50 protein-coding genes and 1 tRNA gene (2 of these 51 cut by a window edge) are annotated in these 57,130 nt (G+C 72.2%); 21 read left to right on the top strand and 30 right to left on the bottom strand.

Features of this window, described 5'->3' with window-relative positions; all coding sequences use genetic code 11:
• Both ACWCO8_RS25345 and ACWCO8_RS25340 read right to left on the bottom strand, forming a co-directional pair.
• Positions 1-1,368, bottom strand: the 5' portion of a protein-coding gene (locus ACWCO8_RS25345; protein ID WP_451034183.1) for an ABC transporter permease. The gene continues 1,206 nt to the left of window position 1, outside the view; 1,368 of the gene's 2,574 nt are visible here — the first part of the coding sequence; it begins with the start codon at positions 1,366-1,368; the stop codon falls past the left edge of the window.
• On the bottom strand, positions 1,365-2,153 hold the full coding sequence (locus ACWCO8_RS25340; RefSeq protein WP_362013294.1) for an ABC transporter ATP-binding protein: 789 nt from the start codon (positions 2,151-2,153) through the stop codon (positions 1,365-1,367). The genes ACWCO8_RS25345 and ACWCO8_RS25340 overlap by 4 nt, the downstream gene beginning before the upstream one ends.
• Before the next feature lie 361 nt (positions 2,154-2,514).
• Here ACWCO8_RS25340 and ACWCO8_RS25335 point away from each other — a divergent pair, with 361 nt between their 5' ends.
• Positions 2,515-4,068, top strand: coding sequence for an MFS transporter (locus ACWCO8_RS25335; RefSeq protein ID WP_451034182.1), 1,554 nt, complete (start codon positions 2,515-2,517; stop codon positions 4,066-4,068).
• 92 nt (positions 4,069-4,160) lie between these two features.
• Positions 4,161-4,496: a hypothetical protein gene (locus ACWCO8_RS25330; protein ID WP_451034181.1), complete on the top strand. Its 336-nt coding sequence runs from the start codon at positions 4,161-4,163 to the stop codon at positions 4,494-4,496.
• Positions 4,497-4,570: 74 nt separating this feature from the next.
• Here the strand turns inward: ACWCO8_RS25330 and ACWCO8_RS25325 are convergent, their stop codons facing one another.
• The 4 genes from ACWCO8_RS25325 to ACWCO8_RS25310 form a co-directional block, all read right to left on the bottom strand.
• A complete protein-coding gene (locus tag ACWCO8_RS25325; RefSeq protein ID WP_451034180.1) occupies positions 4,571-6,835 on the bottom strand; it encodes an FG-GAP repeat domain-containing protein in 2,265 nt (754 codons plus the stop codon).
• Positions 6,836-6,953: 118 nt separating this feature from the next.
• Positions 6,954-7,898: a cellulose-binding protein gene (locus tag ACWCO8_RS25320; protein WP_451034179.1), complete on the bottom strand. Its 945-nt coding sequence runs from the start codon at positions 7,896-7,898 to the stop codon at positions 6,954-6,956.
• 136 nt (positions 7,899-8,034) lie between these two features.
• A complete protein-coding gene (locus ACWCO8_RS25315) occupies positions 8,035-10,710 on the bottom strand; it encodes an SUKH-4 family immunity protein (protein WP_451034178.1) in 2,676 nt (891 codons plus the stop codon).
• 7 nt (positions 10,711-10,717) lie between these two features.
• Positions 10,718-11,716: an SMI1/KNR4 family protein gene (locus tag ACWCO8_RS25310; RefSeq protein WP_451034177.1), complete on the bottom strand. Its 999-nt coding sequence runs from the start codon at positions 11,714-11,716 to the stop codon at positions 10,718-10,720.
• Positions 11,717-12,003: 287 nt separating this feature from the next.
• Here ACWCO8_RS25310 and ACWCO8_RS25305 point away from each other — a divergent pair, with 287 nt between their 5' ends.
• Together ACWCO8_RS25305 and ACWCO8_RS25300 are read left to right on the top strand one after the other, a co-directional pair.
• Positions 12,004-12,513: a YwqJ-related putative deaminase gene (locus ACWCO8_RS25305; protein WP_451034176.1), complete on the top strand. Its 510-nt coding sequence runs from the start codon at positions 12,004-12,006 to the stop codon at positions 12,511-12,513.
• A gap of 10 nt (positions 12,514-12,523) precedes the next feature.
• Complete coding sequence (locus ACWCO8_RS25300) at positions 12,524-13,015, top strand: SUKH-3 domain-containing protein (RefSeq protein WP_451034175.1); 492 nt, start codon at positions 12,524-12,526, stop codon at positions 13,013-13,015.
• Positions 13,016-13,048: 33 nt separating this feature from the next.
• Here the strand turns inward: ACWCO8_RS25300 and ACWCO8_RS25295 are convergent, their stop codons facing one another.
• Positions 13,049-14,374: a sensor histidine kinase gene (locus ACWCO8_RS25295; protein ID WP_451034174.1), complete on the bottom strand. Its 1,326-nt coding sequence runs from the start codon at positions 14,372-14,374 to the stop codon at positions 13,049-13,051.
• Between the two features lie 187 nt (positions 14,375-14,561).
• Here ACWCO8_RS25295 and ACWCO8_RS25290 point away from each other — a divergent pair.
• From ACWCO8_RS25290 to ACWCO8_RS25260, 7 genes are all read left to right on the top strand, one after another.
• Positions 14,562-14,633 (top strand) — tRNA-Gln (locus ACWCO8_RS25290).
• 109 nt (positions 14,634-14,742) lie between these two features.
• Positions 14,743-16,188, top strand: a complete 1,446-nt coding sequence (gene glmU, locus ACWCO8_RS25285; RefSeq protein ID WP_451034173.1) for a bifunctional UDP-N-acetylglucosamine diphosphorylase/glucosamine-1-phosphate N-acetyltransferase GlmU — start codon at positions 14,743-14,745, stop codon at positions 16,186-16,188.
• A 121-nt stretch (positions 16,189-16,309) separates the two neighbouring features.
• Positions 16,310-17,284, top strand: coding sequence for a ribose-phosphate diphosphokinase (locus ACWCO8_RS25280; protein ID WP_362013274.1), 975 nt, complete (start codon positions 16,310-16,312; stop codon positions 17,282-17,284).
• 247 nt (positions 17,285-17,531) lie between these two features.
• The gene (locus ACWCO8_RS25275; RefSeq protein WP_451034172.1) at positions 17,532-18,137 is read left to right on the top strand and encodes a 50S ribosomal protein L25/general stress protein Ctc; all 606 of its coding nucleotides are present in this window, start codon (positions 17,532-17,534) and stop codon (positions 18,135-18,137) included.
• A 103-nt stretch (positions 18,138-18,240) separates the two neighbouring features.
• Positions 18,241-18,837 (top strand): aminoacyl-tRNA hydrolase, encoded by a 597-nt coding sequence (gene pth / locus ACWCO8_RS25270; protein ID WP_362013272.1) that lies wholly within the window; start codon positions 18,241-18,243, stop codon positions 18,835-18,837.
• 39 nt (positions 18,838-18,876) lie between these two features.
• Positions 18,877-19,320 carry a hypothetical protein gene (locus ACWCO8_RS25265; RefSeq protein ID WP_451034171.1) on the top strand — a complete coding sequence of 148 codons (444 nt, stop codon included), beginning with the start codon at positions 18,877-18,879 and terminating at the stop codon, positions 19,318-19,320.
• A 98-nt stretch (positions 19,321-19,418) separates the two neighbouring features.
• Entirely contained in the window at positions 19,419-20,135 is a 717-nt protein-coding gene (locus tag ACWCO8_RS25260) for an LPXTG cell wall anchor domain-containing protein (RefSeq protein ID WP_451034170.1), read from the top strand.
• A gap of 78 nt (positions 20,136-20,213) precedes the next feature.
• On the opposite strand, the gene ppc is transcribed toward ACWCO8_RS25260, so the two are convergent.
• Entirely contained in the window at positions 20,214-22,943 is a 2,730-nt protein-coding gene (ppc, locus tag ACWCO8_RS25255) for a phosphoenolpyruvate carboxylase (protein WP_451034169.1), read from the bottom strand.
• 224 nt (positions 22,944-23,167) lie between these two features.
• On the opposite strand from ppc, the gene ACWCO8_RS25250 reads away from it, so the two are divergent.
• From ACWCO8_RS25250 to ACWCO8_RS25240, 3 genes are all read left to right on the top strand, one after another.
• Positions 23,168-24,151 carry an acyl-CoA desaturase gene (locus ACWCO8_RS25250; RefSeq protein WP_362013264.1) on the top strand — a complete coding sequence of 328 codons (984 nt, stop codon included), beginning with the start codon at positions 23,168-23,170 and terminating at the stop codon, positions 24,149-24,151.
• The gene (locus ACWCO8_RS25245) at positions 24,148-24,843 is read left to right on the top strand and encodes a TetR/AcrR family transcriptional regulator (protein WP_451034168.1); all 696 of its coding nucleotides are present in this window, start codon (positions 24,148-24,150) and stop codon (positions 24,841-24,843) included. Before ACWCO8_RS25250 ends, ACWCO8_RS25245 begins: the two co-directional genes overlap by 4 nt.
• Before the next feature lie 255 nt (positions 24,844-25,098).
• Positions 25,099-26,823, top strand: a complete 1,725-nt coding sequence (locus tag ACWCO8_RS25240; RefSeq protein WP_451034167.1) for an FG-GAP repeat domain-containing protein — start codon at positions 25,099-25,101, stop codon at positions 26,821-26,823.
• Between the two features lie 95 nt (positions 26,824-26,918).
• On the opposite strand, the gene ACWCO8_RS25235 is transcribed toward ACWCO8_RS25240, so the two are convergent.
• Positions 26,919-27,761: a trans-aconitate 2-methyltransferase gene (locus ACWCO8_RS25235; RefSeq protein ID WP_362013259.1), complete on the bottom strand. Its 843-nt coding sequence runs from the start codon at positions 27,759-27,761 to the stop codon at positions 26,919-26,921.
• A gap of 131 nt (positions 27,762-27,892) precedes the next feature.
• Between ACWCO8_RS25235 and ACWCO8_RS25230 the strand changes: the two genes are divergently transcribed.
• On the top strand, positions 27,893-28,390 hold the full coding sequence (locus ACWCO8_RS25230) for a MarR family winged helix-turn-helix transcriptional regulator (protein WP_362013257.1): 498 nt from the start codon (positions 27,893-27,895) through the stop codon (positions 28,388-28,390).
• Here ACWCO8_RS25230 and ACWCO8_RS25225 read toward each other — a convergent pair.
• The 18 genes from ACWCO8_RS25225 to rsmI form a co-directional block, all read right to left on the bottom strand.
• Positions 28,349-29,134 (bottom strand): LuxR C-terminal-related transcriptional regulator, encoded by a 786-nt coding sequence (locus ACWCO8_RS25225; protein ID WP_451034166.1) that lies wholly within the window; start codon positions 29,132-29,134, stop codon positions 28,349-28,351. The genes ACWCO8_RS25230 and ACWCO8_RS25225 overlap by 42 nt on opposite strands.
• Before the next feature lie 358 nt (positions 29,135-29,492).
• A complete protein-coding gene (gene galK / locus ACWCO8_RS25220) occupies positions 29,493-30,638 on the bottom strand; it encodes a galactokinase (RefSeq protein WP_451034165.1) in 1,146 nt (381 codons plus the stop codon).
• Entirely contained in the window at positions 30,635-31,615 is a 981-nt protein-coding gene (gene galE / locus ACWCO8_RS25215; protein WP_451034164.1) for a UDP-glucose 4-epimerase GalE, read from the bottom strand. The genes galK and galE overlap by 4 nt, the downstream gene beginning before the upstream one ends.
• Positions 31,612-32,655: a galactose-1-phosphate uridylyltransferase gene (gene galT, locus ACWCO8_RS25210; protein WP_451034163.1), complete on the bottom strand. Its 1,044-nt coding sequence runs from the start codon at positions 32,653-32,655 to the stop codon at positions 31,612-31,614. The genes galE and galT overlap by 4 nt, the downstream gene beginning before the upstream one ends.
• A 253-nt stretch (positions 32,656-32,908) precedes the next feature.
• Positions 32,909-33,598 (bottom strand): helix-turn-helix transcriptional regulator, encoded by a 690-nt coding sequence (locus ACWCO8_RS25205; RefSeq protein ID WP_451034162.1) that lies wholly within the window; start codon positions 33,596-33,598, stop codon positions 32,909-32,911.
• Positions 33,599-33,788: 190 nt separating this feature from the next.
• On the bottom strand, positions 33,789-35,630 hold the full coding sequence (locus ACWCO8_RS25200; protein WP_451034161.1) for an outer membrane protein assembly factor BamB family protein: 1,842 nt from the start codon (positions 35,628-35,630) through the stop codon (positions 33,789-33,791).
• 150 nt (positions 35,631-35,780) lie between these two features.
• Positions 35,781-37,625 carry an outer membrane protein assembly factor BamB family protein gene (locus ACWCO8_RS25195; protein ID WP_451034160.1) on the bottom strand — a complete coding sequence of 615 codons (1,845 nt, stop codon included), beginning with the start codon at positions 37,623-37,625 and terminating at the stop codon, positions 35,781-35,783.
• A gap of 145 nt (positions 37,626-37,770) precedes the next feature.
• Positions 37,771-39,582 (bottom strand): ABC-F family ATP-binding cassette domain-containing protein, encoded by a 1,812-nt coding sequence (locus tag ACWCO8_RS25190; protein ID WP_451034159.1) that lies wholly within the window; start codon positions 39,580-39,582, stop codon positions 37,771-37,773.
• 103 nt (positions 39,583-39,685) lie between these two features.
• Positions 39,686-41,353, bottom strand: coding sequence for a serine/threonine-protein kinase (locus ACWCO8_RS25185; protein WP_451034271.1), 1,668 nt, complete (start codon positions 41,351-41,353; stop codon positions 39,686-39,688).
• Between the two features lie 193 nt (positions 41,354-41,546).
• The gene (locus ACWCO8_RS25180; protein ID WP_451034158.1) at positions 41,547-42,872 is read right to left on the bottom strand and encodes an acyltransferase family protein; all 1,326 of its coding nucleotides are present in this window, start codon (positions 42,870-42,872) and stop codon (positions 41,547-41,549) included.
• Between the two features lie 89 nt (positions 42,873-42,961).
• Positions 42,962-43,717 carry a hypothetical protein gene (locus ACWCO8_RS25175; RefSeq protein WP_451034157.1) on the bottom strand — a complete coding sequence of 252 codons (756 nt, stop codon included), beginning with the start codon at positions 43,715-43,717 and terminating at the stop codon, positions 42,962-42,964.
• 101 nt (positions 43,718-43,818) lie between these two features.
• Positions 43,819-44,358 carry a GNAT family N-acetyltransferase gene (locus ACWCO8_RS25170; protein ID WP_451034156.1) on the bottom strand — a complete coding sequence of 180 codons (540 nt, stop codon included), beginning with the start codon at positions 44,356-44,358 and terminating at the stop codon, positions 43,819-43,821.
• A gap of 52 nt (positions 44,359-44,410) precedes the next feature.
• Positions 44,411-45,331 (bottom strand): 4-(cytidine 5'-diphospho)-2-C-methyl-D-erythritol kinase, encoded by a 921-nt coding sequence (locus ACWCO8_RS25165; protein WP_451034270.1) that lies wholly within the window; start codon positions 45,329-45,331, stop codon positions 44,411-44,413.
• A 107-nt stretch (positions 45,332-45,438) separates the two neighbouring features.
• Positions 45,439-46,311 carry a 16S rRNA (adenine(1518)-N(6)/adenine(1519)-N(6))-dimethyltransferase RsmA gene (rsmA, locus tag ACWCO8_RS25160; RefSeq protein WP_451034155.1) on the bottom strand — a complete coding sequence of 291 codons (873 nt, stop codon included), beginning with the start codon at positions 46,309-46,311 and terminating at the stop codon, positions 45,439-45,441.
• Positions 46,312-46,366: 55 nt separating this feature from the next.
• Entirely contained in the window at positions 46,367-47,650 is a 1,284-nt protein-coding gene (locus ACWCO8_RS25155) for a ubiquitin-like domain-containing protein (RefSeq protein ID WP_451034154.1), read from the bottom strand.
• 103 nt (positions 47,651-47,753) lie between these two features.
• On the bottom strand, positions 47,754-48,623 hold the full coding sequence (locus tag ACWCO8_RS25150; protein WP_451034153.1) for a TatD family hydrolase: 870 nt from the start codon (positions 48,621-48,623) through the stop codon (positions 47,754-47,756).
• 60 nt (positions 48,624-48,683) lie between these two features.
• A complete protein-coding gene (locus tag ACWCO8_RS25145; protein ID WP_451034152.1) occupies positions 48,684-49,160 on the bottom strand; it encodes a hypothetical protein in 477 nt (158 codons plus the stop codon).
• 170 nt (positions 49,161-49,330) lie between these two features.
• Positions 49,331-50,203, bottom strand: coding sequence for a 16S rRNA (cytidine(1402)-2'-O)-methyltransferase (gene rsmI / locus ACWCO8_RS25140; RefSeq protein WP_451034151.1), 873 nt, complete (start codon positions 50,201-50,203; stop codon positions 49,331-49,333).
• 52 nt (positions 50,204-50,255) lie between these two features.
• On the opposite strand from rsmI, the gene ACWCO8_RS25135 reads away from it, so the two are divergent.
• Both ACWCO8_RS25135 and ACWCO8_RS25130 read left to right on the top strand, forming a co-directional pair.
• On the top strand, positions 50,256-52,001 hold the full coding sequence (locus ACWCO8_RS25135) for a dolichyl-phosphate-mannose--protein mannosyltransferase (RefSeq protein WP_451034150.1): 1,746 nt from the start codon (positions 50,256-50,258) through the stop codon (positions 51,999-52,001).
• 61 nt (positions 52,002-52,062) lie between these two features.
• Positions 52,063-52,533, top strand: a complete 471-nt coding sequence (locus tag ACWCO8_RS25130; protein ID WP_451034149.1) for a hypothetical protein — start codon at positions 52,063-52,065, stop codon at positions 52,531-52,533.
• Between the two features lie 123 nt (positions 52,534-52,656).
• Here ACWCO8_RS25130 and ACWCO8_RS25125 read toward each other — a convergent pair whose 3' ends face one another.
• Positions 52,657-52,890 carry a hypothetical protein gene (locus ACWCO8_RS25125; RefSeq protein ID WP_451034148.1) on the bottom strand — a complete coding sequence of 78 codons (234 nt, stop codon included), beginning with the start codon at positions 52,888-52,890 and terminating at the stop codon, positions 52,657-52,659.
• 102 nt (positions 52,891-52,992) lie between these two features.
• Here ACWCO8_RS25125 and ACWCO8_RS25120 point away from each other — a divergent pair, with 102 nt between their 5' ends.
• Complete coding sequence (locus ACWCO8_RS25120) at positions 52,993-53,157, top strand: hypothetical protein (RefSeq protein WP_451034147.1); 165 nt, start codon at positions 52,993-52,995, stop codon at positions 53,155-53,157.
• A 21-nt stretch (positions 53,158-53,178) separates the two neighbouring features.
• Here the strand turns inward: ACWCO8_RS25120 and ACWCO8_RS25115 are convergent, their stop codons facing one another.
• Positions 53,179-53,478 (bottom strand): heavy metal-binding domain-containing protein, encoded by a 300-nt coding sequence (locus tag ACWCO8_RS25115; protein WP_451034146.1) that lies wholly within the window; start codon positions 53,476-53,478, stop codon positions 53,179-53,181.
• Between the two features lie 122 nt (positions 53,479-53,600).
• On the opposite strand from ACWCO8_RS25115, the gene ACWCO8_RS25110 reads away from it, so the two are divergent.
• The 3 genes from ACWCO8_RS25110 (at position 53,601) to ACWCO8_RS25100 (ending at position 56,665) form a co-directional block, all read left to right on the top strand.
• Positions 53,601-55,232: a penicillin-binding transpeptidase domain-containing protein gene (locus tag ACWCO8_RS25110; protein ID WP_451034145.1), complete on the top strand. Its 1,632-nt coding sequence runs from the start codon at positions 53,601-53,603 to the stop codon at positions 55,230-55,232.
• Between the two features lie 96 nt (positions 55,233-55,328).
• On the top strand, positions 55,329-55,817 hold the full coding sequence (locus ACWCO8_RS25105) for a YbaK/EbsC family protein (RefSeq protein ID WP_451034144.1): 489 nt from the start codon (positions 55,329-55,331) through the stop codon (positions 55,815-55,817).
• Positions 55,814-56,665, top strand: a complete 852-nt coding sequence (locus ACWCO8_RS25100; RefSeq protein ID WP_451034143.1) for an EamA family transporter — start codon at positions 55,814-55,816, stop codon at positions 56,663-56,665. The genes ACWCO8_RS25105 and ACWCO8_RS25100 overlap by 4 nt, the downstream gene beginning before the upstream one ends.
• A gap of 20 nt (positions 56,666-56,685) precedes the next feature.
• Here the strand turns inward: ACWCO8_RS25100 and ACWCO8_RS25095 are convergent, their stop codons facing one another.
• Positions 56,686-57,130, bottom strand: the 3' portion of a protein-coding gene (locus ACWCO8_RS25095) for a GNAT family N-acetyltransferase (protein ID WP_362013210.1). Its footprint extends 128 nt past the window's final position; the window shows 445 of its 573 coding nt (coding positions 129-573); its start codon lies beyond the right edge, outside the window — the gene reads right to left on this strand; the stop codon is at positions 56,686-56,688.

Genomic DNA, 57,130 nt, shown 5'->3' with positions numbered 1-57,130 from the left:
GACGATGAAGCCGACGAGGGAGAGGACCACCCCGACCCCGAGCCAGAGCGCGCCCGGACCGGCCTCCGCCGCCCGCGTCGACGCCCACAGCGCGCCCGCGCCGCCCAGCGTGAGGAGCAGGCCGAGCCCGCCCCTGACCCGCCCGGCCCGCCCGTCGGCCGGGGTGCCGGCGTCGCGCAGGGCGGCCATCGGGGAGACCTTGCCGGCCCGGCGGGCCGGGATGTACGCGGCGAGGACGGTGACGACCACGCCGAGGACGAGACCGACCGCGGGGGTCGTCCACTTCACCGTCAGGTCCTCGGTGGACAGCTCCATGCCCATCGCGGACATCAGCTCCATCAGGCCGATCGCGACCCCGACGCCCGCCGCGACACCCGTGATCGAGCCGACGACACCGAGGAGCAGCGCCTCGACCAGCACGGAACGGTTGACCTGGCTGCGGCTGGAGCCGATGGCCCGCATCAGACCGATCTCGCGGGTGCGCTGGGCGACCAGCATGGAGAAGGTGTTGACGATGAGGAAGATGCCGACGAGCAGCGCGATCCCGGCGAAGCCGAGCATCGCGTACTTCATCGGGGTGAGGAAGCCCTCGACATCCTTGCGGCCCTCGTCGGCGGACTCGGCCTGCGTCAGGAGCTTGTACTCGCTTCCCACCGTGGCGGAGATGTTCTTCTTCACCTGCTCGTGGCTGAAGCCGGGCGCGGCCGTCACCTCGATGTTGGTGAACGCGTCGCTCTTGCCCAGGAGGTGGCGCTGCGCGGTGGCGGTGTCGAAGTAGACGACCGTGGCACCGGGGTTGGTGACCTTGAAGTCCGCGATCCCGGAGATACGGGTGGTGAAGTCACCGGTCACCGCGATCGTGCGGAGCTCGTCGCCGATCTTCAGCTTGTGCTTCTCGGCCGTACCGGCGTCCAGGAGCGCCTCGGTCGGCCCGCGCGGGGCGTGACCGGAGGTGATCTCCATGGAATTCAGTTCCCTGGGGCTCCAGTTGACGGCGATCGTCGGGGCGCCGGTGGTGGAGCCGAGGTTGTTGTTCTTCGCGTCGGCGACGGTCACGCTCATCGAGATGACCTTGCCCTCGGCGGACTTGACGCCCTCCGCCGCGGCGACCTTGCCGACGGTCGAGGCCGGCAGCGTCTCGGGGCGTCCTGACTGCGGGATCTCGTCGTCGGTCGCCGCGTTCTTCGGGCTGACGGTCACATCGGCGGCCGTCGCCGAGAAGAGCTTGTCGAACGTGGTGTTCATGGTGTCCGTGAAGACGAGCGTGCCGCTCACGAACGCCACGGAGAGCAGGACGGCGACGGCGGAGAGCGCCATGCGGCCCTTGTGCGCGAGGAAGTTGCGCAGGGAGGTCTTGAGCACGGTCATGACGTACGCCCCCGGGCGTCGAAGTCCTTCATCCGGTCGAGGACGGCCTCGGCGGTGGGCCGGTGCATCTCGTCCACGATCCGGCCGTCCGCGAGGTAGAGGACCCGGTCGGCGTGGCTGGCGGCCACCGGGTCGTGGGTGACCATCACGATGGTCTGGCCCAGCTCGTCCACCGACTGCCGCAGGAAGCCGAGGACTTCGGCCCCGGCGCGGGAGTCGAGGTTGCCGGTCGGCTCGTCCCCGAAGATGATCTCGGGGCGGGCGGCGAGGGCGCGGGCCACGGCGACGCGCTGCTGCTGGCCGCCGGAGAGCTGCGTGGGCCGGTGCTTGAGCCGGTCGGCGAGCCCGACGGTGGAGACGACCCGGTCGAGCCAGGCCTGATCCGGCTTCCGCCCGGCGATGTCCATGGGCAGGGTGATGTTCTCGAGCGCGTTGAGCGTCGGCAGCAGGTTGAACGCCTGGAAGATGAAGCCGATCCGGTCGCGGCGCAGTTGGGTGAGCCGCTTGTCCTTCAGACCGGTGATCTCGGTCTCGTCCAGGTGGATCTGGCCGCTGGTGACGGTGTCGAGCCCGGCGAGGCAGTGCATCAGGGTCGACTTGCCGGAGCCGGACGGGCCCATGATCGCGGTGAACCGCCCACGGGCGATGTCCACGTCCACGTGGTCGAGGGCGACGACTCGCGTCTCACCGGCACCGTACGCCTTGACGACCTGCCGCGCCCGCGCGGCGACGGCCGTACGCCCTGCGGTGTCCCCGTGGTGGGGGATGGTCACAGCCGAAGTCACGGTATGTCTCCTATGTCTGGACGGGTGCCTGGCGGTCGCCTGGGCTGATGGGGTGAGGGAGGATCCGACTCGCAGTCGACGAGTCCGGACCGCGTCCGAGTCCGAACCCGCGTCCGAGTCCGAACCCGCGTCCGGGTTCGCATCCGAGTCTGCGAGAAGCAGGGCGATGAATCACTGGTGCCTGTCGCACTCTTCGCCCTGGGGTTTTCCGTAAGACCAAGGTAAGGACGGCCGCCCCCGTCCTCCTCCTCCGCCGGGACGAACCACCCCTGGCCTCTAGGAGGGAGAGACCCCTAGGGGTTCTCCACCCACGGTTCGAGTGGGAGGCTGTCCCGACGGATTTAGATGTACGACCCATCGGATGGAGGGCCGGGTGTCACGCACGACCACGCGGCAGACGGCGGCACCGACGACGACCCCGCGCGGGCGCGGCCCGGTCGTCGCGGCGCTGATGCTGGGGATGGCGCTGGCCGCGCTCGACGGCACCGTCGTCTCGACCGCCGTACCGCAGATCGTCGGCGACCTCGGCGGCCTCTCCGTCTTCTCCTGGCTCTTCTCCGGCTACCTGCTCGCCGTCACGGTCACCCTGCCGGTGTACGGAAAGCTCTGCGACACCTTCGGCCGCAAGCCGGTCCTGATCGCCGGAACGATCCTCTTCCTCATCGGCTCCCTCCTGTGCGCGGCCGCCTGGAACATGGGCTCGCTGATCGCCTTCCGGGTCGTCCAGGGCCTCGGCGGCGGCGCGCTCCAGGGCACGATCCAGACGATCGCGGCCGACCTGTACCCGCTGAAGGAGCGGCCGAAGATCCAGGCGAAGCTCTCCTCGGTCTGGGCGACGGCCTCCGTCGCGGGCCCGGCGGCGGGCGGCCTGCTCGCCGGGTACGCCGACTGGCGCTGGATCTTCCTGATCAACCTGCCGGTGGGCCTGGTCGCACTGTGGCTGATCGCCCGCTACCTGGTGGAACCGGAGCGGGCGGGCGACGGGAAGGACCGAGCCCCGGCCGGGAAGCGCCGGAAGGTGTCCGTCGACTGGGCCGGCGCGCTCGCCATCTTCGCGACCGGCACCCTCCTGCTCACCGCCCTCGTCCAGGGCGGCGTCGCCTGGCCCTGGCTCTCCGCGCCCTCCCTCGGCCTCTTCGCGGGCGCGCTCGCCCTCGCCGGAGTGACCGTCCTCGTGGAGCGCCGCGCCGCCGAACCGATCATCCCCGGCTGGATCTGGCGCCGCCGCACGATCTCCGCCGTCAACCTGGCCCTCGGCGCGCTCGGCCTGCTGATGGTCGCCCCGACCGTCTTCCTGCCCACCTACGCCCAGGCCGTCCTCGGCCTCGGCCCGATAGCCGCCGGCTTCGTCCTCTCCGCGATGACCCTCAGCTGGCCCATCTCGGCCGCCTTCTCCAACCGGGTCTACAACCGCATCGGCTTCCGCCTCACCGCGGTCATCGGCATCACCCTCGCCCTGCTCGTCCTGCTCGCCTTCCCCCTCCTGCCCTTCCCCGGGGAACCCTGGCAGCCGGCCCTGCTGATGTTCCTGCTCGGCGGCGCGCTCGGCCTCTTCCAACTCCCGCTCATCGTCGGGGTCCAGTCGACCGTCCCCTACGAGGAGCGCGGCACGACGACCGCGTCCGTCCTCTTCTGCCGCCAGGTCGGCCAGAGCGTCGGCGCCGCCCTCTTCGGCGCGATCGCCAACGGCGTCCTCGCCTCCCGCCTGGGCGCCGACGCCGACCTGGACAGCCTCGCCCACGCCCTGGACCACGCCGACGACGCCCTGCGCCGCGCGGTCGACGCGGCCGTCGACTACGTCTACCTGGGCGCCGCGGGCGCGGCCGCCCTCGCCCTCCTGGTCCTCCTGACCCTGGCCCCGCGCCGCTTCCCGGTCCTGAAGGAACACAAGGAGCAGGAGGCCGGGCCGGCCTGAGTACGTGCCCGCCCGGAGATGAGCATGGGCGCCCATGCCCGGGCGGCGCCCCGGCCTCGACAATGAGGTCACCCCGTCCGAAGGAACCGGCCATGAACCCCGACACGTACACGACGCTCTACGGCCCCGCCCGCCCGGCGCCGTCCCCTCGCGGGACCGGCGTCGCCGTGGTGGCGGCCGTGCTGTGGGCGGTCGCCCTCCTGCTGCTCTCGGGTCTGGGGTTCCTGGCGCTGTGGGCGGCGGCGGACACGGGGCCGACCGAGGGGATCCCGCTCCACTGGGCGCCGATGTGCCTCGCCATCGCGGCCGTACCGGTCGTCCTGCTCCGCACGCCCCCCGTCCGCCGCCTGTCCGTCCCGGCCCGCGCGCTCGTCACCGGTCTCGCGATGTGCTCGATCGCGGTCGGCCTCGTGATCTGGGCGGTCTAGGGCCTGTCGCCGAAGAGCCCTGCAGTCCGGCTCGGACGGCAGGGCTCTCTCGCGTACGAGCGGCGGTTGTCCTCCTAGAAGACGGTGCCGTAGGACGAGTCCTGGGTCAGGCTCACCCGGGCGCCCGGCTTGAAGGGGGCCCGCCAGTCGCCCGTACCCGCGTAGAAGGTCTCGTCACCGTTCCAGGCGAGGAGGTCGGCGCGTCCGTCGCCGTTGGCGTCACCGACGGCGGTGAGCCCGGCGAAGGCGCCCCAGCCGGCACCGACCCGGGTCCGGGCGGCGAAGGTGCCGTCGCCCTTGCCGAGGTACAGCCAGAGCACCCCGGCCTTGTCGCGGGCGAGGAGGTCTCCGGCAGGAGCGCCGGCGAGGTCGCCGACGGCAGTGATCTCGTTGTAGATCCCCCAGCCGCCGCCGATCTTCTTGCGGCCGGAGAAGGGGGCGTTGGCGTTCCCGGTACCCGGATAGAGCCACAGAGCACCGGACTTGTCGGAGGCGAGGACGTCGGGCCGCCCGTCGCCGGTGACATCGCTGCCGCCGGTGATCCGGTCGTAGATCTGCCAACCGCCGCCGATCGACGTCCGGCCGGCGAGCGGCGCGTTCCGGTCGCCGGTGCCCCGGTACAGCCAGAGCGCGCCGGAGCGGTCGCGGGCGATGCTGTCGGGCTCGGAACCCCCCGCCACGTTTCCGACGGACACGACCCGGTCGTAGATCCCCCAGCCACCGCCGACCCGGGAGCCGCCCGTGTCCGTCAGCGATCCGCCCGGCGCGGTGGGCCGGGTGCCGAAGCGCCACAGCACACCGCCGGCGTCCCGAACGAGGAGGTCGGCCGTACCGTCGTCGTTGTAGTCGTGCGGAGCGGCGGGCCGGGTCACGGTGAACCGGCCGGTGGAGACCAACTCGGGGCCGATGCCCTCGTCCGGGCGGGCGGTGAGCTTCCACTCGTACGCGCCGTTGGCGGCGGGGCTCCCCCAGTCCCGGCCCTCCAGGTCCTTGCCGTCCCAGTGCCAGGTGATCCGGCGCGGTGTCCCGGCGGCTCCGTCCGGGACGGGCCACCCTTCGTCCACCGTCTTCCCGCTGCGGACGTGGGTCAGGGTCAGCCACACCCTGCTGTCCGCCCGGGACAGGTCCCAGCTGAAGTCGACCCCGCGCGCGACCTGGTCGCCGGTGAGCGTGGTCGGGGTGGCGGATCCGGTGAGGGTGACGACGGTCGACTGCCCGGTGGACGCGACCCGTTCGACGGCCGGCTTTCCGCCGTCGGCGCGCGGCGAGATCCGGTAGAGGCCCTCGCCCTGCTCGGGGGTGCCGCCGCGCACCAGGAGGGTGCCGTCGGGGCCGGCGACGGCGGAGGAGAACGCGGTGAGGAGGACGGCCCTCTCCCCGGTCTCGATCGACCGAACGGTGAACGGCCGCTTCGTCGGGTTCGAACCGCCGTCGACATAGGTGGACGCGTCGATGTGGGCCTTCTGGCCGGTCGCCACCCAGCCGCCGACCAGGTAGAGCGGGTCCTGCACATCGGCTTCGGCGTCCGCGATCCACTGCTCGGCCCCGCCCCGCCTGAAGGCGACGATCCCGTCGGTCCCCAGCCGCGCCTCGCGCCAGGCCACGTGTGTGGCGGAGACGGCGCCGTCCCAGGCCCACTGGTCCTTTTCCTGGACATGCCAGGACTGCGCCCCCGTGGCGAGATCGACGTGGATCTTGGCGGGTCCCCGCGTCTCGCCGATCCAGCAGTCGTAGAGCGCGGAGGCGGTGTCGGTCCATGCCTCATCGGCGGCGGCGCAGTCGACGAGGGGCCCGCCGACCAGCTTGCGGAGCTTCGGCGTGCCGCCGGCGAGCACGGCCTCGTCGAGCGTGGCGGCGTACTGCACCCGGTAGCCGCCCTCGTACTTCCCGAGGAGCAGGGTGTCGCCGGCCAGACCCGAGTAGTCGTAGTCGCCGAGCGCGTCGAGGTCGATCTCCACCGACGTCACGGCGGGCTTCGACACGTCGTGGATCCGGATCACCGAACTGACGGACAGCAGAGCCCGGTTGCCGGTGACGACGAGGTCCGCCCCGCCACCGGCGGCGGCGGCGCCGGGCAGCACGGTCGACGAGCCGTCCGCGTACCGGGTCCAGCGGAACTCGGGCGCGTTGCCGCGGGTCTTCGACAGGAAGCCGCTCGGCCCCGCGCCGACGACGTCCGCGTTGAACGGGAACGCCACAGTGGTCTGCTGCGGGTCCTCCTTGGTGGCGGCCGGCGCGGCCACGGCCGGGAGTGCGGTGAGCGTGCCGCCCGTGGCGGCGAGGACGACGGTGACGGCGACGGCCGCGAGACGACGGCCGGGTATGCGTACGTGCTTCAAGTACTTCCCTCCCCTAGAGGAAGGAGGCTAACGCGCCCGCTCGCCGCGCCCCCCGTCGGCCCGAGGGCCCGGGGGCCCGGGGGATCGCCGGACGGCCGACCGGTCCCTGGCCGCCCTGTCACCGGTCGCCCGTCTCCGTCTCCGGTTCCTGTTCCTTCTCCGGTCCCTGTTCCGGTCCGGGGGCCGACTCCTCCTGTGCGGGGTTACCGACCGCCCTCCCCGTCAGCCCCGCCAGCGAGGCGCGGATGTGTTCCATGTGGGAGTGGATCTCCTCGCGGGCCTCCTCGTGCTCCCGCAGCACGCGCTCCGTGGCCCGTTCGGTGCGTTCGCCGTGCGCCCGCGCCTCGGCGAGGAGTTCGGCCGCGCGGGCCGCCGCGTCCTCCTGCTCGTGCCGGGTCTGTTCCTCCGCCCGCGCGAGGGCGCGTTCGGTCTCCGCGAGCCGGGCCTGCGCGGCGGCCACGAGTTCCTCGTGGTGGGCGTCCAGACCGGCCGCCCGGGAGGACGCCGTGTGCTCGGCCTTCTCCCGTACGACCGCCTGCTCCGCGCGCTGGGACTCCAGGAGCGCCGACGCCCGGCGGACCGTGTCCTCGAACGCCTCCCGCGCCCGCGCCCTGCGCTCGCCCGCCTCCTCGCGGGCCGCCGCGCGCAGCGCGTCAGCCTCCGCGCCCGCCGCCCGGAGGGTCGCGCCGGCGGTGTCCTCCGCCTCCGCCCGTACCGCGTCCGCGTACGCCCGGGCCGCCTCCGTCGCCGCGCCCGCCGCCTCCTCGGCCGCCGCCGCGAGGGAGTGTGCCTCGGCCTCCGCGGCCCGTACGAGACGCTCGTCCTCCGCCTCCGCGAGCTCCAGGATCTTCCGCGCCCCCTCGCCCAGCGACTCGTACCGCTGTGGCGCGAGCGCCTCGACCTCCACCCGCAGCCGGGCCGCCTCCGCCCCCATCTCCTTCGCGAGCACCGTCAGCCGGGCCGCCCGTTCCCACGCCGCGTCACGATCCCCGGAGAGCGCGGCGAGACGACGGTCGACCTGCTCGGGGCGGTAACCGCGGCCCCGTCCGACGGCGAAGTCCATCCCTGACGCCCCTTCCGTAATGGCTGCAATGGGCTTACTGCCTCAAATGCCAAGGATGCGTCATCAGGCACGACAAAAGGCGCCCGACGTGTCGTTCACGCCGGGCGCCTTTCGTCACATATGGCCTACAGGTGGGCTACAGCAGGCCGTCCCACATCTGCTCCAGGAGCACCGACCACCAGTTCTCCGGCGACGCGAGCGCCGCCGGGTCCAGCATCGCCAACTGCGCCTGGAAATCGACCGTCCAGCGGCCCGCCTGCTCCGGGTTGAGCCCGAACCGCAGCCGCCACATCCGCCCGAGGAGCGCCATGGACCGGGTGAACTCCGGCAGCCCGCTGTTGACGAACTGCGGCGGCACCGGCGCACCGCCCGGACCGGCCTCGACCGGTACGGCGACGATGTGCGCGGTCCCGTACTGGACGCAGATCGCCCGCCCGAAGTCCGAACCGATCACCAGGTACGAACCCGCGTCCGACGCCGGCTGGATCTGCCGCTGCGCCGCGAGCTCCGCGAGCGTCGGCACCACCGGCTGGGCCGGCTGCGCCCAGAAGAACGGGCCGAAATCGGCCGGCAGACCCGCCCATACGAGCGTCAGCGCCACGACCTCCGGCACGCCCTGGCGCGACACCGCCCGCTGGTCGAACCGGCAGATGCCGGGCCCGAAGGCGCCCGCCATCTCCTGCGCGATCCCGTCCGGCGGGATCGGCGGCGCCGGCTGCACCTGCGGCAGCGGAGCCCGCACCGGCGCGGGCCGCGCCGGACCGTCGGCGACCTGGTGCAACTCGCCCTGGTGGGTGATGAGTTGCCGCATGCCCTGCTGGCGGCCCGCGTGATCCCTGCCGTACGGCGCGATGTTGGTGATCCGTGCCTGCGGCCAGGTCTCCCGGATCATCCGGGCGCAGTAGCCACCCGGCAGCTCACAGGACTCCAACTCCGTGTGCAGCTCAAGCACCTGCTGCGGCGGAACGTTCATCGCGCGCAGCTCGTGCAGGATCTGCCACTCGGGGTGCGGGGTACCGGGAGCGGACCGCCGGATGATCTGGGCCTCGGAGCCGTCGGGCGCGCGGTAGCGCAGCACGGCCTGGTAGCCGGGGCCGACGGTCGGCTGACCGGACGGCTGCTGCGGGTACCCGTACGCGGGCGGCGCCGGCGGCGCGCCCTGCACGGACGGCGGGGGCCCCGGCGGAGCCGGCGGCCCACCCGGGCCCGGCTGCGCCAGCATCGTGGCCGCGTGGTGCACCCCACCGGGCGGAGTCCCGGGCGCACCGGGCGCGCCAGGAGCACCGGGGGCGCCAGGAGCGCCGGGGGGTCCGGGCGGGGCGATCCCGCCGGGACCGGGGTGCGCGAGCATCGTCGCCGCGTGCGCGACTCCGGCACCGTCGGAGCCACCGGGGGCGCCGGGCGCACCAGGAGCACTGGGCATGCCGGGCATGCCCGGCGGCGCGGGCGGAGGCACCGGCGCACCGGGGCCGCCCTGGCTCGGGTGCGCGAGCATGGTCGCGGCCTGGTGCACCGGCTGCTGCGGCGTGGCCGGCCCGGGAGGAGCGGGTGGACCGGGGGGCGTGGGCGCCCCAGGGGCCCCAGGCGCACCCGGAGCTCCGGGCGGGCCGGGAGGCAGGGGGCCGTCGGGCCCGAGCTGCGACACCAGCTGCGTCCGTACGTAACCACCCGCGGGCGTACCGGGAACGCCCGGCGCCTGCGGCGGCGGAGGGGTGCTCCCCCCGCCCCCGCGCGTACCGCGCGGCGGCACCGCGGCCTTGCTGGTCGCGGCGTCCGCGATGTCCCCTGCGCCCGGCGCACCCGGCGCGGGCGGCGGCGTGGGCGCACCGGGACCGGGAGCGGGCGTCGACGGACCGGGCGGAACCGGAACACCGGACCCGAGCGAGCCGCCGGGCGCACCCGGAACACCGGACCCGAGCGAGCCACCCGGCGCACCCGGAACACCCGGAACACCCGGCGCACTCGGCGGGAACGGCGTCTCGGCGCCCGGCGGCGGCGGGGCGTGCGGGTCGAGGGCCTGGGCGATCGCCGTCGGCGGGAGCGCGCTGCCGCCCGCCATCAGGGCCGTCGGTGCGTCCGCGCCCACGATCGGCAGCGGCGTGTCGTCGTCGTCCGCACCCGAGAGCGGCGGCGCGAAGACGGTCGCCGGCAGCGGTACGGAGCCGTCCGCACCGCCCGAACTCGCGTTGGCGTCCGCCCACGGGCTGCTGGCCGCCGGGGCCACAGGCCTCTCGGCGGGCCTCTGCGCAGGCACCTCGGCAGGCGTCTCCGCGGGCACCCCGTCGGAAGCCGTCGGTTCGTAGTCGACCGACCGCCCCTCCGACGCGTCGCGGACCGGCTGCTCGGGCGACGGCGAACCGTCCGCCGTAGCCCCGTCCGTGGCCTCCGGGGTGGACGAACTCCCGCCCGCCTGGGACGCGTTCGGCCCCTTCGGCGGCAGGCCCAGCTTGTCCGCCGCGTCCTGCAGCCACTCGGGCGGGCTCAGCAGGAACGACGTCGCGTTCAGATCGACCCGCTCCGGCGGCGCCGGAGGCGCGCCCGCCTCGTCCTCGACCGCGCCGTACTCCTCCTCGTACCGCCGGATCACCTCACCCACCGGCAGTCCGGGCCACAGCGTCGCCTCGCCGCTGTCCCGGGCGATGACCAGCCGCTGGCGGCCGCCGTCCGAGATCGGACCGCCCTCGCGGTCCTCCGCCCACACGACGAAACCGAGCCCGAACTCCCGTACCCGCACCTCCCGGTGCTGGTACGCCGGCACGTCACCGTTGATCCATTCCTCGGCGCGCTCCTGCGCCTGCGCGAACGTCACCACAGCCAGTTCACTCCCCCACCGGGACCACAGGAACAGCGCGCGCGAAGCCGCCGTCCACCATCAGGTTCGCCACCGTCTCCAGCTCCGGCGGATTGCCCGCGAGACGCTGCAGGAACGCGTCGAAGTCCTCGCCGCACGGCAGCAGCAGGCGCTCCACGCGCTCCGCCACGCTCCACGCGGCGGCGACCTCGCCGGAGTCCCGCGCGTCGTCGTACGCGCAGAACCACACCGTCCCGATCCGGTCGCCCTTCACCTTCAACGCCAGGATCCCGCCCTGGACGAAACCGACGCCCAGGTAGTCCTTGGTCAGATGGTCACGCAGGCACTTGTTGACGTAGACGAGGTCATTGACCCCCGCCTCCTCACGGACCGTGAAGAACGGCTGGTCGATCAGGAGTCCCAACTCCGCGTCCAGCGCCGCGCCGACCGGCGCGCAGCCGCCCGCCGCCTTCAGGAAGGAGCGGTACGCGCCCGGCAGGCGGTACCCCAGGTCCTCCTCCACGCCGAGCAGTTGCTGCTCGGACACCGACACCAGGCCCTTCGGCAGCCCGAAATGGGCCGGCCGGGTCTCCTGGAGCGGGCGCGTACCGCGCTTGGCGTGGTCGACGGCGGCCGTCGCCACCCCGCCGTGGTGGCGCAGCAACGCCTTCACCTCGACGGGGACGAGCTCCATCCGCCGGCTGCCCGCCACGTGGTGCCAGGTCCAGCCGTGCGGGGTCGCCACCGGCGGAATCGTGTCCCACAGCTCATGACCGGTCGCGGCGAGCGCCGCGTTCGCCGACACGAAGTCCGTCAGCCGCAACTCGTCGACGCCGAAGCCCTCGGGAGGATCGGCGATCTCCGCCGCGGCCCTGGCATACGGCGAGAAGTCCGGAAAACCGTGTTCGTCCACCCGCACCCCTCTAGGATGCCGGGAGGCGCGGACCGGGTCCGGGAAGTGCACGACCTGCCCGGCGTAAGCCGCGTTCGGTGGCGCGGCGTGCTGCCCGAGCCGACCTGTCGTCATGGCGGTTGCCCCCTGCGCTGGCTGCTGGCTGATTCCGCACAGCCTATGCGGTGCCACAAGCCCGTGACCCGGCCCGATCCCTCCACCCGTCCGACACCCCTCCGACACCCGTCCCGCACTCTCCCCTTGAACACAGCCCGTGACCAACTGTCACGACCGGATGACGTACCGGCGATAGTTACGACACACCCACGACCGGTTCGAGTACCCCGCTTCCACATGAGGCGTCCCATTTGGCACTCTGTTCCAGCAACTCCGGGGGGATTGCAGGAGGGGAAGAACGCACCATGTACGCAACACCGACGCCCACGCAGGGTGACCCACGCCTCAACTGGAGCAGCACCGAATCCACTCGCGCCCCGTTACTGCGCTTCCGCCGCGACGGCATCCTCCCCACCGTCGGCGCCGCGCTGTCCGTACGCGGCGAGACCCTCACGTGCACGGCCGGCCGAGCCGACCGGCCGCCCGCTCTGCACCCGCTCGTCCAGGACTTCCTGGACACCCTCACCAGCGGTCAGCGCGAACGGTTCACCGGACGCTGCCCCGAAGCCATCCTGCTCTCCCGCCACCTGACCGCGACCGAGTCCGGCCGCTCCAAGCGCGCCCAGCGCAAACCCCTCACCCACAGCGAAGCGCGCCGCTCCCTCAAGCAGGCCAAACTCACCGCGCGCCGCATCCGCGAGGACGGCGACCCGCTGCACGGCAGCTACGCCGCCCCGTGCCGCTCCTGTACGGCGATGCTCGCGCACTTCGGTGTCCGCACCGTCGACCCCACCTCGACTGTCGAGAACGGCTGACCGCACCTTCATGCCCGACCACCTGAGCACCACCCGCTTCCCGGTCAACGTCGACGCCGCGCTCCGCGAGGCGGGATGGCAGCCGGGCCGCTGGGACATAAAGCTCGCCGAGCAGTGGGCCGACGCCCTGCGCGCCCACGTCTCGCCGGGCGGTCACCGGCACAGCGTGTTCCCCGCGGCCGTCGAGGCATGGGCGGAGTTCGGCGGCCTCCAGGTCACCGCACCGGGCGCGGGCCGCCAGATCGCCCCGGCCACCCTCCACTTCGACCCCCTGGCCGGCCTGCACCTGGCGCGCACCCTGTCGGACCTCGGGCGGGCTCTCGACACGGAGATCTCCCCGCTGGGAGCGGAGGGCGAGCACCAGGCGGTCCTCGCGATAGACCTGGAGGGCCGGGTGTACTGCCTGGACCACACCGGCGACTGGTTCCTGGGCCGGGACATCGACGCGGCCCTGGCGACCCTGGTCACGGGCGCCCAGCCGACGCGCCTGGTGGCGGGCTGAAGCCCGCGCCGAGCCGGGGCCGCGCCAGACCGTCTACGCGGCCTGCTCGCCCACCGGCAGCACCGCCGACACTCGGAACCCGCCCGCGTCCGTCGGACCGGACACGAATACGCCGCCGAGCCGCATCACACGCTCCCGCATGCCGACCAGTCCGTTGCCGCCGCTCGGCAGGTGGGCGTCGGCGGCCTCCGCGTCCGAGGGGCCGTTCTCGACCTGCATCGCGACCTCCGCCTCGCGGTGCGCGAGCCGGACCACGACCTTGGCGCCCGCCGCGTGCTTGTGCACGTTCGTGAGCGCCTCCTGGACCACGCGGTACGCGGTCCGCTCGACCTCCGCCGCGTACGCCCGGGCCTCGCCGAGGACCGTCAGCTCCACGACCGCGCCCGCCTGCCGCGACTGCTCGACCAGCTCCTCCAGCGCGTCCAGACACGGCCCGTCCTCCGAGGCCGCCTCGGCCGCGGCGGCGGCCGCCCGCCCGACGGCCGCCAACGGAACGGCCGACGGCACCCCTGCCACCCCGCCCTCCCGCAGCACGCCCAACATCTCGCGCAGCTCCGTCAGCGCCTGCCGCCCCATGTCACCGACCAGGGCCGCGTTCTTTACGGCCTTCTGCGGATCCTTCAACGCCACCGCTTGCAAGGCGGCCGCGTGCACGACCATCAAGGACACCCGGTGCGCGACCACGTCATGCATCTCGCGCGCGATCCGCGTCCGCTCCTCCTGCCGCGCCCACTGCGCCCGCTGCTCGGCCCGGTCCGCGAGCAGCGACAGCTCCTGCTCCAGGCTGTCCGCCCGCTCCCGCAGACTCTCCATGAGCCGGCGCCGCGCCCCTATGTACAGGCCGAAGAGCACCGGGGGCGCGTTGAGGCCCAGGGTCAGGAAGACGGCGACGACCGGGACGTACCAGCCACTGGCGTCGAAATCCGGCTGACCGGCGGGGGCCTGCGCGACGTCCTCCCGTACGCGCACCACCGTCACGACGAAGACGGCGACCGTCGACATACCGGCGAGCGCGGCGGTGATCCTGCGCGGCACCTCGGAGGCGGCGAGCGTGTACAGCCCGACGATCCCCATCACATAGGCCATCTCGGCGGGTGTCACCGCGATCGAGACCAGGACGGGGACCAGCGGCCACCGGCGCCGCACCAGCAGCACCGAGCCGACGATCAGCCCGAACAGCACCCCCACGGGCACCGGCAGCCCCGCCTTGTCGGCGAAGCCGACCCCCTCGATCGCGCACTCCACCGCCGATACGGCGGCAAGCCCGATGTCGAGCACCGCACTGCGCCGTCTCCCCCACCACCACAGACCGCCGGGCGTCATGCCCGTCGCGTCCCGGTGTGCCCCCGTTGTGGTCATGCCCTCCAGCCTACGGGCGGCGGCCAGCCATTTTCCGAAGACTGCCGCGACCGGGAGCGCCGCACGTCAACCGCGTACGCGCCCCCCGTGCGCCGATCTCCACCGTCGCGTGGAGGGGGCTTGGTACGGCATAGTGTGGGGTGCTGGTCCGGCGGCCTGACCAAATGTCCGGTTAAGTCGGTTTCCATCCCCTGTGGTGTAATTGGCAGCACTGAGGCTTTTGGTGCCTTATGTCCGGGTTCGAGTCCTGGCGGGGGAGCTCCTGATTCCGGGTCCTGACTTCCAGCGTCGGGACCCGCACTCATATCCGGCCCTGTACCCCCCGGTATCCTGCGGGTGTCCACCACCCGAAGCCGAAGGGCATTCCCGTGAGCGCCAACCGCCCGGCCGCCGTCGTCGTCCTCGCAGCGGGTGAGGGCACCCGCATGAAGTCGAAGACTCCCAAGGTCCTGCACGAAATCGCCGGACGTTCCCTCGTCGGACACGTCGTGTCCGCCGCGCGCGAGCTGGAGCCCGAGCACCTCGTCGTGGTCGTCGGGCACGCCCGTGAGCAGGTCACCGCGCATCTCGACGCGCACTACGCCGGTACCCGCACCGCCGTCCAGTACGAGCAGAACGGCACCGGTCACGCCGTTCGCATGGGGCTCGAAGAGCTGGGCCAGGCTCCCGACGGGACCGTCGTCGTCGTGTGCGGCGACACCCCGCTGCTCTCCGGGGAGACCCTGACCGCCCTCGCCGGCACCCACGCCGCCGACGGCAACGCCGTCACCGTGCTGACCGCCGAGGTGCCGGACTCCACCGGCTACGGCCGCATCGTCCGGGACGCCTCGGGCGCCGTGACCGCGATCGTCGAGCACAAGGACGCCTCCGACGAGCAGCGGGCGATCCGGGAGATCAACTCCGGGGTCTTCGCCTTCGACGGCCGCCTGCTCGCCGACGCGCTCGGCAAGGTGCGGACGGACAACAGCCAGGGCGAGGAGTACCTCACCGACGTGCTGTCCATCCTCCGCGAGGCCGGTCACCGGGTCGGCGCGTCCGTCGCGGGCGACCACCGCGAGATCCTCGGGATCAACAACCGGGTGCAGCTGGCCGAGGCCCGCGCGCTGCTCAACCAGCGCCTCCTCGAGCGCGCCATGACCGCCGGTGTGACCGTCGTCGACCCGGCGTCCGTGTTCGTGGACGTCACCGTGACGTTCGAGCGCGACGCCGTGATCCACCCGGGTACGCAGCTCCTCGGCGCCACCCACATCGCCGAGGACGCCGAGGTCGGCCCGAACACGCGCCTGAAGGACACCACGGTCGGCAAGGGCGCCCGCGTGGACAACACGGTCGCCGACTCCGCCGTGATCGGCGAGAGCGCCTCCGTCGGCCCGTTCGCGTACCTGCGTCCGGGGACGAACCTGGGCCTGAAGGCCAAGGCCGGTACGTACGTGGAGATGAAGAACGCCACGATCGGCGAGGGCACCAAGGTCCCGCACCTCTCCTACGTGGGCGATGCCACCATCGGTGAGTACACGAACATCGGCGCGGCGAGCGTCTTCGTGAACTACGACGGTGAGGCGAAGCACCACACGACGGTGGGTTCGCACTGCAAGACGGGCTCGGACAACATGTTTGTGGCGCCTGTCACGATCGGGGACGGCGCGTACACCGCCGCCGGGTCCGTGATCACCAAGGATGTGCCGGCCGGTGCGCTGGCTGTCGCCCGTGGCCAGCAGCGGAATATCGAGGGTTGGGTTGCCCGGAAGCGGCCCGGCAGCGCCGCGGCGCAGGCCGCTCAGGTGGCCACCGAGGAGCCCGCCGGCGAAAGCTGACCGGAAACAGGTACGTCGAACTCGGCGTACCGTGATACGTGCACATAAATTCGGCTGGCTCGCACACGCGCACGGGAGCGCGGAGATCGCGACCAGAAGACACGTCTGAGGAGACAGTGCTGTGACCGGGATCAAGACGACCGGCGAGAAGAAGCTGATGCTCTTCTCCGGCCGCGCCCACCCCGAGCTGGCCGAGGAGGTCGCGCACCAGCTGGGTGTCGGCCTCGTGCCGACCAAGGCTTTCGACTTCGCGAACGGTGAGATCTACGTTCGCTTCCAGGAGTCGGCTCGTGGCGCGGACTGCTTCCTGATCCAGAGCCACACGGCTCCGATCAATAAGTGGATCATGGAGCAGCTGATCATGCTCGACGCTCTGAAGCGGGCTTCCGCGCGGAGCATCACCGTGATCATCCCGTCGTACGGCTACGCCCGTCAGGACAAGAAGCACCGTGGCCGTGAGCCGATCTCGGCCCGTCTGGTCGCCGATCTGCTGAAGACGGCGGGTGCGGACCGGATCCTCACGGTCGACCTGCACACGGACCAGATCCAGGGCTTCTTCGACGGCCCGGTGGACCACCTGTCGGCGCTCCCGGTCCTCGCAGACTACGTGGGCAGCAAGGTGGACCGCTCGAAGCTGACGATCGTGTCTCCGGACGCGGGTCGTGTGCGGGTGGCGGACCGCTGGTGCGACCGCCTCGACGCGCCGCTGGCGATCGTGCACAAGCGCCGTGACAAGGACGTCGCCAACCAGGTGACGGTCCACGAGGTCGTCGGTGACGTCCGTGGCCGTGTCTGCGTCCTGGTGGACGACATGGTCGACACGGGTGGCACGATCTGCGCCGCCGCCGACGCGCTCTTCGCGCACGGCGCGGAGGACGTCATCGTGACGGCCACGCACGGCATCCTGTCCGGGCCGGCCGCCGACCGTCTGAAGAACTCCAAGGTCAGCGAGTTCGTCTTCACGGACACGCTGCCGGTGCCGAGCTCCCTGGAGCTGGACAAGATCACGGTCCTGTCGATCGCCCCGACGATCGCCGCCGCGGTGCGTGAGGTGTTCGAGGACGGTTCGGTGACGAGCCTCTTCGAGGAGCACTGACAGTTTTCGACGAAGGGCCCGCTTCCCGATCAGGAAGCGGGCCCTTCGCGTACGCCCCCGGTGATCCGAGGGTGATCCAATTGGGCGGCTCGGCCGTGGCCGAGTAGACTGCCGTAGTTGCTCGGCGAGGGAGGCCGTACCCGTGGTGGTACGGCGGTCCGTTATCGACGCGCTCTTCGTAGCAGGCCATCGCCAGTCGTGGCCGGGTGACAGGTCACATTCGTCACCTTTACTACGAGGAGTGCACATGTCCGAGGTGAAGCTCGCCACCGAGACCCGTACCGAGTTCGGCAAGGGTGCGGCGCGCCGCGTCCGCCGCGAGGGCAAGGTCCCCGGCGTTCTCTACGGTCACGGCACCGACCCGGTCCACATCACCCTGCCGGGCCACGAGCTGCTGCTCGCCCTGCGTACCCCGAACGTCCTGCTCTCCCTCGAGCTCGAGGGCAAGAACGAGCTGGCGATCCCGAAGGCCGTGCAGCGCGACCCGCTGAAGGGCTTCCTGGAGCACGTCGACCTGCTCCTCGTGAAGCGCGGCGAGAAGGTCACCGTCGAGATCGTCATCGAGACCGAGGGTGAGCTGGCCCCCGGCACCTTCCTGGTGGAGCACGTGCTGAACACGCTCTCCGTCGAGGCCGAGGCCACCCACATCCCCGAGTCCGTCACGGTCTCCATCGAGGGCCTGGAGGCCGGCGCCTCCATCCTCGCCAAGGACATCGCGCTGCCGAAGGGCACCTCCCTGGTGACCGACGCCGACGCCGTCGCCATCCAGATCCTGGCCGCGCAGGCCGAGGAGCCGGCCGCCGAGGGTGAGGCCGCCGCCGAGGGCGAGGCCGCCGAGGGCGCCGAGGCCTGAGCCGTAGGCTCTGCTTGACGCGACGGGGTGACGGGCCGTTCGGGCCCGTCACCCCGTTTCTTCTGTTCCCATGCCGGTACGCACACGAGGAGACGAGACCCCCATGACGGACGACGCGAACGCCCCCTGGCTGATCGTCGGCCTCGGCAACCCGGGGCCGGAGTACGCGGCCAACCGCCACAACGTGGGCTTCATGGTGGTGGACCTGCTCGCGGACCGCATCGGCGGCAAGTTCAAGCGGGCGCAGAAGGCGCAGGCGCAGGTCGTGGAGGGCCGGATGGGCCCGCCCGGACCGGCCAACCGCCGGGTGATCCTCGCGAAGCCGATGTCGTACATGAACCTCTCGGGCGGTCCGGTGACAGCGCTGCGCGACTTCTACAAGGTGCCGACGGCGCATGTCGTGGCGGTCCACGACGAGCTGGACATCGACTACGGGGTGCTGCGGCTGAAGATCGGCGGCGGCGACAACGGCCACAACGGTCTGAAGTCGATGACGAAGGCGATGACCGCGGAGTACCACCGGGTGCGGTTCGGCATCGGGCGTCCGCCGGGCCGGATGCAGGTCGCGGACTTCGTCCTGAAGGACTTCTCCTCGACGGAGCGCAAGGAGCTCGACTACTTCGTGGACCGGGCGGCGGACTCCGTCGAGTGCCTGGTGGCGGAGGGTCTGGAGCGCGCGCAGTCGGCGTACAACTCCTGACGGTCGGGCCGTCACGGTACGACTGTACGATCGCGGGTCATGACGCACGCCCGTAACGCCGCCATGGCCCTGATCGCCCTGCTGCTCCTCGTCGCGGGGGCCTGGTCGTCGTGGGGAACGGCGCAGCACGTCCTGCTCTCCAAGGGCCGTGAGCACGGCACGCTGACGGTGACCGGCTGCAACGAGGAGACGTGCAGCGGCCGTTACGTACCGTCCGGTCCGCCGTCGACGCACACCACCCTGACGATCGACCACTCTGTGGCGGCCGCCAAGGGCCAGACGCTGCCGGTGGTCGTGAAGCCGGGCACGAGCGAGGCGGTCCGCACGGGCTGGGGCGGCGGCCTGCACGCCTGGCTCCCGCTGGGCGGAGCACTGCTCCTCGCGTCCCCGCTGATAGGCGGCGGCCTGCGGCTGACGCGGACGGCGTGGTCGATGGCGGGGGTGGGCGCGGTGCTGCTCGTGGGGACGTTCTTCGCGCTCTGATTGTTACCGGCCAAGGGTGATGAGTGGCTGAAAACAGCCGCTAAGCTGCGCGTCTGCCACCTCCCACGGCATCCCTCATCCCAGATGGACGACTGCACATGCGACGATCCCTCATCATCCCGACCGGCGCCCTGGTCGCCGCCGTGGCGGGCTCCCTGGTGCTGGCCCCGGCGGCTTCCGCCCACGGCAAGCCCAACGGCGACAACGGCACCGTGAAGATCCACGACTCGAAGACCGGCGAGGAGCTCCGTAAGAACGAGCCCAAGGTCTGCACCTTCTACGTCGACGCCTTCGGCTTCGACGCCGGCCAGAAGGTGAACTGGCACATCGAGGCCTGGGCCAACAACGAGCAGGACAAGGGCACGACGGTCAAGTCCGGCCTCATCACGCTCGACGCCGACGGCCATGAGCGCACCGAGGACATGACGCTCCCGAACGGCCAGTACAAGCTGTTCTGGAACTTCGAGGGCGAGAACGGCCGCGCCAAGCACAAGGTCTTCAAGACCGACTGCCCGCCCGCCGAGACGGAGACCCCGACCGGCACCCCGAGCACGGGCACCCCCGGCACGGAGACCCCGACCGGCACGCCGACCGGGTCGGCGACCCCCGGCACTCCGGGAGGCACCGAGACGCCGTCCGCCACCGACTCGGCCTCCGCCGGCGCGACGCCGTCCGCCTCCGGCGGCACCGGCACCGGTGACCTCGCGGAGACCGGCTCCTCCGCCCCCGTCGGCATCATCGCCGCCGTCGCCGTCGCCCTCGCGGGTGCCGGTGGCTTCCTGGTGACGCGCCGCCGCAAGGCCCAGCAGCACTGAACCCCGTAACGACGACAGTGCCCCTGCCGGAATCCGTGGATTCCGCCAGGGGCACTGTCGCGTACGGGCGATGGAGCCTCAGCCGGTGTTGCGCAGGCCTGCCGCGACGCCGTTGACCGTGAGGAGCAGGGCTCGGGCGAGCAGCGGGTCCGCCTCCTCGCCGCGCTCGGCGGCGGCCCGCTGGCGGGCCAGGAGGGCGACCTGGAGGTAGGAGATCGGGTCCAGGTAGGCGTCGCGGATGGCGAAGGTCTGCTGGAGGACCGGGTTGGAGTCCAGGAGCTTCTGGCCGCCCGTGATGCGCAGGACCTCGGCCACGGTCAGGTCGTGCTCGGCCTTGATGGAGTCGAAGACGTGCTTGAGCTCGTCCGGCACCAGCGTGTCCACGTAGTGCTGGGCGATGCGCAGGTCGGTCTTGGCGAGCGTCATCTCCACGTTGGAGAGGAAGTTGCGGAAGAAGTGCCAGCGCTCGTGCATCTCCTCCAGGACGCTCTCCAGGCCCGCCTCGCGCAGCGCCTTGAGGCCGGAGCCGACGCCGAACCAGCCGGGGACGATCTGCCGGGACTGCGTCCAGCCGAAGACCCACGGGATGGCCCGCAGGCCGTCGAGGGAGACACCCGAGCCCGGGCGGCGCGAGGGCCGCGAGCCGAGGTGCAGGTCGGCGAGCTGGTCGACGGGGGTCGAGGCAAGGAAGTACGTCGGCAGGTCCGGGTCCTCGACCAGCCTGCGGTACGCGGCGTGCGCGGCCTCGGAGGCGGTGTCCATGGCCGCGTCCCAGCGGGCGAGGGCCTCGTCGGACTGGCGCGGCGCGGTGTGCAGGGCCGAGGCCTGGAGGGTGGCCGCGACGGTCAGCTCCAGGTTCTCCCGCGCCAGGGACGGGATCAGGTACTTGTCGGAGATGACCTCGCCCTGCTCGGTCACCTTGATCTCGCCCTCCAGGGTGCCCCAGGGCTGGGCGAGGATCGCGTCGTGCGAGGGGCCGCCGCCTCGGCCGACGGTGCCGCCGCGGCCGTGGAAGAGCCGGAGGCGTACGCCGTAACGGTGGGCGACGTCGCGCAGGCGACGCTGAGCGCGGTGGATCTCCCACTGGCTGGTGGTGATGCCGCCGAACTTCGAGGAGTCGGAGTAGCCGAGCATGACCTCCTGCACGTCGCCGCGGAGCGAGACGAGGCGGCGGTACGAGGGGTCGGCCAGCATGTCGTTGAGGATGACGTCGGCGGCCTTGAGCTCGTCGGTGGTCTCCAGGAGCGGCACGATGCCGATCTTGGCCCAACCGGCGTGCAGGTCGATGAGGCCCGCCTCGCGGGCGAGGACGGTGGCGGCGAAGACGTCGTCGGCGCCCTGGCACATCGAGATGATGTACGACTCGATGACCTCGGGGCCGAAGCGCTCGAACGCCTCCTTGACGGTGCCGAAGACACCGAGCGTCTTCTGTCCGGCGGCGTCCAGCGGCGCGGGCGTCGGGCCGAGCGGGCGGCGGGAGCGGAGCTCCTTGGCGAGCAGCTTCTGCCGGTAGTCGCGGGGCATGTCCGCGTACCGCCAGGACTCCTCGCCGAGCCGGTCGAAGAGCTGGCCGAGCGCGTGGTGGTGGGCGTCGGCGTGCTCGCGGACGTCCATGGTGGCGAGCTGGAGGCCGAACGCGGACAGGGTGCGGATGGTGCGGTCCATCCGGCCGTCGGCGAAGAGGCCGCCGCGGTGCTCGCGCAGCGAGGTCTGGATCAGGGTGAGGTCGTGGACGAGCTCGGCGGTGCCGAGGTAGTCGCGGCCCTCCTGGTGCGGGGTGCCCTTGGCGAGCCGCTCGCGGGTGTTGACGAGCTTCTGCCGGATGCAGGTCGCCTTGAGGCGGTACGGCTCCTCGGCGTTGAGGCGCTTGTAGCGGGGGCTGATCTCCGGCAGGCGCTCCAGGTCGCGCTGGAGGGAGGTGAGGAGCTCCTCGGTGGCGCCGGTGTAGCGGATCGAGTTGGAGAGCAGTCCGCGCAGGTAGTCGACGAGTTCGAGGGCGTCGGTGATGCCGTGCTCGTGCTGGAGGATCAGCACGTCCCAGGTGACCTGCGGGGTCACGTTGGGGTTGCCGTCGCGGTCGCCGCCGATCCAGGTGCCGAAGGTGAGCGGGCGGGTGCCGGCGGGCAGCTCGATGCCGACGCGCTCCAGCTCGGCGGCGAGGTCCTCCAGGACGTCGCCGACGGCGCCGGCGTGCAGCTCGTCGAGGTAGTAGATGGCGTTGCGGGCCTCGTCGGCGGGCTCGGGGCGGACGACCCGGAGCTCGTCTGTCTGCCAGATGAGGTCGATGTTCTCGGCGAGCCGGAGGTCGACACGGCGCCGGTCGGCCTCGATGACCGGGGTCTCCAGGAGGGCGGCGATCCGGCGGAGCTTGTTGAGGACCGAGCGGCGGGCGGCCTCGGTGGGGTGCGCGGTGAAGACCGGCCGCACGTTGAGGTTCCGTACCGTCGCACGGACGTGCTCCGGGTCGCCGTCCTTCAGCATGTCGGCGGTGCGCGCGAGCAGGCCGCCCTCGGCGGCGCGCTTCTCGCGCATCTCACGGCCTCGGTGCACCTGCTCGGTGACGTTGGCCAGGTGGAAGTAGGTGGAGAAGGCGCGCACCAGCTTGGTGGCGGTCTCCAGGTCGGTCTCGCCCAGCAGCTCGGCGGCCGCCTCGCCGTCCTCGCGGGTGAGCCCGCGGACCTTCTCGACGAGCTCGAGAAGGTCGCGGCCCTCCTGCCGGACGAGGGTCTCGCCGAGCAGGTCGCCCAGTCGGCGGATGTCGGAACGCAGCTCGGCGCTGGCGGTGGGGGTCTGGTCGGCACTGCTCACAGGTGCGGCTCCTTGCAGTGTTCGGGCACATCTGGAGGGGTACTGGAGGCTTGCGGACCGCGCTGTCCGACGCACACAGGATAGGTGTCCATCCCTTGGACACCATCTAGCCCCTCGTGTGCCCTCTTGCCGCGCGCCCCGGCGCTGCCATACTTACGTCGCCGTAGGTTACGGTCCCGTAGGCGCGGCTCCTTTCCCTCACCCTCACCCCCCAGGGGACACCCATGACCTCCAGTCCCGAGGTGCTCGAAACCACCGTCCAGGACCCCTCCGAGACCGACCTGCCCTCCGCCACGCTCGGCGGCGACAGCAAGCGTTCGATCGAGCAGATCGCTCTGCTGCTGTTCATCACGGTGCCGTTCGTGGCGCTGCTCGCGGCGGTCCCGCTGGCCTGGGGCTGGGGCGTGAGCTGGCTCGACCTGGGCCTGCTGGTGGCGATGTACTACATCGGCTGCCACGGCATCACGATCGGTTTCCACCGGTACTTCACGCACGGCTCGTTCAAGGCGAAGCGGCCGCTGCGGATCGCCCTGGCGGTCATGGGCTCGCTCGCGGTGGAGGGCCCGCTGGTGCGGTGGGTGGCGGACCACCGCAAGCACCACAAGTTCTCCGACGCGGAGGGCGACCCGCACTCGCCGTGGCGGTTCGGCGAGACGGTGCCTGCCCTGATGAAGGGCCTGTGGTGGGCGCACATCGGCTGGATGTTCGACGAGGAGCGCACGCCTCAGGCGAAGTACGCGCCCGATCTGATCAAGGACCCGGCGATCCGCCGGATCTCCCGCGACTTCATCTACTGGACGATGCTGTCCCTGGCCATCCCGCCGCTGGTGGGCGGTCTGGTGACGATGTCCTGGTGGGGCGCGTTCACCGCGTTCTTCTGGGGCTCGCTGGTACGGGTCGCGCTGCTGCACCACGTGACGTGGTCGATCAACTCGATCTGCCACGCGGTCGGCAAGCGCCCCTTCAAGTCCCGCGACCGCTCGGGCAACGTGTGGTGGCTGGCCGTCCTGTCGTGCGGCGAGTCCTGGCACAACCTGCACCACGCGGACCCGACGTCGGCGCGCCACGGCGTGCTGCGCGGGCAGGTCGACTCCAGCGCGCGGCTGATCCGCTGGTTCGAGCAGCTCGGCTGGGCCTCCGACGTGCGGTGGCCCAACGCCTCCCGGATCGAAGCCCGGCGCCGGGGCGAGCCCGTCGACGCGGCATGATGGAGAACGTGGCGATCGACGGCAGTACCAGCGGCACCAGCGGAACCGGTAGCAGCGAGAGCAAGCCCCGGCGTGGCCGCCGGGTGCGGATGACGGGGGCGGAGCGCCGGGAGCAGTTGCTGGACATCGGCCGGACACTCTTCGCCGCGAAGGGCTTCGAGGGCACGTCGGTGGAGGAGATCGCGGCGAAGGCCGGGGTGTCCAAGCCGGTGGTGTACGAGCACTTCGGCGGCAAGGAGGGGCTGTACGCGGTCGTGGTCGACCGGGAGATGCGGCAGCTGCTCGAGATGGTGAACGGGGCGCTGACGGCCGGGCACCCGCGTGAGCTCCTGGAGCAGGCGGCGTTCGCGCTCCTCGACTACATCGAGCGGTACACGGACGGCTTCCGGATCCTGGTCCGCGACTCGCCGGTGGCGCAGTCGACGGGCACGTTCGCGTCGCTGATCAGCGACATCGCGACGCAGGTGGAGGACATCCTGGGCCTGGAGTTCAAGGCCCGCGGCTTCGACCCGAAGCTGGCACCGCTGTACGCGCAGGCGCTGGTGGGGAGCGTGGCGCTGACGGGCCAGTGGTGGCTGGACGTCCGCAAGCCGAAGAAGGCGGAGGTCGCGGCGCACCTGGTGAACCTGGCGTGGCACGGCCTGGACGGCCTGGAGCAGAAGCCCCGGTTGATAGGGCATCGCAAGAACTGAGGGGCAGGGCGGGGGCCGGGCGCAGGCGCGCCCGGCCGGGCTAGCGTGCGGGTGCCCCAGGCGCCACCCGGCTCGCTGTGGGCCCGCCCCTCCCCGCACGGATTCCCGTTGCTCGGGTGTCACCCATGAGAGGTATGCTCCCGAGCACATCCGGGGGGGTGTTTCGCCCTTCGTCGCGCCAGTCTGTTCGCGCGGAGGCGCCGCGGACCCCCACCCCCGGTCCGCCGATTTTTCTAGATCCCTGGGGGGGATCTCTTGCGTCTCGCTTTCTCCAAGCGCGCGCGCCGTGTCGCGACCTGCACCGCGCTCGCCCTCTCCGCCGGCATGCTGCTGGCGCCGCCCGCCTCCGCCGACGAGCGGCCCGGGCCCTCCGTGAAGGAGCCCAAGCGCTCCTTCACCCAGCCCGCGAAGCCCGACCTGTCGAAGCTCGACGCGGGCAACGCGCGCCTCGGCCGCCAGGCGACGACCGCGGGCGTCTCGCCGGTCCGCTTCGACACGGACGGCGACGGCAAGAGCGACCTGATCTACCGCGCCTGGGACGGCGGCACCTACGTGACGCCGTCGACCGCCGAGGGCGGCGAGTTCTTCAGCAGCGACGGCAACGCCGCGCCCGCGAACGACATGATCCCGATCGGCGACCAGGACGCCAACGGCAAGCCCGAGGTCCTCGTCGTCTCCCCGTATGGCACGCTGCGCCTGTACTCGACCGACACGGCGACCTCCGGCACGTACCGCTGGCAGGGCGGCGGCTGGACCATCTACAACAAGGTCTTCTCGCCCGGTGACGTCAACGGCGACGGCCGCGCGGACATCATCGGCCGCCAGCACAACGGCGAGCTGTACCTCTACCTCGCCTCCGGCAACCTCTCCGCGCCGTTCGGCGGCCGCACCAAGATCGGCACCGGCTGGAACATCTACGACCAGGTCGTGGGTGTCGGTGACAACGACGGTGACGGCAAGGGCGACGTCATCGGCCGCTCCTACGACGGCAAGCTGTGGTTCTACGGCTCCACCGGCTCCACCACCGCGCCGTTCAAGGGGCGCATCGAGGTCGGCTCCGGCTGGAACATCTACAACCAGCTCATCGGCATGGACGACCTGAACGGCGACGGCGCCGCCGAGCTGTTCGCACGCGACCTGAGCGGCGCGCTCTGGGTGTACCCGGGCCTCGGCAACGGGCGCATGGGCGACCGTGCGCAGACCGCCGGCACCGGCGCGTTCGACAACGTCGACCAGTTCGGCGGCAGCGGCGCCATCCCGGCCCTGGGCAAGCGGGCCCTGATCGGCAAGGACAAGGCCGGCCTGATCTGGTGGTACGGCGGGCTGAACACCGGTCTCCTCAGCGCGCGCGAGCAGGTCGGGACCGAGGGTGGCTGGGGTCCGGCGAGCCTCACCTTCGCCTCCTCGCTCAACGACTCCGGCGCGGCCACGCTGCTGCAGATCCACGACAACCACCTGTACGACAACTTCATCGAGCACGACTTCGGCTCCGGCTGGAACATCTACAACCTGCTGGTCGGCCCCGGCGACCTGAGCGGTGACGGCAAGGGCGACCTGCTGGCCCGTGACAAGTCCGGCGTCCTGTACCTGTACAAGGGCAGCGGCACGGGTGACCACCTGGCCACCCGGATCAAGATCGGTGCGGGCTGGAACGCGTTCAACCAGATCGTCGGCGCGGGTGACTACTCGGGCGACGGCCGGGCGGACATCGTGACCCGTGACGGCGCCGGCAACCTGTTCCTGTACCGGGGCACCGGCTCCGCCACCGCGCCGTTCATGGCGAAGGCGAAGATCGGCTCCGGCTGGAACACGTACACCAAGCTCGTGGCCCCCGGTGACCTCACCGGCGACGGCAAGGCCGACCTGCTGGGCATCAACGCGGCGGGCGAGCTGTGGCGCTACTCGCCGTCCGGCGCGGCCTCCTTCGGCCCCCGGGTCAAGATCGGCACCGGCTGGCAGATCTACACCAGCGTGTACTAGACACACCTGTAGGACCGAAAGCGCCCCGCACCGGGTCTCCGGTGCGGGGCGTCTTCGTGTGTCCGGCCGTGCTAACCGTGGTAACCGTCCCCCTGTCACGCCGGCTTCGTCGCCAGGGCGAAGATCCGGCGGAACGGGAAGACCGTTCCGTGCGGCCCCGGCGGGTAGGCGGCGCGCAGGAGGTCGCGGTACTGGGTGAGGAAGGCGTCCGTCGCCTCCTTGTCGCCCTCCAGTGCGGTCAGGACGGGGCGCAGGGCCGTGCCCTTGACCCAGTCGAGGACGGGGTCCTCGCCGGTGAGGAGCTGGGAGTAGGTGGTCTCCCAGACCTCGGTCGCGCAGCCGAGTTCGGTGAGGCGCAGGAGGTAGTCGGCGGGTTCGAGGATGTGGACGAAGCGGCGGCCCTCTCCGTCGAGCCGGGATCGCCACTGAGGCATGTCGCAGAGTTCACCGAGCAGGGCGTGGCTGGGCGCGGTGAAGTTGCCGGGGACCTGGAAGGCGAACGTTCCGCCGGGCTTGAGGGCGTCGACCCACGGAGCGAAGGACTCCGGGTGGTTGGGGACCCATTGCAGCGCGGCGTTGGAGACGATCAGGTCGTAGGGCTCGTCGGGTGTCCAGTGCGCGGCGTCGGCGGGGCGGAAGTCGAGCCAGCCGCCCCCGGCCGTGGTGCCCGCCCAGTCCTTCTCCGCCCGTTCCAGCATGTCCGGGGAGAGGTCGAAACCGGTGATGTGGGCGTCGGGCCAGCGGTCGGCGAGCAGGACGGTCACATTGCCGGGGCCGCAGCCGAGGTCGGCGATCCGGGCGGGTGTGGCGACAGTGGGAAGTCGCGGTATTCGGGAGAGCAGGTCGAGAAACGGACGCGTGCGGTGGCCGGAATGCCGCAGGTACTGCTGGGGATCCCAGGTTGGCGCGGTGGACGCGGAGGATGGTGCGGAATACATGTTCGAGCCCCCTTGCTGGAACGAGCTGCCGAAGCGGAACTAGGTCCCGGCCCCGTCCTTCCCCATAGTCCATCCGAATATATCTTGACGTCAAGAGACTTTATGTCAACAGACCCTCTACACTGATCGTCATGGAGGACGAGGTCGACCGGTTGGTCGCTGCATGGCGCCGCGAGCGCCCGGACCTCGACGTGGAACCGCTCGAGGTGCTCAGCCGCGTCTCGCGGCTCGCCCGGCACCTGGACCGCGCCCGTCGGCTCGCCTTCTCCGAGCACCAGCTGGAGCCCTGGGAGTTCGACGTCCTCACCTCGCTGCGCCGCGCGGGGGCTCCGTACCAGCTCTCCCCCGGCCAGCTCCTCACGCAGACGCTGGTCACCTCGGGCACCATGACCAACCGTATCGACCGGCTCACCAAGAAGGGCCTGGTCGAGCGGCTCCCCGACCCCAGCGACCGGCGCGGGGTCCTCGTCCGGCTGACCCCCGAGGGCCGCGACCGGGCCGACCAGGCGCTCGCCGGGCTGCTCGCCCAGGAGCGGGCCATCCTGGCCCAGCTCTCCCGCGGCGAGCGCGGCGAACTGGCGGCGCTGCTACGCCAGCTGACCGCCCCGTTCGACAACATCCCCGGCTAGGTCGGCGGACAGCTCGGCGGGCCCGACCCCGGCCCGGCGGGCCAGCGCCACGGCGGCGAGCGTGGAGTGCACGCCCAGCTTCCCGAGCACGTTCTGCATGTGCGTACGGACGGTGTGCGGGGAGAGGAACAGCCGCTCGGCGACCGCCTTGCGGCCCAGGCCCGCCACCATGCAGCGCAGCACCTCGCGCTCGCGCGGGGTCAGCGACTCCACCAGCTGCTCGCTCTCGGTGCGGTGCTTGCGGGCCGCCGTCAGCTCCCGCAGGACGCCGGTGAGCAGGGCGGGCGGCAGATGCGTCTCGTCGCGCAGGACGCCCCGGATCACGGCCAGGAGCCGCTGGAGCGAGCAGTCCTTGGCCACCCAGCCCGACGCCCCGGCCTGCAGCGCGAGCGCCGCCCGGTGCGGGTCGTCCTTCTCGGCGAGAACGACCGTACGGACGGCGGGCTGGACCGAACGGACCCCGGCGACCAGGGAGATGCCGTCGACGACCCCGTCGCCGCCGTCCGGTACGGCCTGGGCGACCGGCAGCGCGCCGGTCGGGCCCGCGACCGCGCCCAGGTCGGCGTCGACCAGCATCACGTCGTACCGGCGCGACTCCGCGACCGAGCGGTCGAGACAGCGCAGCGCGGAAGGGCCGCTGCCCGCGGCGGAGACGTCGACGTCGGGCTCCGCCGCGAGGGCGGCGGCCAGCGACTCGGCGAAGATGCGGTGATCGTCCACCACCAGGACCCGGATACGAGCCACGGACACCCCCAAGTGTCGAGGAGCGGAACCGGCGCGGGTACGGCGCCGGGGACGGGGGTCCGTCGATCGCACGGCCGCCGCCGTGCAGTGACTGCTACCCCGTCCCGGGCGCCGTACCCGACTGGCTCTTACCCCCTGATGCACGCCGGCCCCCACCGGCGCTGTGCTCAGAGTACGGGTGGGGGGCGGCAGGGGAAGGCAATTGGGAGAACTGACCGAACACGGTCGGTACGGGTGCGATCCCCGCGTACGGACGCGACAGAAGACGACAGTCCCGAAGGCGGTCCGGCAGACGGTCCCGTAGATAGTCCTGCAGATGGTCCGGCCGGCGGTCCGGCGGATGGTCCGGCCGGCCGTCTCACTCCCGGCGGGCGCCCGCCGACGGGACCGCCGGGAAGATCCCCGGCGTGGCGAACCCGGCCCCGGCGAAGGCCTTCTCGACCGCCGCCGCCACGGACTCCGCCCGCTCCTCGGGCACAAGAACCACCGCCGAGCCGCCGAAGCCGCCGCCCGTCATCCGCGCGCCCAGCGCTCCGGCCGCGTTCGCCGACTCGACCACGAGGTCCAACTCGGGGCAGGAGACCCGCAGATCGTCCCGTAGGGATGCGTGGCCCTGGTTGAGGACCGGGCCGACGGCCGCCGCGTCCCCGGCGTCGAGGAGGGCGATCGTCCGCTCGACCCGGTGATTGTCCGAAACGACGTGCCGGACATAGCGACGAACCGATTCCTCGCTCAAACGCGCGAGGGAATCGGGCAGTTGCGCGTACGGGACTTCGCGCAGCGTGCGCACACCGAGCGCCCGCGCACCCGCCTCGCACCCGGCGCGCCGCTCCGCGTACGCGCCGTCCCCGAGGGCATGCTTCACCCGGGTGTCCACGACGAGGAGCCGCAGCCCCTGCGCGGCCAGGTCGAAGGGGACCTGGCGGTACGAGAGGTCACGGGTGTCCAGGAAGAGCGCGTGGCCCTCGATGGCGCACGCGGATGCCATCTGGTCCATCACCCCACAGGGGACGCCGACGAAGGCGTTCTCCGCGCGCTGAGCGAGGACGGCGAGTTCGGGGCGGGAGAGCCCGAGGCCGAAGAGGTCGTTCAGGGCGAGCGCGGTGACGACCTCCAGGGCGGCCGACGACGACAGGCCCGCCCCGGTCGGCACGGTGGAGGCGAGGTGGACGTCCGCCCCGGTGACCGGGTGCCCGGCCTCGCGCAGCGCCCAGACGACGCCGGCGGGGTAGGCGGCCCAGCCGGCGTCGGCGGCGGTACGCGGGTCGAGCGCGGCCACGTCGAGCCGGACGACACCGCCCTCGACGTCGGCCGAGTGGACCCGCAGCACCCCGTCGGCGCGCCGGGAGACCGCGGCGACGGCCGTGTGCGGCAGGGCCAGCGGCATCACGAAGCCGTCGTTGAAGTCGGTGTACTCGCCGATCAGGTTGACCCGCCCGGGGGCGGCCCAGACACCCTCGGGCGCCGCCCCGTACAGCGCCTCGAACTCGCCCGCCACGCTCATCCGCGCCCCAACTCCCGCTCTCTCGCGAACGCCCAGGCGTCCCGCACGATGTCCGCCAGGTCCGGGCGGGACGGAATCCAGCCGAGCCGCTCGCGCGCGGCCTCCGCCGAGGCGACGAGCACCGCCGGGTCGCCGGGGCGGCGCGCGGCCATGACCTCGGGGACCGGGTGCCCGGTCACCTTGCGGACGGTCTCGACGACCTCGCGCACGGAGAAGCCGTTGCCGTTGCCGAGGTTGCAGATCAGGTGCTCGCCCCCGGTCATGGCGTCGAGGGCCAGCAGGTGGGCCTCGGCGAGGTCGGCGACGTGGATGTAGTCGCGGACGCAGGTGCCGTCCGGGGTCGGGTAGTCGTCGCCGTACACGTTGATCGCCTCGCGGCGGCCCAGGGCGACGTCGAGGACGAGCGGGATGAGGTGCGACTCGGGGTCGTGGCGCTCCCCGCACGTCCCGTACGCGCCGGCCACGTTGAAGTACCGCAGCGAGACCGCGGCGAGGCCGTGGGCGGCGCACTCGCCGCCGATCATGTGGTCGACGGCCAGCTTGGACGCCCCGTAGGGGCTGGTCGGGGCGGTCGGCGCGGCCTCGGTGATGGGGACGGACTTCGGCTCCCCGTAGGTGGCGGCCGTGGAGGAGAAGACGAGCTTGCGGACGCCCGCCGTGCGCATCGCGGCGAGCAGCGCCATCGTGCCGCCGACGTTGTTCTCCCAGTACTTCTCGGGCTTGGCGACCGACTCGCCGACCTGGGAGAAGGCGGCGAAGTGCAGGACGCCGTCGTAGGAGCCGTCGAGCCACTTCGCGGCGTCCTGGATGCGGCCCTCGACGAACCGGGCGCCGGCCGGGACGCCTTCGGCGAAGCCGGTGGAGAGGTCGTCGAGGACGGTCACCTCGTGGCCCGCCTCGACCAGGTGGCGTGCGACCGTGCTCCCCACGTAGCCCGCGCCGCCGGTCACCAGGTATTTGGCTGTCGCAGCCGTCATGCCGTTGCCACCTCTCGGAGTCGTGCGGCCGCCGTCTCCGGCGGTACGTCGTTCATGAACGCACCCATGCCGGACTCGGTGCCCGCGAGGTACTTCAGTCTGCCGGGCGCCCGCCGGACCGTGAAAAGCTCCAGGTGCAGCCCGAACTCCGCGCGGTCCGCGTCGTCGACCGGCGCCTGGTGCCAGGCGGCGATGTACGGCGTGGGCGGCTCGCCGGGTCCGAAGATCCGGTCGAAGCGCCTCAAGAGTTCCAGATACGTCTGTGGGAAGGCTGTGCGGGCCGCCTCGTCGAGCGCCGGCAGGTCGGGCACCCGGCGGGTGGGGTGCAGGTGCACCTCGTACGGCCAGTGCGCGGCGTACGGGACGAAGGCGATCCAGTCCTCGTTCTCCAGGACCACGCGCGCCCCGTCGGCCCGCTCGCGGGCGACGACGTCGTCGAAGAGGTTCCGTCCCGTACGGGTCCGGTGCTCGGCGGCCCGGCGCCGCATCAGCTCCGTACGGGGGGTCACGTACGGGAAGGCGTAGATCTGGCCGTGCGGGTGGCCGAGGGTGACGCCGATCTCGGCGCCCCGGTTCTCGAAGCAGTAGACCTGCCGCACGCCGGGGAGCGCGGCGAGTTCGGCGGTCCGGTCGGTCCAGGCCTCCAGGACGAGCGCGGCACGCTCGGGGGTGAGGTCGGCGAAGGATGCCTCGTGGTCGGAGGTGAAGCAGACGACCTCGCACCGGCCGTTCTTCCCGGAGAGCGAGGGGAAACGGTTCTCGAAGACGGCGACCTCGTACTCCGGGGCCGGGATCTCGGTGGGCCGTCCGGGGCGGGAGGGGCAGAGCGGGCAGGCGTCGGCCGGCGGATGGTAGGTCCGGCCCTGCCGGTGCGAGGCGACGGCGACGGAGTCCCCGAGAAGCGCGTCGTACCGGATCTCGGAGGCGGAGGAGACGGGGTCGAGCGGCCGGGTGTCGACGGCGTCGCGGACGGCGTCGTCCCGCGCGTCGTAGTAGATGAGCTCGCGGCCGTCGGCGAGGGTGGTGACGGTCTTCTTCACGGCGATGTCCTCAGCGCGGTGTCCACAACGGGGAACCAAACAGAACCACGCACAAGGAACCACAATCGAACATCGCCAGTCAACGCCGAGCGGCCCCCCGTTGGAGACGAGGGGCGACTGTTCCGCACCGATGTCCGGGCCGAGTTCCACCCTTACGGGTGTTCTCCCCTACGGGTGTTCGATCCCTCCCTTGCGGGTGCTCGGTCCCCCCTGCGGGTGTTCGGCCCCTCCCTTACGGGTGTTCGCTGCGCCCTTACGGGTGTTCGGTCCGCGCCCCCGGCACCGGCGCCCGGTCGAGCAGCCCGGTCCGCGCCGCCAGGGCCGCCGCCTCCAGGCGCGAGCCCACCCCCAGCTTCATCAGCACCCGCTGCACGTGCGTGCGCGCCGTGCTCGGCGCGATCCTCATGCCCGCCGCGATCAGCCGGGTGTCCTCGCCCTCCGCGACCCTGACCAGGACCTCCACCTCACGCGGCGTCAGCATCCGCAGCAGCCGCTGCCCCTCGTCGTCGGGCTGCGCCGACGGGTTGAGCAGCTCCGTGAAGGCCCCCTGGAGGAGCTGCGGCGCCACCGCCGCCTCCCCCGCCCGCGCCTTGATCAGCGCCCGCTCCACGCCCTCGATGCGCTCGTCGTGCCGTACGTAGCCCGACGCGCCGGCCGCGAAGGCCGCCGCGATCCCGCGCGGCGACGGCACCGGGCCGAGCACGACCACGGCCACCTGCGGCCGCTCGCGCTTGATCCGGACGATCGGGTCGAAGGCCCCCGGCTCGGCCGGGGCCGCCGTGCCGAGCAGGCACACCTCGGGCGCCCGGCTCACCACGAGATCCGCCGCGCCCGCCACCGGGGCGGCCGCCGCGAGCACCCGGTGCCCACGCAGTTTCAGTGCCGAGGCGAGCGCCTCGGCGAGCAGTCTGTGGTCGTCGACCACCATGAGCCGCACGCCCATCGAGCAACCCCTTAGTTCCCCCCTGAGGCCGTCCCCCGGCCCCAGCCACTCCGATGACCCGGCAAACTACACGTTCGTCCCCCCGGACTTCGAATACTTCGCCCGTAGGGGGCCCACGCAAACAGCCCGGCGCGCCGAGTGAATCGACGCGCCGGGCTGTGCGGTTGTGAGCCGGGGCTCACTCGGTGGATCAGTTGGTGGAGAACCCGAGCGCCAGGTACTCCTTGTAGGAGCTCGTGCCGCTCGGCTTGCTGATCATGACGTCCGAGATGAACATCCGGCCGTTGGCGTAGAGGATCTCGGCGTAGTCGCCGGAGAAGGTGCCCTCCGCGTCGCGGACCGTCTTGTCGGACGGGTTCTCCATGAGGACGGTCGGCTTCATCGTGCCGCCGTCGATGGAGACGATCTGCCCGCCCATGTCGTACGGCGGCATCTTGTACGCGAGGAGGTTGCCGCCGTCCATGCGCAGCGGGACCATCGTCCAACGGTCGCCGGCGTCCGCCTTCTGGACGATCTGCTTGCCCGTGGTCAGGTCGAAGGCGAGGATCTCGTTGGTCTCGTCGCCGTACTCACCGGTGGAGCCCTCGCGCTCCTCGGTCGGCAGGTAGAGCCGGCCGTTGCCGACGACGACCTTGGTGCAGGTCTCGACCTCGGTGGAACGGCACTTGGCCGCGAACCGCTCGGCGTCCGCCGCGATCTTGACCTTCAGCTTGCCGGTCTTCTCGTCGATCGAGAAGAAGTCCGAGATGCCGCTGCCGTCGCCGGCGGTGTCACCGACGTCGGCCGCGACCACGAGCGGCTTGGTGGAGACGATCGCCGCGTACTCGACACCCGTGGGCATCTTGTACTGGGAGATCGGGGCGCCCGAGATCGGGTTCAGGTTCTGGATGACGACGTACTGGCTGTTGTACGAGCCGCACTTGCGCGCCGCGACCAGGCCCTCGCCGCCGCCGTAGCCCATGTCGTAGCAGCTCTCGGCGTTGGCCTTGGGCTTCCAGCGCGGGTTGCCGTTGGCCAGGTCGAAGGCGGCGCCGCCGTCGGTGCCGCCGGCCGCGACGGTCGTCCCGCTGAGGGTGACCTCGCTGAACCTGGCCTTGTCGTCACCCGCGTTGCCGCCGGTGACGGAGGTGGACCACACCAGCTTGCCGGCGTTCAGGTCGACGACGCCGACCTCGGTGCACGGCTGGTAGAACTTCGGCCCGACCCGCTTGGTCGCCTCGAAGAGGATCGCGGTCTTGTTGTCGGCGGTGGTGTGCCGCGACGTGCCGCAGACCTGACCGGGCAGTGCCAGGGTCCAGAGCGGGGTGCCCTTGTCGAGGTCGCGGCCGACGATCGAGTTGACGTCCGTCTTCACGAACGCCTTGTCGGTGATCCAGGAACCGCTGACGTCCGTGGTGTCGTCGACCTTGGGCTGCGGCAGCTGGAACTTCAGCGAGGACTTGGTGTTCGCGGGCACCTTCTCCTTGCCGTTGCCGCCGAGACCGCCGTTGGCCCCGTCCTTGTTCCCGCCGGTGGTCGCGCCGGTCGTGCCGCCCGCGTTGTCGTCCTTCTCGCCGCCACCGGAGTTGGCGTACCAGACCCCGCCGCCGACGATGAGGACGACGGCGACCACGGCGGCGATGACGATCTGCATCTGCGTGGACAGCTTCTTGCCGCCGCCCGCGCCGGGCGCCACGACCGTGGACGGCTGCGGCTGCTGCGGGTAGCCGTAGGGCTGCTGCGGCTGCTGCGGATACCCGTACGGCTGCTGCTGCGGGTAGCCGTACTGGGGCTGACCCTGGGGCTGCGTCGGCGGCTGCTGCGGGTAGCCGTACGGCGGCTGCTGCGGCGGCTGGGCCGGCGGCTGCTGCGGATACCCGTAAGGGGCCTGGTTCGGGGGCTGGTTCGGCGGCGGCGTGGGCGCGCCGAAACCACCCGGCGGCGGGTCCTGGGGTGCGCCGAAACCACCCGGCGGGGGGTCCTGCGGCGCGCCGAAGCCGCCGGGCGGCGGGCCCGGGGGCTGGTTGGGCGGAGGCGGAGGGGGCTGCGTCATGGTGTGGGTACCTCGGAAGTCATGGGGGCGGCGGCCGGCGAGGCGTCGGCCGTGCCGACGGCGAGAAGCGCCGCCACGACCGCCGTCCGAACGGCGGTCGTGGGGCGCTTGCCCGGCTGCTGCGGTGGGGTCATCGGTGACGGACCGGCGTCACTTGCTGAAGGACATCATGGTCTTGGTCTCCTTCTCCTCCGCGTCGTTCTGCGCGCTGACGCGGCCGGCCGCCACGATGAAGTGGCCGCCGGAGTAGAGGTAGGCCGGGCTGTAGTAGTCGTCCTCGATCTCGGCCGTCGACAGCGGGTGCTGCTGCAGGATCTTCGGCGAGCCACCGGTCGGCGCGATCGTCGCGACGGCGCCGCCCTTGTCGTACAGCGCCTTCATGTAGACCACGACCTCCGAACCCTCCATGCGCAGCGGGGTGATCGTGCGCTCGGCGGGGGCGGCGGCGCGCCACTTCTGCTTGCCGGTGTTCAGGTCGAAGGCGACGACGGCGTTGGCCTGGCGGTACTCGGAGTCCGTCGCCATGTAGAAGGTGTTGGCGTCGGCGGTCACGCCGTTGCAGCCCTGGAGGTTGCGGCCGAAGACGACGAACGCGCCGCCGCCGCAGTCGGGGGCGTACTTGTCGGTGCCGCCCTGGATCTGCGACCGGAGCTTGCCGTCGGCGGTGACGGCGAAGACCGTCCACTTCTTCTCGTCGCGCTGCTGGGCGGAGACGACCAGCGGGTCCACCGAGTAGACCTTGTCGACCTCCCAGGTCGGCTTGAGCTTGAAGGTCCACTTCGGCTTGCCGGTCAGCGGGTCGATCTCGCTGACCTGCTCCTGCGGCTTGTTGACGTCGCCGGTGCGGCAGGCCGCGGCGGCGATCAGCTTGGAGCCGCCCGCGAAGGCGTACGGCTGGCACTGGCCCTCGGCCGGCTTGCCGAAGAGCTGCTTGCCGTCGGCGAGGGCGAAGCCCCAGGAGTGGTTCATGCCGGCCGCGGTCACCGTGGTGCCGCTGATGGCGAGCGTGATGTCGGAGAACGAGCTGAAGCCGGTGCCCTTGTCGAGCGACTTCTTCCAGCCGGCCTTGCCCGTCTTCAGGTTGATCTGCTGAAGGACGTTGCAGTCGGCGCGGTCGCCCGCCTTGTCGTTGATGGCGATGACGAGGCTGCCGTCGGCCGCGGGCTCGGGAGCCGCGGCGCAGACCTCGAAGGGCACGTCCAGGTTCCACTTCGGGGCGCCGTCGGCGAGACCGAAGCCGCTGATGCCCTTGTACATCGCCTTGGCGACGACATCGCCGGAGACCCACGGGCCGAACACGTCGGCGCCGTTGCGGGGCAGGTCGACGTTGTTCTTGAGCAGCCAGTCGATCTTCGCCTCGCCCTGCTGGCGACCAGCGTTGAGGTCGTCCTCGCCGTTGCGGGCGCCACCGTCGCCGGTGCCGTCGCCCTGGTCGACGGACTCGGACGGCTTCGGAGCGCCGCTGGTCGCCGTCGGCTTGGCGACCGGCTTCTCCTCGCCGTCCCCGCTCAGCGCGAACCAGGTACCGCCGCCGATGACGAGCGCGGCGGCCACGGCCGCGCCGATGATGACACCCGGCTTGCCCTTGAACGGGTTCTTGCCGCCGGGCGCGGGCGCCATGGGCTGCGTCGGGTAGGCGCCGTAGGCGTTCGGCTGCTGGCCGTACGGGTTCGGCTGCTGACCGTACGGACCCGGCTGCTGGCCGTACGGGCCGGGCTGCTGCGGGTACCCGTAACCGGGCTGCGTGGGCGGCTGCTGTTGCGGGTAGCCGTAACCGGGCTGCGGGGCCTGGTCGTACGGGCCGGGCGCGGCGGGCGGCGGCGTCTGCGGGGCCTGGGGCGCCTGCGGCGGCACCGGCGGTGCCTGCGGCGGCATCGGAGGTACCGGCGGCGTGCCCTGAGGCGCGTTCGGCGCCGGGTTCTGCGGCGTGTTCTGAGCCGGGTCCGGGTTCGGTGCGCCGAAGCCCGGCGGCTGGTTGCTGGGCGGCTGGGTCATCAGCGCGTTCCCCCTTGATGTGAGCGGGTTTTCTTTCTACCACTCACCGGATGACGCAAAAGCGACCGGTCCACCCCTTGTTCCCAAGGGAGGACCGGCCCGTGATGCCCTCGTTACGCGTTTCGCACGGCTTCTCTACGCGTCCTCACGCGTCCTCCGCCAATTCCAGCCACCGCATCTCCAACTCCTCGCGCTCCCCCGAGAGTTCCCGGAGCTCCGCGTCGAGCTTCGCGACCAGCTCGAAATCGGTCGCGTTCTCGGCGATGCGGGCGTGCAGCTTCGCCTCCTTCTCGGAGACCTTGTCCAGCTGCCGCTCGACCTTCTGCAACTCCTTCTTCGCGGCGCGCGCGTCGGCCGCCGAGACGCCCGGCTTCGCCTGCGCGGCCGCGGCGGCCGGGGCGGCGGACGGGACCGACGCCTCGATCATCTTCAGGCGTCGCTCCAGGTACTCGTCGATGCCGCGCGGCAGCATCCGCAGCGTCTGGTCGCCGAGGAGCGCGAACGTGCGGTCGGTGGTCCGCTCGATGAAGAACCGGTCGTGGGAGATGACGACCATGGAGCCCGGCCAGCCGTCGAGGAGGTCCTCCAGCTGGGTCAGGGTCTCGATGTCCAGGTCGTTGGTGGGCTCGTCGAGGAAGAGGACGTTCGGCTCGTCCATCAGCAGGCGCAGCAGCTGGAGCCGGCGGCGCTCGCCACCGGAGAGGTCGCCGACCGGCGTCCACTGCTTCTCCTTCGAGAAGCCGAACTGCTCGCAGAGCTGACCTGCGGACATCTCCCGGCCCTTGCCGAGGTCGACCCGGTCGCGGATCTGCTGGACGGCCTCCAGGACCCGCAGCGTGGCGGGGAGTTCGGTGACGTCCTGGGAGAGGTACGCGAGCCGTACGGTCTTGCCGACGACGACCTTCCCGTCGGCGGGCTGCGTCTCGCCCTGGGTGACGGCGGCGTCCGCGAGCGCCCGCAGGAGGGAGGTCTTGCCGGCGCCGTTGACGCCGACCAGGCCGATGCGGTCGCCGGGGCCGAGCTGCCAGGTGAGGTGCTTGAGCAGCGTCTTGGGGCCGGCGGTGACGGTGACGTTCTCCAGGTCGAAGACCGTCTTGCCGAGCCGGGCGTTGGCGAACTTCATCAGCTCCGAGGTGTCGCGCGGCGGCGGCACGTCGGCGATGAGCTCGTTGGCGGCCTCGATGCGGTAGCGGGGCTTGGAGGTACGGGCGGGGGCGCCGCGCCGCAGCCAGGCAAGCTCCTTGCGCATCAGGTTCTGCCGCTTGGTCTCCTCCGTCGCCGCCCTGCGCTCGCGCTCGGCGCGGGCGAAGACGTAGTCGGAGTAGCCGCCCTCGTACTCGTGGACGTCACCGCGCTGCACGTCCCACATGCGGGTGCAGACCTGGTCGAGGAACCAGCGGTCGTGGGTGACGCAGACGAGCGCGGAACGGCGCGTCTGGAGGTGCTTGGCGAGCCAGGCGATGCCCTCGACGTCGAGGTGGTTGGTGGGCTCGTCCAGGATGAGCAGGTCCTGGTCCTCGATGAGGAGCTTGGCCAGCGCGATCCGGCGGCGCTCGCCACCCGAGAGCGGGCCGATGACCGTGTCGAGGCCCTTCTCGAAGCCGGGCAGGTCGAGCCCGCCGAAGAGCCCGGTGAGCACGTCGCGGATCTTCGCGCTGCCGGCCCACTCGTGGTCGGCCATGACGCCGATGACCTCGTGCCGGATGGTGGCGGCCGGGTCGAGCGAGTCGTGCTGCGTGAGCACCCCGAGCCGCAGCCCGCCGCTGTGCGTGACGCGGCCGGTGTCGGCCTCCTCCAGCTTGGCGAGCATCCGGATGAGGGTGGTCTTGCCGTCTCCGTTGCGGCCCACGACCCCGATCCGGTCGCCCTCGGACACGCCGAGCGAGACACCGTCGAGCAGGGCACGTGTGCCGTACACCTTGCTGACAGCCTCGACATTGACCAGGTTGACGGCCACTTTGACTCCTGAAGCGGGGAATGGATCGAGGTCCAAGGGTAGACGCCGGGCCGAGGCAACGGCGTCCGGCGTTCCTCCCGCCCGCAGGAGGCACTGGGCGTGCCTAGCAACGGTTGAGGTTGCCGCTTCCTCCGGTGGTCTTGTCGGCGAAGACCCAGCCCTCGGTCTCTGTGTTCTGGATACGGGCCCAGATCCACTTGTTGCCGTGGGCGTTGGTGACGTAGCAGTGGTAGTAGATCTTCGCGCCGTCCTTGACCGGGGACGTCCAGCCGCAGTCCGCGTACGGCCCGGTGTAGAGGTGGGAGTTCTGCGACAGGTAGCCGAAGCCGTCGCTGCGGTTGGCGTGCGTCCAGCCGGTGCACGCCGTCGAGACCGGGGTGGGCTTCGTCGCCGTGGCGGTGGGCGTGGGCTTCGCGGACGTGGACGGCTTGGCGGAGGGGCTCGCGGACGGCTTGTCGTCGGGCTTCTGCGTGGGAGTCGGCTGGGTGGGGGTGGCGGACCGGGTCTCGCCGGGGTCCATGGACGTCAGGTCCCCCGGGGAGGTCGGCTGGTCGTCGCCCGCGCCGCCGCCGGTACCGGACAGGTCGCCGTCGGCCGGCGCGTTCGCCGCGGGCGGCGCCGCCTGCGAGCCGCCGCCGCCCGGCTCGTCGCCGGTGTTCATGAGCGCGTAGGCGACGCCGCCGCCCACGAGGACGGTGGCGACCGCGGCCGCGAGGACGGTACGGGTACGACGGCGCCGGGCGCGCACGACCTCGGTGCGGCTCTCGGAGCTGCTCGCGGGCGGGGCGGCGGGCTGCGGGGCACCGGGGACGGCGGCGGCGGCCGGGTGCGGGTACTGCTGCGGGGCCGGGGGCGGGGCAGGCTGCGCGTACGGCTGCTGGAACGGTTCGGCAGCGGGACCGAAGGCACCGGGCGGGGGCTGTACGGGAGCGGGGGCGGGGGCCGGGGTCTGCACGGGTGCGGGTACGGGCCCGGGCGCGAGGTTCGTCGTCACGTCCGGCGTCGCGCCCGCGGCGACCGCCTCCAGCATTTCGCGGGCCCGCGCGGCGTCGGGCCGCTGCCGCGGGTCCTTGGCCATGAGCGCCCGCAGCACGGGGGCGAGCGGCCCGGCCCGCAGGGGCTCCGGCAGGGGCTCGCCGACGATCGCCGCGAGCGTGGACCAGACCGAGGTGCGGCGGAAGGCGGAGGCGCCCTCCACGGCCGCGTACAGCGTCATGCCGAGCGCCCAGATGTCCGAGGCGGCCCCCGGCTCCTGGCCCTGGGCGCGCTCGGGCGGCAGGTAGTCGAGGGAGCCGACGATCTGGCCGCTCTGGGTCAGCTTGGCGAGGGCCTCGTCGCCGGACGTGTCCATGCTGGCGATGCCGAAGTCGGTGAGCACGACACGGCCGCCCTGCTCCAGGAGCACGTTCCCCGGCTTGACGTCCCGGTGCAGGACCCCGGCCCGGTGCGCCGCGTCGAGCGCGTCCATCAGCCGGGCGCCGATCGCGGCGGCCTCGCGCGGGTCCAGCGGGCCGCGCTCGGTGAGGACGTCGTCCAGGGAGGGCCCGTCGACCAGCTCCATGACGATGACGGGCAGCCCCCGCTCCTCGATCACGTCGTGGACGGTGACCACACCGCTGTGCCGGATCCGGGCGGCGGCCTGCGCCTCCCGCTCCATCCGGACCCGGAGGTCGGCCAGTTCGGCGGGCGAGGCGTCGGTGAAGGCCCGCAGCACCTTGACCGCGACCTCGCGGTTCAGCACCTGGTCCACCGCCCGGGCGACCACGCCCATGCCACCGCGCCCGATCGTCGCGGTCACGCGGTACCGCCCGCCGAGAACCTCGCCGACCAGCTCCGCGCCGTTCGCCCCCGTCACCCGTACCCGCTCCGATCAGATCGTCGTACCGCTCACCGCAAGGCCACCAGCGTAGGCGCAGCCGACCGGACCCCCGTCAACGGCCGGGACTTCCTCACCTGACCCTCACTCAGGCAGGACGTGACCCCCGCCCCACCCGCTCCACGAGCAGCCAGCCGACGAGGGCCATCGCGACCGCGGCCGGGGCGGTGATCCGGAGGGCGATCAGGGTGGCCGAACGCCCCTCCAGGAGCCCACCGAAGCCGACCATCGACAGGCCGAGGATGCCGAAGAGGGCCAGGGTGATGCCGAGGGCGGCGACCGGACCGCCGGCAGACGTTGCGCTCGTGGGCGCGGCCCGTCGGGCGGGCGGGCGCTCGAAGCGGCGGAAGGCGGCGACCAGCAGGCCCGTGAGGACGGCCGCGGCGGCGATCCGGAGCGGCACCTGCGCCCACCAGGCGCCGGTCGCGGGCGCGGGCAGCGTGACGTCGAGGGCGAGGAGGGCGCCGTACACGCCGAGCATGGCGGTCAGGTGCCACAGGAAGGCGGTCATGGCGATCCCGTTGGCGACGACGACCTTGTGCCAGACCCCGGCACGGGCGACGAACCGGGCGCCCGGGCCCTTCAGCAGCTCGACCGCGCCGACCAGCCAGAGGCCGTGGGCCAGGAGCGCCAGAGTCGGCGGGGCCATGTTGGAGACCTTCTCGCCGGGCATCCCGACCATGGAGAGCGGGTACGGGCCGAGGGCGACGAGCCCGGCGGCGGCGAGCAGCCCGGCGCCGGCGAGGACGCCGGGGAGCCGGATCATGCCGTCGGCGCGCAGGAAGCCGAGCTGGTGGATCGCCAGCCAGACGAAGGCGAAGTTCAGGAACTCGACGAACGGCACGTCGAACGCGAAGCGGAGCACGTCCACGGCGACCGCCCCGCCCACGAGCGCGCCGAAGGCGCCCCATCCCCACCGCTCGTGCAGCTTCACGAGCGGCGGCGTGAACGCGACCATCGCGAGGTAGATCCCGATGAACCACAGCGGCTGCGTGACGAGCCGCAGCGCGACCCCGGTCAGCCCGCCGTCGGCCCCGAGGAGTTGTATCACCAGCGCGGCGGCGCCCCACACCCCGACGAACACCATGGTCGGCCGCAGCAGCCGCTGGAGCCGGGCGCGCAGGAAGCTCGCGTACGCGGGGCGGGAGCGGTAGGCGAGGGCGTGCGAGAAGCCGCCGACGAAGAAGAAGACCGGCATGACCTGGAGCGCCCAGGTGACGACCTGGAGTTCGGGCACGACGGCGAGCAGATTGCCGACCGACCCGTCGGAGGTCACCGCCGCCATCAGCCAGTGCCCGAGGACGACGACCGCGAGCGAGGCGACCCGCAGCAGATCGACGTACCGGTCACGCGTCGCGGGCGTGGCGGCGGCGAGCTCCCGCGCGCTGACGCCCCTGACTCCGTTGTTTCCCATACGCGTACGGTCGCGCGCCCACCCCACGGCCCGTCAGGGCGCGGATACTCAACCGGCCTCTGAGTACGTGCGGCGCGAACCCCCGCGCCTCACAGGAAGGCGCGGAAGACCATCCGCAGGAGCAGGAGGGAGTGGATGATCACCCCGGTCATGAGGGCCGCGCTGGTGAATCTGCGGAGCAGCTGGACCGCCAGGACGACGGACGTCGCCAGGCCGGCCGCCATGACGAGGACCAGCAACACGTAGAGCACGCCGACGATGCCCCCCATGCTGCCGTCGGCCGTCGAGACCAGGACGCTCAGGACCACGTACGTGACGATCGCCTGCGGCAGGCCGAGCAGCAGGATGACCCACATCCGGCCCGAGTAGGCGGGGGGCAGCGGAGGCCGGAAGCGCGGGCCCTGCGTCCCGGTCCGCGGCTGCGCCGTCCCGGCGGAGGGCGACAAGGGCGGCTTCGGAGGCACCGGCGGGACGCCGGGCGGTACGGGACCGGGCGGTACGGGACCGGGCGGTACGGGGCCGGGCGGTACGGCGCCAGGCGGTACGGGGCCGGGCGGTACCGCGTCCGCGTTGTTCCCGCCCGCGCCGACCACGTCCGTCAGCAGTGCGGCGAAGGCGGTGTCTCGGGCGATCTCGTCCGCCAGGACCTCCGCGGCGATCGAGGCGGCCGCTTCGCCCGGCTCGTGCCGCAGCCGTTCCAGCGCCGCCTCGCCCAGCTTGCCGCGGCTGAGCCGGTCCTCGACGAGCACCCGGACCTTCGCCTGCCGCTCGGCCCCCTCCTGGGTGGCGGGCCTGCCCTCCGTCAGCAACCGGATCGCCGCACGCGCCAGTTCCCTACCGTGCATCCCAGCCTCCCCCAGCCGATCATCACCGAGGGCGAGCCTATCCGGAGCAACTCCCTTAACCCATGGGTTCGTTGGAAGCCGAGGGGCGGGGAGCCTCCGCCCTAGCCGGCGTTCGGCTTCCACTCCTCGGCGAGGAGGCCGAGGAGCACCTCGTCGAGGAACTCGCCCATCACCCACGCCGAGGAGCGCAGGACGCCCTCGCGGACGAAGCCGTTGTGCTCGGCGGAGCGGAGCATGGCCGCGTTGTCCGCGAGCGTCTCGATGCCCAGCCGCTGCAGCCCGCGCACGACGAAGCCGTAGTGGCAGAGCACCGCGACCACGTCGGTGCCGTAGCCCTTCCCGCGGGCGGCCGGCAGCAGGCCGAGGCCGATGTGCGCGGAGCGGTTGTGGGTGTCGATGCCCCACAGGGTCGCGGTGCCGACGAGCGTGCCGCCCTCCAGCTCGACGACGGAGAACGGGACGTGCCCCTGCTCCTTGTCGTCCACCACGAGCCGCGGATCCTTCGAGCCGGGCGTGATCGGCCGCCACGGGCCGCTCTCGGCCCGCGAGCCGTTGACCACGTCGTCGTAGAGCTCGGTCCGCAGGATCGGGATGTCTTCCTCGTGCCGGGCCCTGAGCCCGATCTTGGTTCCCCTCAGCATGCGAGCTTCCTATCCGACCGGGTTCTCCGACCGCAATCGGATTAAGGGCCGGTCAGAGGAGCACGGCTCCGGGGGCCGGGGACGTCGCCACGCGCGCGGTGCGGCAGGTGCCGGAGGCGATCAGGGCGTCGGCGACCGCGCGGGCCGCGTCCTCGTCCTTCACCAGGAACGCGGTCGTCGGCCCGGAACCCGAGACCAGGGCGGCCAGGGCGCCGGCCGCCGTGCCCGCCTCCAGGGTCGCCGTCAGGGACGGGCGCAGGGAGACGGCCGCCGGCTGGAGGTCGTTCGCCAGGGCGCCGGCCAGGGCGGTCGCGTCGCCGGTGCGCAGGGCGTCCAGGAGCGCGGGCGAGGCGGCCGGTTCGGGGACGGTGACGCCCTCGTTGAGGCGGTCGAACTCGCCGTACACCGCCGGTGTCGAAAGCCCGCCGTCGGCGACGGCGAAGACCCAGTGGAAGCCGCCGCCCACCGGGAGCTCGGTCAGCCGCTCACCGCGGCCGACGCCGAGCGCCGCCCCGCCGACGAGGCTGAACGGCACGTCGCTGCCGAGCTCCGCGCAGATCTCGAGGAGTTCGGCGCGGGAGCTGTTCAGGCCCCAGAGCGCGTCGCACGCGAGCAGCGCGCCCGCGCCGTCCGCGCTGCCGCCCGCCATGCCGCCGGCGACCGGGATGTCCTTGGTGATGTGGAGGTGCACGTCCGGGGAGATCCCGTGCCGGGCGGCGAGCAGCTCGGCGGCGCGCGCGGCCAGGTTGGTGCGGTCCAGGGGGACCTTGTCCGCGTCGGGACCCTCGCAGGTGATCGTCAGCTCGGCGGCGGGCGTCGCCGTCACCTCGTCGTGGAGGGAGACGGCGAGAAAGACGTTCGCCAGGTCGTGAAACCCGTCGGCCCGCGCCCCACCGACGGCCAGCTGCACGTTGACCTTGGCGGGCACGCGCACGGTGACACGGGGCGCACCCGGCTCCGTACCAGCACCCACGCCGGACGCGGTGCCCGCGCCCAGCCCCGTACCCGTACCGGCTGCCGAACCCGCGGCCGTACCCGACGCCGTACCGCCGCCCACGCCCGTCCCCGTACCCGTCCCGCTCACGCCTTCGCCTCCGCGATCCTCGCGAACTCCTCCACCGTCAGCGACTCGCCGCGCGCCTGCGGCGAGATGCCGGCCTTCACCAGGGCCTCCTCCGCCGCGGCGGGCGAGCCCGCCCAGCCGGCGAGGGCGGCGCGGAGGGTCTTGCGGCGCTGCGCGAAGGCCGCGTCGACGACCGCGAAGACCTCGCGCTTGGAGGCGGTCGTCGCGACCGGCTCCGTGCGGCGGACCAGCGAGACCAGGCCCGAGTCGACGTTCGGGGCGGGCCAGAAGACGTTGCGGCCGATCGAGCCGGCCCGCTTCACGTCGGCGTACCAGTTCGCCTTCACCGACGGCACGCCGTACACCTTGTTGCCGGGCTTGGCCGCCAGCCGGTCCGCGACCTCCGCCTGGACCATGACGAGCGTCCGCTCGATGGTCGGGAAGCGGTCGAGCATGTGCAGCAGGACGGGCACGGCCACGTTGTACGGGAGGTTCGCGACCAGGGCCGTGGGCGGCGGGCCCGGCAGCTCCTGGACGTCCATGGCGTCGGAGTGGACCAGGGCGAACCGGTCCTTCTTCTCCGGCAGCCGCGCCTCGATCGTCGACGGCAGCGCGCCCGCCAGGATGTCGTCGATCTCGACGGCCGTCACCCGGTCCGCCGCTTCGAGCAGCGCCAGGGTCAGCGAGCCGAGCCCGGGGCCCACCTCCACGACCACGTCGTCGGGGCGCACCTCGGCCGTGCGGACGATCCGCCGGACCGTGTTGGCGTCGATGACGAAGTTCTGCCCCTTCTGCTTCGTGGGGCGCACGCCAAGGGCTGCTGCCAGTTCACGGATGTCGGCGGGGCCGAGGAGGGCGTCGGGGCCTTCGGGGCCGGTGGTGGTGCTCACCGGTACAGCCTACGGCTCACCGGTGGAGGCGTCGGCCGCGTGCGGCCAGGGAGGCTCACCGGTGGAGGCGTCGGCCGCAGTGCGGCCAGGGGCTCGCGCCCCGCTGCACGTACAGCTTCTTCGCCCGGAACGTCTGCTCGGACGCGGGCGCGTTCTGGGCGACGCCGCTGCCGCCGAGCGAGCGCCAGGTGCCGGGGTCGAACTGGTAGAGCCCGCCGTACGTCCCCGAGGGGTCGACCGCGTTCGGCCGGCCGCCGGACTCGCAGGCGGCGAGCGCGCCCCAGTCGAGCCCGTCCGCGCCCGCGACGGAGGTGGGCAGCGGCCGGGTGCCGACCTTCACCTTCTGGGTGACGGGCTCGCGGACGATCTCCTCGCCGGTCTTCCTGGGCTTCTGCCGGACGCCGTTGACGGTCCGGAGGCTGTACGTGACGCGGCGCACGCCCTGGACACCCTGCCGTTCGACGACCTCCGTGCCCGCGAAGAGCTCGGGGTCGCGGGTCCGCTCGACGGCGTACGGGATCGGCTCCTCGCGGATCTCCTGGGTGCCGGTGATCCGCATGACGGTGATCGTCTGGCCGTCGCGCGGGAAGGAGCCGGGCGGCACGGAGGTGGTGTCCTGGCCGGAGAGGGTGATCCCGGCCTCCTCGACGGCCTCGCGGACGGTGGCGGCGTTGGTGCGCAGGGTCCGCTCGCGGCCGTCGGCGAGGAGGGTGACGGTCCGTTCCGTCCGGACGTCGAGGGTGAGGCCCCGGCGGGAGATGGGCGCGGAGCGGGAGACGGAGAGGTAGGCGCCCTCGGCCCGTACCCCGAGCTGGCGCAGCGCGGCGTCGACGGTCCTGGCCGTCGTCCACACCTGGCGGCGCCGGCCGTCGAGGGTGAGGGCGACCGGGCGGCCGTAGCGGACGACGACCTCGTCGCCGCTGGCCAGGTCGGCGCCGGGAGCCGGGGCGACGATGTCGTGGGAGCCGACGGCGAGCCCCTCGTCGGCGAGCAGCTCCTCGACGTCGTCGGCGAACGTGTGCAGGGTCCGCGGGACGCCGTCGACGGAGAGCCGGATCGCCTTGTCGTTGGCGACGAAGGCGCTGGTGCCGCCGGCCAGGAAGGCGACGACCAGGGCCTGCGGGACGATGCGCCGCAGGCTCTCGGCAGGGCCCGACCTGGCCTTGCGGCGGCGGGCCGCGCGCCGGGCCTCGACGCGCGGGCCCGGGGCCTGGGCCTGGCCCTGGGGCGGGAGGAGGACCGCCGCCTGCGTCAGCTGGTCGTGGACGGACACGGGCGCCGGCGTCGGCGCCGGCTCCGAACGCCGCGGGGAGCGGTGACTGCCCTGGGAAGTGCTCACGAGGCCGGGACCCTAGCCCCGGCGGCGATCACTCTCCAAAACGACCCGGCTACTGCACGTAACCGTTACGCAAGGGTGATCTCGGGAGGCCTCAGTAGACGCCTCAGTAGTCGAAGGCGCGGGCCGTGTTCACCCCGATCGCCTCGCACAGCTCCTCCTCCGAGATCCCGCGCACGGCGGCCATCGCGCGGACGGTCACCGGGATGAGGTACGGCGCGTTCGGCCGCCCCCGGTAGGGCGCCGGGGTCAGGAACGGGGCGTCCGTCTCGACCAGGACGAGGTCGAGCGGGGCGACGGCGAGTGCGTCGCGCAGCGGCTGGGCGTTCTTGAAGGTCATGTTGCCGGCGAAGGACATGTAGTAGCCCTTGGCGGCGCAGATCGCGGCCATCTCGGCGTCGCCGGAGTAGCAGTGGAAGACGGTCCGCTCCGGCGCGCCCTCCTCGTCCAGGACCCGCAGGACGTCGGCGTGGGCGTCGCGGTCGTGGATGACGAGCGCCTTGCCGTGGCGCTTGGCGATCTCGATGTGGGCGCGGAAGGAGCGTTCCTGGGCGGCCATGCCCTCGGGGCCGGTACGGAAGTAGTCGAGGCCGGTCTCGCCGACGGCGCGGACGTACGGCAGGGCGGCGAGCCGGTCGATCTCGGCGAGCGCGTCGTCCAGGGCCGCGTCCCCGCCCGCGTCGCGGGCGCCCTGCCGGGACCAGCCGTCGGGGTCGCCGAGGACGATCCGGGGCGCCTCGTTGGGGTGCAGGGCGACGGCGGCGTGGACGTGCTCGTGGGCGGCGGCGGTCTCGGCGGCCCACTGGGAGCCCTTGATGTCGCAGCCGACCTGGACGACGGTCGTGACGCCGACGGCGGCGGCCTTGGTGAGGGCCTCCTCGACGGTGCCGGACTGCATGTCCAGGTGCGTGTGGGAATCCGCCACCGGGAGGGGGAGCGGCTCGGGCAGCGGCGGCGGGGCGTCCTTCGAACTCATGGCCCCGATCGTACGAGGGCCATGAGTTCACCCGCGCGAAGGCCCGGTAGGGCTCGGTGCTCAGTGCTTGCGCTGGAAGGGCCGCAGCAGGTCCGACAGGCGCCAGCCCCGGGACTCCTCCTCCGTGACGTGCACGGGCCCGGGCACGTCACCCGTCGGGGCGGCCGGGCCCTCCTCGCGCTCCAGGTCCTGCCCGATCGGCCCCGCCATGCCGATCGGTCCGGCCGGGGTCGCGGGCCTGTGCGCCGTACCGGAGACGTTCCGGTGGTGGGACTGCTCCCACGAGTTCAGGACCGAGGAAACCTGCCCCGCGCGCATGATGCGGACGACATGTCCGCTGCAGTTCATGCAGGTCGGACTGGACAGCGGTGAGGGAACCCGCTCACCACCGGCCTTGTAGACGATGAATTCCTGGCCGGCGGCGTCGACGTGGTGCTCGATGTCGTACGCCTGCTCCCAGCCGTACCCGCAACGCATGCAGGCGAAGGCGTACGCCTCGTGGGCGACGGGTATGCCGGTGCCGGTGATCTCACTCATGCCAGCTCCTCTCCACTGATCAGTGGACGCCTTTTCGGGCCGGAGCGCATCAGCGCCGGTCGAACAATGGAAGGGTCTTTTGCCTTCCCTTGCTCTCAGGCCTTCAAGGAGCCTGCCGCGCGGGTTTCGCTTTGCTTTTCACGATAGCTCTTTACCGATTCGAGGGCTCCTCAAGGCTTTACCGCTTTCGCGTCGGCGTTCTTCGCGGCGACGACGGCGTCGAAGACCTCGCGCTTGGGCAGCCCCGCGTCGGCGGCGACCGCCGCGATGGCCTCCTTGCGCCGCTCCCCCGCCTCCTCGCGCACCCGCACCCTGCGCACCAGCTCCTCGGCGTCCAGCTCGGCGGGGGCGGCCTCCGGGGCGCCCTCGACGACGACGGTGATCTCGCCCCGTACGCCGTCCTTGGCCCACTCCGCGAGCTCGCCGAGGCCGCCGCGCTTGACCTCCTCGTACGTCTTGGTCAGTTCGCGGCAGACGGCGGCGCGGCGCTCGGTGCCGAAGACCTCGGCCATCGCGGCGAGGGTGTCGTCGAGCCGGTGCGGGGCCTCGAAGTAGACGAGGGTGCGGCGCTCGTCGGCGACCTCGCGGAGCCGGCCGAGGCGCTCGCCGGCCTTGCGGGGCAGGAAGCCCTCGAAGCAGAAGCGGTCCACGGGCAGCCCGGAGAGGGCGAGCGCGGTCAGCACGGCGGAGGGGCCGGGGACGGCGGTGACCTTGATGTCCTGCTCGACGGCGGCGGCGACGAGCCGGTAGCCGGGGTCGGAGACGGAGGGCATGCCGGCGTCGGTGACGAGGAGCACGCGGGCGCCGCCGACGAGGGCTTCGACCAGTTCGGGCGTACGGGCGGACTCGTTGCCCTCGAAGTAGGAGACGACCCGGCCGGAGGTGTGCACGCCGAGGGCCCTGGTGAGGCCGCGCAGCCGCCGGGTGTCCTCGGCCGCGACGATGTCGGCGCTCTCCAGCTCGGTCGCGAGCCGCGGCGGCGCGTCCGCGATGTCCCCGATGGGCGTTCCTGCGAGTACCAGCGTTCCTGTCACAAGGGTCATCCTCGCAGCCCGGACGGAGGACTCGCACAGAAGCGTTCCCTACGATGGCGCGGTGACCAGTACCGCACCGGAGACCCTGCAGGGTCAGCGCGCCGTGGAAGAGCCCCCGTCGTGGCAGCAGCGTCTGCGGCGCTTCGGCTACACGCCCCCACCGAAGAGCGTCGCGGGCCCGGGCCTCCGGGAGCGTCTCGTACCGCCGTACACGCGCCCCTCGCCGCGGATGTGGTCGCTGCTCGGGCTTTCGGCGGGCGCGGGGGAGCGGGTGTGGCGGCTGGCCGGCTGGGGCGGTCCGCTGCTCGTGGCGCTGGTCGCGGGCGTGCTGCGGTTCTGGAACCTGGGCAAGCCGCACGCGGTGATATTCGACGAGACGTATTACGCGAAGGACTCCTGGGCGCTGATCAACCAGGGGTACGAGGGTGCGTGGCCGAAGGACATCGACAAGTCGATCCTGAACGACCCGGACTCGGTCCTGATCCCGACGGACCCGGGCTATGTCGTCCATCCGCCGATGGGCAAATGGGTCATCGGTCTGGGCGAGAAGCTCATCGGCTTCGAGCCGTTCGGCTGGCGCTTCATGGTGGCGCTGCTGGGCACACTCTCGGTCCTGATGCTCTGCCGAATCGGCAGACGCCTGTTCCGCTCCACGTTCCTGGGCTGCCTGGCGGGCCTGCTGCTGGCGGTGGACGGCCTGCACTTCGTGATGAGCCGTACGGCGCTGCTCGACCAGGTCCTGATGTTCTTCGTGCTCGCGTCGTTCGCGTGCCTGGTCCTGGACCGGGACTGGGCGAGGCGGCGGCTCGCGGCGGCGCTCCCGGAGGACGAGGAGGGGGTGCTGCGGCCTGACGCGGACGTGGCGGAGACACTGCGTCTCGGCTGGCGACCGTGGCGGCTCGCGGCGGGGGTGTCGCTGGGGCTCGCGGCGGCGACGAAGTGGAACGGCCTGTACGTGATGGTCGCCTTCGGGCTCCTCACGGTCCTGTGGGACGTGGGCGGCCGGCGCACGGCGGGCGCGGTGCGCCCGTACCTCGCGGTGATCAAGCGCGACCTGCTGCCGGCGTTCGTCTCTGTCGTACCGGTCGCGATCGTCACGTACCTGGTGACGTGGACGGGCTGGATCGTCACGGACAAGGGCTACTTCCGCAATTGGGCAGCGGAGCAGGACAAGGTGAACGGCGGCGGCTTCTGGTCCGCCGTCCTCCCGGACTGGCTGCGGAGCCTGTGGCACTACGAGAGCGAGGTCTACACGTTCCACGTGGGCCTGAACTCGCCGCACACGTACGAGTCAAACCCGTGGAGCTGGATCGTCCTGGGCCGCCCGGTCTCGTACTTCTACGAGTCCCCGGCCCCCGGCACGGCGGGCTGCCCGTCGACCGCGACGGAGAAGTGCGCCCAGGAGGTCCTGGCCCTCGGCACGCCCCTCCTGTGGTGGGCGGCCTGCTTCGCGATCCTGTACGTCCTGTGGCGCTGGTTCTTCCGCCGCGACTGGCGCGCGGGCGCGATCGCCTGCGGCATCGCGGCGGGCTGGCTCCCGTGGTTCCTCTACCAGGAACGCACGATCTTCCTCTTCTACGCGGTGGTCTTCGTCCCGTTCCTGTGTCTGGCGGTCACAATGATGCTCGGCGCGATGATCGGCCCAGCAGGCTCCTCGGAACGCCGCCGCACCTTCGGCGCGGTGGGGGCGGGAGTCCTGGTCCTGCTCATCGTCTGGAACTTCATCTACTTCTGGCCGATCTACACGGGCACATCGATCCCGATGGACCAGTGGCGGAATCGGATGTGGCTGGACACGTGGGTCTAGCGGGGGCCCGCAGGTCGGGCCGTCACCATCCGATGTCACAGGCCTCGCCTACGGTGCGCCCATGAGCGTTCCCGAGGTCATCCCGATCGGTCACGAGCCTGACTACCGCACAAGCACCATCGGCCGGTGGCAGGGCGGCCAGTTCTTCGCGTCGGTCACCGCGGCCTTCCCCGAGGGCTGGAGCGGCGACGACTGGCAGTCCCAGAAGCGTTGGTGCGCGGTGCTCCATCGGTTCGACAGCGCCGGCCGGCACATGGACTCGCGCATCCAGTTCACCGGCACAACGGCGGACGGCGAAAGGAAAGCGATCGCCGCCGCGCTCCAGCTACTGGACGGGTGGCTGGACGCCCTTCCGGAACGGGAGTACCAGGACATCGCGATCGCCCCCTTCGCCGTCCGGTTCGAGGGCGCCCTGTTCGGCCTGGTCCTGGAGGGACGCGAGGAGGGCAGGGAAGAGGACGGCGTGTGGGCCGAGTTCTATCCCGACGGCCTGGGCTTCAGCGCGCCCTGGGACGGCCAGTACGACACCTGAGCCCGAGCCGACGAGACGTCCCCGACCACCGCGGACCACTGCTCGCGCCCGACCGGCCGACGGACCGGCCGACGGACCGGCCGACGGACCGTCACGCCGATCATCGCCGGGCGGATCGTCGTCTCAGCTCGCTTCGGGTGCCTCCAGGCAATCCGGCATCGCCTTCGTGGTCGCGCCGCGCCGGATCAGCTTGCGTGTCTCGACGTAGCACTCCATGACTCCGCAGACGCCCAGCACGATGTACGCGACGAGCCAAGGCAGCGATCGCTCTTCGGCGACCCCGAAGCAGAACGCGAGCACACCCACCAGGAGCGGTGCACCGGCCTTACGGAGCCACAGCTTGATCCGGTCCCGCATAGCCCCGCCTTCCGTCGCCCGCCGCCGCGGACGGCTGGGGAGCGAGCATACGAGGCGGGCGGAGCCGGTCCTGAACCGGGCGCGGCCCTGGCCGCCCGCTACTTGCTGCTCTCCTGGCGGGGCGAGGAGTGGAACTCGCTGGCCGTGACGGCCGATGACGTGGTCGTCGGCCATGTGATGTGGGCGTACGACGACGGTGACGGCGTCAGCGGGGAGAAGGAGGACGACGAGGTCGTCGCCGTGATGAGTGCGGGCCGGGCGGCCTGAGTTCGAGGAAGGGGCCTTCGTTCACTCGGGCTGCGCCCATTGGACGGCGGTGCCGTAGGCGACGTACGTGGCGATGAGGCCGGCGACCGGGATGATCGACACGCCGAGCACCCCGTCCGCGCCGATCTTGTGGGCCTCCGTCTGCATGCTCGTCACCGCTTGCGTCGGGGTGTCCTGCGGGTATCCGGCGACGACGCCGAGCGCGGTGTGCGGGTGCGGCGGTGCGGGCAGGGTCACGCTGTAGAAGCCGAGGGTGGCCTCGCGGGCGGCCCACTCCCGCTCGTTGCGCTCCTGCTGTTCCTTCTTCTGCTTGCGGTCCATCGCGCCATCCTCCCCCGGCCCCGAACGCACGATCGATGGCCACCCGTGACAAACGCTTGCCACGGGTGCTTGACTGGGGAACTTCTGAGACTGCTGGGGCTTCTGGGGAGGGGACCGCAGAGATGCGCAGTGGGGTGAAGGTCGCGATCGTCGGCGGAGTGTTCGTCGTCGTGGCGGGCGGGGTCGCCTACGGGGGGTACAACCTCTGGCAGGGCGTCAACGGGGGCTCCGGTGGGGGCGTTTCCACCAAGTCGGAGGAGAAGCGGACCGGGCCCGTCACCGCGGACGAGGTGAACACCGCCGCCAAGGAGTTCCTCGCCGCGTGGGCCGCGGGCGAGCCCGAGAAGGCCGGGCAGCTGACCAACAACCCCGTCGACGCCGGGCCCGTCGTGGCCGACTTCGGCGTGGGCGCGAAGGTCTCCAAGGCCGAGATCGTCCCGGGCACGCCCGTCGGCCCGAAGGTGCCGTTCACGGTGAAGGCGACCGTCACGTACGAGGGCGAGTCCAAGCCCTGGACGTACACCTCCGAACTGACCGTCGTACGCGGGATCTCCACCGGTCGGGCGCTCGTCGACTGGAAGCCGGCCGTCATCCACCCGAAGCTGACCGCGAACGCGACCCTGCACACCGGCCCCGCCAAGACCGGCGCGATCATGGCCGTCGACCGCAAGGGCGTCGAGCTGACGGCGGAGAAGTACCCCTCTCTCGGGCCGATCCTGGACCAGCTCCGCGAGAAGTACGCGGCGAAGGCCGGCGGGCAGCCGGGGGTCGAGACCTGGATCGAGTCCGGCACGGACGGCGTCCCGAACACCACCCTCATCACCCATGTGAAGGGCAAGCCCGGCCGCCTGGAGACCACGATCGACGCGCAGGCGCAGGCGGCCGCCGAGAAGGCCGTGAAGCAGTACGGGGAGGCCTCGGTGGTCGCGGTCAAGCCGTCCACCGGCGAGATCCGCGCCGTCGCCAACGCCCCCTCGGCCGGCTTCAACGCGGCCTTCGAGGGCAAGCAGGCTCCCGGCTCGACCTGGAAGATCGTCACAGCTGCGCTGCTCCTGGAGAAGGGGCTCGTGACCGCGAACGGCACCGCGGAGTGTCCGCAGACCGTCCGCTACTACACCCGCACCTTCCACAACCTCGACAACTTCGCGCTCGGCACCGTCCCGTTCAAGCGGAGCTTCGCCAAGTCCTGCAACACCGCCTTCATCAAGCTGATCAACGAGGTCGACGACGACTCCGCGCTCGGCAAGGAGGCCCGGGACGTCTTCGGGATCGGCCTCGACTGGAAGACCGGCATCGTCTCGTCCGACGGGTCCGTCCCCGAGGAGACGCAGGGCGCGGCGGCGGAGCAGTACATCGGGCAGGGCACGGTCCAGATGAACGCCCTCAACATCGCCTCCGTCACCGCCACCGCGAAGTACGGCACCTTCAAGCAGCCGTTCCTGGTGTCGCAGGAGCTGGACGGGCGGCCGTTCGCCAAGGCCGCGCGCTCCCTCTCGCCCTCCGTCTCGAGCCAGCTGCGCGCCATGATGCGCGCCGCGGCGACCGGCGAGGGCACGGCCGCGGCGGCGATGGCCTCGGTCGGCGGCGAGAAGGGCGCGAAGACCGGCTCGGCGGAGGTCGACGGCCAGGCCACCTCCAACAGCTGGTTCACCGGCTACTCCGACGACCTCTCGGCGGCGGCCGTCGTCCAGTCGGGCGGGCATGGTGGGGACGCGGCCGGGAAGGTCGTGGCGAGCGTGTTGCGGGCGGGGTGAGGACTGAGTGAGGGCTGGGTGAGGGTCGGGGGTCCCCCCATCTCACTCGGCGAATGCAGTCGCGTGGCCCGTACACCGAACGCTAGCGTGCGGGCCATGAGCTCACCCGAATCCCCCGCGCACCCCCAGTTCGCCGCTGCCCTGGCCGCACTCGGCCTCGACCCCGAGATCCGCCGCTTCCCCGACGAGACCCGTACCGCCGTCCAGGCCGCCGAGGCCATCGGCTGCGAGCCGGCCGAGATCGTCAAGTCGCTGGTCTTCGCGGCGGACGGGGTGCCGGTGCTCGTGCTGATGGACGGCTCGTCGCGGGTGGACGTGGAGCGGGTGCGCGCGGAGCTCGGTGCCGAGGCCGTGACGCGGGTCGACGCGAAGGTCGTCCGGGAGACGACCGGGTACGCGATCGGGGGCGTCCCGCCGTTCGGGCACCGCACCCGGACGCGGGTCCTGGCCGACCGGGGGCTGCTCGACCACGCCGTGGTGTGGGCGGCCGCGGGCAACCCGCACACCGTGTTCGCCCTCGACCCGAAGTCGCTGATCGCCCACGCGGGCGGCGCGCTGGTGGACGTCCGCGAGCGGACCGCGTGACCCCCCTGGTCGTCGCGGCGGTGCTGCTGGCCGCCGTGACCCACGCCGCCTGGAACGCGATGGCCCACACCATCCGCGACCAGCTGCTCTCCTTCACCCTGATATCCGGCGGCGGCGCGCTGATCGGTGCGGTCGCCGCCGTCTTCGTACCGCTGCCCGCGGCCGGGGCGTGGCCGTACCTGATCGCCTCCGCCGTGCTGCACGTGGCGTACATGATGCTGCTGATGCGGTCGTTCACGCTGGGCGACTTCGGGCAGATGTATCCGATCGCCCGCGGTACGGCCCCGCTGGCGGTGACGTTCCTCGCGGCGGTCTTCGTCGACGAGATCCCCAGCGTCCCGCAGCTCACCGGTGTCGCGGTCGCCTGCGCGGGCCTGACCGGCCTCGCCCTGTGGGGCATCCGGGGCTCGGGCCGGCGCCCCGACTGGGCGGCGCTGCTCGCGGCCGGGGCGACGGGCCTGGCCATCGCGGGCTACACGGTCGTCGACGGCGTCGGCGTCCGCACCTCCGGCACACCGCTCGGGTACATCGCCTGGCTGATGGTCCTGGAGGGCGTGGCCATCCCGGCGTACGCCCTGTGGGCCCGGCGGCGGACCCTGCTGACCCAGCTCCGCCCGTACGCCGCCCGGGGGCTGTGCGGGGCGGCCCTGTCGGTCGCCGCGTACGGACTCGTCCTCTGGGCCCAGACCCGGGCCCCGCTGGCGCCGATCGCGGCGCTGCGGGAGTCGTCGATCATCGTCGGGGCGGCGATCGGGGCGGTGTTCTTCAAGGAGCGGTTCGGGGGGCCGAGGATCGCGGCGGCGGGGCTGATGGTGGTCGGGATCGGCCTGATGCTGACGACTGCCTGAGCCGGCTCTCACGCGCGGCCTCAGCGGAGGTCGAGCCGCATCAGTACGCGGGGGTGGCCGGCGAGCACGGACGTGGTGTCGGCGGCGTGGACGAACCCGGCGCGTTCGAAGTTCTTCCGCAGCCCGGCGTACGCCATCGTCAGGTCGACCTTCGCGTCCCCGTTGTCGAGCGGGTACGCCTCGATCGCCGGGGCGCCGCCCGCGCGGGCGAACTCGACGGCGCCGGTGATGAGGGCGTGCGAGATGCCCTGCTTCCGGTGGCCGGGTCGGACCCGGACGCACCACAGCGACCAGACCGGCAGGTCGTCGACGTACGGGATCTTGCGGCTGCGCGCGAAGGAGGTGTCCGCGCGGGGCGCGACGGCGGCCCAGCCGACGGGCTCGTCGCCGTCGTAGGCGATGACGCCCGGCGCGTGCGCGCCCTTGCACAGCTCGGCGACGTACGCACCGCGCTCGGGTCCGCGC

Source organism: Streptomyces sp. NPDC001927, from assembly GCF_053594455.1.
The sequence above is the reverse complement of the archived record's forward strand: the minus strand, read 5'-3'. Positions and strand labels throughout refer to the sequence as shown.

Bases quoted from the DNA above. Each gene is read 5' to 3' on its own strand.
- ACWCO8_RS25335 (WP_451034182.1), top strand. From the start codon at position 2,515: ATGGAGGGCCGGGTGTCACGCACGACCACGCGGCAGACGGCGGCACCG.
- ACWCO8_RS25330 (WP_451034181.1), top strand. From the start codon at position 4,161: ATGAACCCCGACACGTACACGACGCTCTACGGCCCCGCCCGCCCGGCG.
- ACWCO8_RS25320 (WP_451034179.1), bottom strand. From the start codon at position 7,898: ATGGACTTCGCCGTCGGACGGGGCCGCGGTTACCGCCCCGAGCAGGTC.
- ACWCO8_RS25310 (WP_451034177.1), bottom strand. From the start codon at position 11,716: ATGACGACAGGTCGGCTCGGGCAGCACGCCGCGCCACCGAACGCGGCT.
- ACWCO8_RS25305 (WP_451034176.1), top strand. From the start codon at position 12,004: ATGTACGCAACACCGACGCCCACGCAGGGTGACCCACGCCTCAACTGG.
- ACWCO8_RS25300 (WP_451034175.1), top strand. From the start codon at position 12,524: ATGCCCGACCACCTGAGCACCACCCGCTTCCCGGTCAACGTCGACGCC.
- ACWCO8_RS25295 (WP_451034174.1), bottom strand. From the start codon at position 14,374: ATGACCACAACGGGGGCACACCGGGACGCGACGGGCATGACGCCCGGC.
- ACWCO8_RS25275 (WP_451034172.1), top strand. From the start codon at position 17,532: ATGTCCGAGGTGAAGCTCGCCACCGAGACCCGTACCGAGTTCGGCAAG.
- pth (WP_362013272.1), top strand. From the start codon at position 18,241: ATGACGGACGACGCGAACGCCCCCTGGCTGATCGTCGGCCTCGGCAAC.
- ACWCO8_RS25265 (WP_451034171.1), top strand. From the start codon at position 18,877: ATGACGCACGCCCGTAACGCCGCCATGGCCCTGATCGCCCTGCTGCTC.
- ACWCO8_RS25260 (WP_451034170.1), top strand. From the start codon at position 19,419: ATGCGACGATCCCTCATCATCCCGACCGGCGCCCTGGTCGCCGCCGTG.
- ACWCO8_RS25250 (WP_362013264.1), top strand. From the start codon at position 23,168: ATGACCTCCAGTCCCGAGGTGCTCGAAACCACCGTCCAGGACCCCTCC.
- ACWCO8_RS25245 (WP_451034168.1), top strand. From the start codon at position 24,148: ATGATGGAGAACGTGGCGATCGACGGCAGTACCAGCGGCACCAGCGGA.
- ACWCO8_RS25235 (WP_362013259.1), bottom strand. From the start codon at position 27,761: ATGTATTCCGCACCATCCTCCGCGTCCACCGCGCCAACCTGGGATCCC.
- ACWCO8_RS25230 (WP_362013257.1), top strand. From the start codon at position 27,893: ATGGAGGACGAGGTCGACCGGTTGGTCGCTGCATGGCGCCGCGAGCGC.
- galK (WP_451034165.1), bottom strand. From the start codon at position 30,638: ATGAGCGTGGCGGGCGAGTTCGAGGCGCTGTACGGGGCGGCGCCCGAG.
- galE (WP_451034164.1), bottom strand. From the start codon at position 31,615: ATGACGGCTGCGACAGCCAAATACCTGGTGACCGGCGGCGCGGGCTAC.
- ACWCO8_RS25205 (WP_451034162.1), bottom strand. From the start codon at position 33,598: ATGGGCGTGCGGCTCATGGTGGTCGACGACCACAGACTGCTCGCCGAG.
- ACWCO8_RS25200 (WP_451034161.1), bottom strand. From the start codon at position 35,630: ATGACGCAGCCCCCTCCGCCTCCGCCCAACCAGCCCCCGGGCCCGCCG.
- ACWCO8_RS25195 (WP_451034160.1), bottom strand. From the start codon at position 37,625: ATGACCCAGCCGCCCAGCAACCAGCCGCCGGGCTTCGGCGCACCGAAC.
- ACWCO8_RS25185 (WP_451034271.1), bottom strand. From the start codon at position 41,353: ATGGGCGTGGTCGCCCGGGCGGTGGACCAGGTGCTGAACCGCGAGGTC.
- ACWCO8_RS25180 (WP_451034158.1), bottom strand. From the start codon at position 42,872: ATGGGAAACAACGGAGTCAGGGGCGTCAGCGCGCGGGAGCTCGCCGCC.
- ACWCO8_RS25175 (WP_451034157.1), bottom strand. From the start codon at position 43,717: ATGCACGGTAGGGAACTGGCGCGTGCGGCGATCCGGTTGCTGACGGAG.
- ACWCO8_RS25170 (WP_451034156.1), bottom strand. From the start codon at position 44,358: ATGCTGAGGGGAACCAAGATCGGGCTCAGGGCCCGGCACGAGGAAGAC.
- ACWCO8_RS25150 (WP_451034153.1), bottom strand. From the start codon at position 48,623: ATGAGTTCGAAGGACGCCCCGCCGCCGCTGCCCGAGCCGCTCCCCCTC.
- ACWCO8_RS25145 (WP_451034152.1), bottom strand. From the start codon at position 49,160: ATGAGTGAGATCACCGGCACCGGCATACCCGTCGCCCACGAGGCGTAC.
- rsmI (WP_451034151.1), bottom strand. From the start codon at position 50,203: ATGACCCTTGTGACAGGAACGCTGGTACTCGCAGGAACGCCCATCGGG.
- ACWCO8_RS25130 (WP_451034149.1), top strand. From the start codon at position 52,063: ATGAGCGTTCCCGAGGTCATCCCGATCGGTCACGAGCCTGACTACCGC.
- ACWCO8_RS25125 (WP_451034148.1), bottom strand. From the start codon at position 52,890: ATGCGGGACCGGATCAAGCTGTGGCTCCGTAAGGCCGGTGCACCGCTC.
- ACWCO8_RS25115 (WP_451034146.1), bottom strand. From the start codon at position 53,478: ATGGACCGCAAGCAGAAGAAGGAACAGCAGGAGCGCAACGAGCGGGAG.
- ACWCO8_RS25110 (WP_451034145.1), top strand. From the start codon at position 53,601: ATGCGCAGTGGGGTGAAGGTCGCGATCGTCGGCGGAGTGTTCGTCGTC.
- ACWCO8_RS25105 (WP_451034144.1), top strand. From the start codon at position 55,329: ATGAGCTCACCCGAATCCCCCGCGCACCCCCAGTTCGCCGCTGCCCTG.